Annotated in this window: 47 protein-coding genes and 6 pseudogenes (1 of these 53 only partly in view); 28 read left to right on the forward strand and 25 right to left on the reverse strand. The window is 70.2% G+C overall.

What is annotated here, in order from left to right:
* The first annotated feature begins 243 nt into the window (after positions 1-243).
* Entirely contained in the window at positions 244-1,035 is a 792-nt protein-coding gene (locus P2Q00_RS41460) for an IS5 family transposase (protein ID WP_275779849.1), read from the forward strand.
* Here P2Q00_RS41460 and P2Q00_RS41465 read toward each other — a convergent pair.
* Both P2Q00_RS41465 and P2Q00_RS41470 read right to left on the reverse strand, forming a co-directional pair.
* Positions 992-1,528, reverse strand: a complete 537-nt coding sequence (locus tag P2Q00_RS41465; RefSeq protein WP_275779851.1) for a hypothetical protein — start codon at positions 1,526-1,528, stop codon at positions 992-994. The genes P2Q00_RS41460 and P2Q00_RS41465 overlap by 44 nt on opposite strands.
* 244 nt (positions 1,529-1,772) lie before the next feature.
* The gene (locus tag P2Q00_RS41470; RefSeq protein ID WP_275779852.1) at positions 1,773-2,690 is read right to left on the reverse strand and encodes a LysR family transcriptional regulator; all 918 of its coding nucleotides are present in this window, start codon (positions 2,688-2,690) and stop codon (positions 1,773-1,775) included.
* A 100-nt stretch (positions 2,691-2,790) separates the two neighbouring features.
* Between P2Q00_RS41470 and P2Q00_RS41475 the strand changes: the two genes are divergently transcribed.
* Complete coding sequence (locus P2Q00_RS41475) at positions 2,791-3,807, forward strand: NADP-dependent oxidoreductase (protein WP_275779853.1); 1,017 nt, start codon at positions 2,791-2,793, stop codon at positions 3,805-3,807.
* Positions 3,808-3,829: 22 nt separating this feature from the next.
* On the opposite strand, the gene P2Q00_RS41480 is transcribed toward P2Q00_RS41475, so the two are convergent.
* The 5 genes from P2Q00_RS41480 to P2Q00_RS41500 form a co-directional block, all read right to left on the reverse strand.
* Positions 3,830-5,719 carry a VirB4 family type IV secretion system protein gene (locus P2Q00_RS41480; protein WP_275779854.1) on the reverse strand — a complete coding sequence of 630 codons (1,890 nt, stop codon included), beginning with the start codon at positions 5,717-5,719 and terminating at the stop codon, positions 3,830-3,832.
* Positions 5,716-6,777 carry a PrgI family protein gene (locus P2Q00_RS41485; RefSeq protein ID WP_275779856.1) on the reverse strand — a complete coding sequence of 354 codons (1,062 nt, stop codon included), beginning with the start codon at positions 6,775-6,777 and terminating at the stop codon, positions 5,716-5,718. Before P2Q00_RS41485 ends, P2Q00_RS41480 begins: the two co-directional genes overlap by 4 nt.
* A complete protein-coding gene (locus P2Q00_RS41490; RefSeq protein WP_275779858.1) occupies positions 6,774-8,264 on the reverse strand; it encodes a TrbL/VirB6 family protein in 1,491 nt (496 codons plus the stop codon). The genes P2Q00_RS41485 and P2Q00_RS41490 overlap by 4 nt, the downstream gene beginning before the upstream one ends.
* Positions 8,264-8,674, reverse strand: coding sequence for a pilin (locus tag P2Q00_RS41495; protein ID WP_275779861.1), 411 nt, complete (start codon positions 8,672-8,674; stop codon positions 8,264-8,266). The genes P2Q00_RS41490 and P2Q00_RS41495 overlap by 1 nt, the downstream gene beginning before the upstream one ends.
* Positions 8,675-8,744: 70 nt before the next feature.
* Entirely contained in the window at positions 8,745-9,416 is a 672-nt protein-coding gene (locus P2Q00_RS41500) for a hypothetical protein (protein WP_275779862.1), read from the reverse strand.
* A gap of 517 nt (positions 9,417-9,933) precedes the next feature.
* On the opposite strand from P2Q00_RS41500, the gene P2Q00_RS41505 reads away from it, so the two are divergent.
* The 5 genes from P2Q00_RS41505 to P2Q00_RS41530 all read left to right on the forward strand — a co-directional run bounded on the left by P2Q00_RS41505 (position 9,934) and on the right by P2Q00_RS41530 (position 15,032).
* Complete coding sequence (locus P2Q00_RS41505) at positions 9,934-10,539, forward strand: DUF2637 domain-containing protein (protein ID WP_275779864.1); 606 nt, start codon at positions 9,934-9,936, stop codon at positions 10,537-10,539.
* Positions 10,540-11,711: 1,172 nt separating this feature from the next.
* Complete coding sequence (locus P2Q00_RS41515) at positions 11,712-12,848, forward strand: molybdopterin-dependent oxidoreductase (RefSeq protein WP_275779865.1); 1,137 nt, start codon at positions 11,712-11,714, stop codon at positions 12,846-12,848.
* Positions 12,845-13,258: a hypothetical protein gene (locus P2Q00_RS41520; protein ID WP_275779867.1), complete on the forward strand. Its 414-nt coding sequence runs from the start codon at positions 12,845-12,847 to the stop codon at positions 13,256-13,258. The genes P2Q00_RS41515 and P2Q00_RS41520 overlap by 4 nt, the downstream gene beginning before the upstream one ends.
* A gap of 76 nt (positions 13,259-13,334) precedes the next feature.
* Complete coding sequence (locus P2Q00_RS41525) at positions 13,335-13,928, forward strand: hypothetical protein (RefSeq protein WP_275779869.1); 594 nt, start codon at positions 13,335-13,337, stop codon at positions 13,926-13,928.
* 51 nt (positions 13,929-13,979) lie between these two features.
* Positions 13,980-15,032, forward strand: coding sequence for an NAD-dependent epimerase/dehydratase family protein (locus P2Q00_RS41530; RefSeq protein ID WP_275779870.1), 1,053 nt, complete (start codon positions 13,980-13,982; stop codon positions 15,030-15,032).
* A 70-nt stretch (positions 15,033-15,102) separates the two neighbouring features.
* On the opposite strand, the gene P2Q00_RS41535 is transcribed toward P2Q00_RS41530, so the two are convergent.
* Both P2Q00_RS41535 and P2Q00_RS41540 read right to left on the reverse strand, forming a co-directional pair.
* On the reverse strand, positions 15,103-16,227 hold the full coding sequence (locus P2Q00_RS41535; protein ID WP_275779872.1) for a sensor histidine kinase: 1,125 nt from the start codon (positions 16,225-16,227) through the stop codon (positions 15,103-15,105).
* Positions 16,217-16,949: pseudogene (locus P2Q00_RS41540) on the reverse strand (response regulator transcription factor). Before P2Q00_RS41540 ends, P2Q00_RS41535 begins: the two are co-directional and overlap by 11 nt.
* Positions 16,950-17,094: 145 nt before the next feature.
* Between P2Q00_RS41540 and P2Q00_RS41545 the strand changes: the two are divergent.
* The 4 genes from P2Q00_RS41545 to P2Q00_RS41560 all read left to right on the forward strand — a co-directional run bounded on the left by P2Q00_RS41545 (position 17,095) and on the right by P2Q00_RS41560 (position 20,772).
* Positions 17,095-17,823, forward strand: coding sequence for a glycosyltransferase family 2 protein (locus P2Q00_RS41545; protein WP_275780072.1), 729 nt, complete (start codon positions 17,095-17,097; stop codon positions 17,821-17,823).
* Complete coding sequence (locus tag P2Q00_RS41550; RefSeq protein WP_275779874.1) at positions 17,820-18,461, forward strand: TIGR04282 family arsenosugar biosynthesis glycosyltransferase; 642 nt, start codon at positions 17,820-17,822, stop codon at positions 18,459-18,461. The genes P2Q00_RS41545 and P2Q00_RS41550 overlap by 4 nt, the downstream gene beginning before the upstream one ends.
* Positions 18,458-19,324 (forward strand): class I SAM-dependent DNA methyltransferase, encoded by an 867-nt coding sequence (locus tag P2Q00_RS41555; protein ID WP_275779876.1) that lies wholly within the window; start codon positions 18,458-18,460, stop codon positions 19,322-19,324. Before P2Q00_RS41550 ends, P2Q00_RS41555 begins: the two co-directional genes overlap by 4 nt.
* Before the next feature lie 110 nt (positions 19,325-19,434).
* Complete coding sequence (locus tag P2Q00_RS41560) at positions 19,435-20,772, forward strand: glycosyltransferase 87 family protein (protein WP_275779878.1); 1,338 nt, start codon at positions 19,435-19,437, stop codon at positions 20,770-20,772.
* A 255-nt stretch (positions 20,773-21,027) separates the two neighbouring features.
* On the opposite strand, the gene P2Q00_RS41565 is transcribed toward P2Q00_RS41560, so the two are convergent.
* Positions 21,028-22,416: an alpha/beta fold hydrolase gene (locus tag P2Q00_RS41565; protein WP_275779880.1), complete on the reverse strand. Its 1,389-nt coding sequence runs from the start codon at positions 22,414-22,416 to the stop codon at positions 21,028-21,030.
* Between the two features lie 654 nt (positions 22,417-23,070).
* On the opposite strand from P2Q00_RS41565, the pseudogene P2Q00_RS41570 reads away from it, so the two are divergent.
* A pseudogene (locus tag P2Q00_RS41570) lies at positions 23,071-23,244 on the forward strand (GNAT family N-acetyltransferase); the annotation flags it as partial.
* A 170-nt stretch (positions 23,245-23,414) separates the two neighbouring features.
* Here P2Q00_RS41570 and P2Q00_RS41575 read toward each other — a convergent pair.
* The 3 genes from P2Q00_RS41575 to P2Q00_RS41585 all read right to left on the reverse strand — a co-directional run bounded on the left by P2Q00_RS41575 (position 23,415) and on the right by P2Q00_RS41585 (position 25,113).
* Positions 23,415-23,828, reverse strand: coding sequence for a VOC family protein (locus tag P2Q00_RS41575; protein ID WP_275779882.1), 414 nt, complete (start codon positions 23,826-23,828; stop codon positions 23,415-23,417).
* Entirely contained in the window at positions 23,825-24,409 is a 585-nt protein-coding gene (locus tag P2Q00_RS41580) for a dihydrofolate reductase family protein (protein ID WP_275779883.1), read from the reverse strand. The genes P2Q00_RS41575 and P2Q00_RS41580 overlap by 4 nt, the downstream gene beginning before the upstream one ends.
* Positions 24,410-24,774: 365 nt before the next feature.
* The gene (locus tag P2Q00_RS41585) at positions 24,775-25,113 is read right to left on the reverse strand and encodes a winged helix-turn-helix transcriptional regulator (RefSeq protein WP_275779885.1); all 339 of its coding nucleotides are present in this window, start codon (positions 25,111-25,113) and stop codon (positions 24,775-24,777) included.
* A 40-nt stretch (positions 25,114-25,153) separates the two neighbouring features.
* On the opposite strand from P2Q00_RS41585, the gene P2Q00_RS41590 reads away from it, so the two are divergent.
* Positions 25,154-25,717 (forward strand): carboxymuconolactone decarboxylase family protein, encoded by a 564-nt coding sequence (locus P2Q00_RS41590; protein WP_275779887.1) that lies wholly within the window; start codon positions 25,154-25,156, stop codon positions 25,715-25,717.
* Positions 25,718-26,164: 447 nt separating this feature from the next.
* A complete protein-coding gene (locus P2Q00_RS41595) occupies positions 26,165-26,728 on the forward strand; it encodes a DinB family protein (RefSeq protein WP_275779889.1) in 564 nt (187 codons plus the stop codon).
* 87 nt (positions 26,729-26,815) lie between these two features.
* Here the strand turns inward: P2Q00_RS41595 and P2Q00_RS41600 are convergent.
* Both P2Q00_RS41600 and P2Q00_RS41605 read right to left on the reverse strand, forming a co-directional pair.
* Positions 26,816-29,537: pseudogene (locus P2Q00_RS41600) on the reverse strand (exo-rhamnogalacturonan lyase family protein).
* Positions 29,530-30,303: a DUF6250 domain-containing protein gene (locus P2Q00_RS41605; protein ID WP_275779890.1), complete on the reverse strand. Its 774-nt coding sequence runs from the start codon at positions 30,301-30,303 to the stop codon at positions 29,530-29,532. Before P2Q00_RS41605 ends, P2Q00_RS41600 begins: the two are co-directional and overlap by 8 nt.
* 258 nt (positions 30,304-30,561) lie before the next feature.
* Here P2Q00_RS41605 and P2Q00_RS41610 point away from each other — a divergent pair.
* Positions 30,562-32,091: pseudogene (locus P2Q00_RS41610) on the forward strand (rhamnogalacturonan lyase B N-terminal domain-containing protein).
* A 54-nt stretch (positions 32,092-32,145) separates the two neighbouring features.
* On the opposite strand, the gene P2Q00_RS41615 reads toward P2Q00_RS41610, so the two are convergent.
* Both P2Q00_RS41615 and P2Q00_RS41620 read right to left on the reverse strand, forming a co-directional pair.
* Complete coding sequence (locus P2Q00_RS41615) at positions 32,146-32,598, reverse strand: nuclear transport factor 2 family protein (RefSeq protein ID WP_275779891.1); 453 nt, start codon at positions 32,596-32,598, stop codon at positions 32,146-32,148.
* A 2-nt stretch (positions 32,599-32,600) separates the two neighbouring features.
* Positions 32,601-33,455, reverse strand: coding sequence for an NmrA family NAD(P)-binding protein (locus P2Q00_RS41620; RefSeq protein ID WP_275779892.1), 855 nt, complete (start codon positions 33,453-33,455; stop codon positions 32,601-32,603).
* A 112-nt stretch (positions 33,456-33,567) separates the two neighbouring features.
* Between P2Q00_RS41620 and P2Q00_RS41625 the strand changes: the two genes are divergently transcribed.
* Positions 33,568-34,512, forward strand: a complete 945-nt coding sequence (locus P2Q00_RS41625) for an AraC family transcriptional regulator (RefSeq protein ID WP_275779893.1) — start codon at positions 33,568-33,570, stop codon at positions 34,510-34,512.
* Between the two features lie 58 nt (positions 34,513-34,570).
* On the opposite strand, the gene P2Q00_RS41630 is transcribed toward P2Q00_RS41625, so the two are convergent.
* Positions 34,571-34,723, reverse strand: a complete 153-nt coding sequence (locus tag P2Q00_RS41630) for a hypothetical protein (RefSeq protein ID WP_275779894.1) — start codon at positions 34,721-34,723, stop codon at positions 34,571-34,573.
* Between the two features lie 195 nt (positions 34,724-34,918).
* A complete protein-coding gene (locus tag P2Q00_RS41635; protein ID WP_275779897.1) occupies positions 34,919-37,630 on the reverse strand; it encodes a pectinesterase family protein in 2,712 nt (903 codons plus the stop codon).
* 188 nt (positions 37,631-37,818) lie between these two features.
* On the opposite strand from P2Q00_RS41635, the gene P2Q00_RS41640 reads away from it, so the two are divergent.
* The 4 genes and pseudogenes from P2Q00_RS41640 (at position 37,819) to P2Q00_RS41655 (ending at position 42,663) form a co-directional block, all read left to right on the forward strand.
* On the forward strand, positions 37,819-40,032 hold the full coding sequence (locus tag P2Q00_RS41640; RefSeq protein ID WP_275779899.1) for a sigma-70 family RNA polymerase sigma factor: 2,214 nt from the start codon (positions 37,819-37,821) through the stop codon (positions 40,030-40,032).
* 91 nt (positions 40,033-40,123) lie between these two features.
* Positions 40,124-40,879: pseudogene (locus tag P2Q00_RS41645) on the forward strand (PAS domain-containing protein); the annotation flags it as partial.
* 249 nt (positions 40,880-41,128) lie between these two features.
* Positions 41,129-41,650: pseudogene (locus tag P2Q00_RS41650) on the forward strand (GntR family transcriptional regulator); the annotation flags it as partial.
* 113 nt (positions 41,651-41,763) lie between these two features.
* Positions 41,764-42,663, forward strand: a complete 900-nt coding sequence (locus P2Q00_RS41655) for a helix-turn-helix domain-containing protein (protein ID WP_275779900.1) — start codon at positions 41,764-41,766, stop codon at positions 42,661-42,663.
* A gap of 10 nt (positions 42,664-42,673) precedes the next feature.
* Here P2Q00_RS41655 and P2Q00_RS41660 read toward each other — a convergent pair whose 3' ends face one another.
* From P2Q00_RS41660 to P2Q00_RS41675, 4 genes are all read right to left on the reverse strand, one after another.
* Positions 42,674-43,708 (reverse strand): zinc-binding dehydrogenase, encoded by a 1,035-nt coding sequence (locus P2Q00_RS41660; RefSeq protein WP_275779902.1) that lies wholly within the window; start codon positions 43,706-43,708, stop codon positions 42,674-42,676.
* A 61-nt stretch (positions 43,709-43,769) separates the two neighbouring features.
* Positions 43,770-44,732 (reverse strand): aldo/keto reductase, encoded by a 963-nt coding sequence (locus tag P2Q00_RS41665; protein WP_275779904.1) that lies wholly within the window; start codon positions 44,730-44,732, stop codon positions 43,770-43,772.
* A gap of 20 nt (positions 44,733-44,752) precedes the next feature.
* The gene (locus P2Q00_RS41670; protein WP_275779906.1) at positions 44,753-45,082 is read right to left on the reverse strand and encodes a carboxymuconolactone decarboxylase family protein; all 330 of its coding nucleotides are present in this window, start codon (positions 45,080-45,082) and stop codon (positions 44,753-44,755) included.
* A gap of 70 nt (positions 45,083-45,152) precedes the next feature.
* Entirely contained in the window at positions 45,153-46,139 is a 987-nt protein-coding gene (locus tag P2Q00_RS41675) for an aldo/keto reductase (RefSeq protein ID WP_275779907.1), read from the reverse strand.
* A 258-nt stretch (positions 46,140-46,397) separates the two neighbouring features.
* On the opposite strand from P2Q00_RS41675, the gene P2Q00_RS41680 reads away from it, so the two are divergent.
* Positions 46,398-47,366 carry a helix-turn-helix transcriptional regulator gene (locus P2Q00_RS41680; RefSeq protein WP_275779909.1) on the forward strand — a complete coding sequence of 323 codons (969 nt, stop codon included), beginning with the start codon at positions 46,398-46,400 and terminating at the stop codon, positions 47,364-47,366.
* Between the two features lie 51 nt (positions 47,367-47,417).
* Here the strand turns inward: P2Q00_RS41680 and P2Q00_RS41685 are convergent, their stop codons facing one another.
* Positions 47,418-48,554, reverse strand: coding sequence for a low temperature requirement protein A (locus tag P2Q00_RS41685; RefSeq protein ID WP_275779911.1), 1,137 nt, complete (start codon positions 48,552-48,554; stop codon positions 47,418-47,420).
* Between the two features lie 343 nt (positions 48,555-48,897).
* Here P2Q00_RS41685 and P2Q00_RS41690 point away from each other — a divergent pair, with 343 nt between their 5' ends.
* The 6 genes from P2Q00_RS41690 (at position 48,898) to P2Q00_RS41715 (ending at position 55,868) form a co-directional block, all read left to right on the forward strand.
* Entirely contained in the window at positions 48,898-49,230 is a 333-nt protein-coding gene (locus tag P2Q00_RS41690; RefSeq protein WP_275779912.1) for a hypothetical protein, read from the forward strand.
* A gap of 70 nt (positions 49,231-49,300) precedes the next feature.
* Complete coding sequence (locus P2Q00_RS41695) at positions 49,301-49,942, forward strand: (2Fe-2S)-binding protein (RefSeq protein WP_275779914.1); 642 nt, start codon at positions 49,301-49,303, stop codon at positions 49,940-49,942.
* Between the two features lie 6 nt (positions 49,943-49,948).
* Positions 49,949-50,932 (forward strand): FAD binding domain-containing protein, encoded by a 984-nt coding sequence (locus P2Q00_RS41700; protein WP_275779916.1) that lies wholly within the window; start codon positions 49,949-49,951, stop codon positions 50,930-50,932.
* Complete coding sequence (locus P2Q00_RS41705) at positions 50,929-53,166, forward strand: xanthine dehydrogenase family protein molybdopterin-binding subunit (RefSeq protein WP_275779918.1); 2,238 nt, start codon at positions 50,929-50,931, stop codon at positions 53,164-53,166. The genes P2Q00_RS41700 and P2Q00_RS41705 overlap by 4 nt, the downstream gene beginning before the upstream one ends.
* 124 nt (positions 53,167-53,290) lie before the next feature.
* Positions 53,291-54,433 carry an XdhC family protein gene (locus P2Q00_RS41710; protein ID WP_275779919.1) on the forward strand — a complete coding sequence of 381 codons (1,143 nt, stop codon included), beginning with the start codon at positions 53,291-53,293 and terminating at the stop codon, positions 54,431-54,433.
* Between the two features lie 73 nt (positions 54,434-54,506).
* Positions 54,507-55,868 carry an alpha/beta hydrolase gene (locus P2Q00_RS41715; protein WP_275779921.1) on the forward strand — a complete coding sequence of 454 codons (1,362 nt, stop codon included), beginning with the start codon at positions 54,507-54,509 and terminating at the stop codon, positions 55,866-55,868.
* Positions 55,869-55,934: 66 nt separating this feature from the next.
* On the opposite strand, the gene P2Q00_RS41720 is transcribed toward P2Q00_RS41715, so the two are convergent.
* Positions 55,935-56,549, reverse strand: a complete 615-nt coding sequence (locus tag P2Q00_RS41720; protein ID WP_275779923.1) for a TetR family transcriptional regulator — start codon at positions 56,547-56,549, stop codon at positions 55,935-55,937.
* Positions 56,550-56,645: 96 nt separating this feature from the next.
* Here P2Q00_RS41720 and P2Q00_RS41725 point away from each other — a divergent pair, with 96 nt between their 5' ends.
* A protein-coding gene (locus tag P2Q00_RS41725; protein ID WP_275779924.1) for an aldo/keto reductase crosses the window boundary here: on the forward strand, positions 56,646-56,796 show its beginning. Its footprint extends 908 nt past the window's final position; 151 of the gene's 1,059 nt are visible here — the first part of the coding sequence; it begins with the start codon at positions 56,646-56,648; its stop codon lies off the right edge, out of view.

Below are 56,796 nucleotides of genomic sequence, written 5' to 3' on the forward strand. Positions count from 1 at the left end.
CCGCATGATCGGCCAGCTCCACCACTGCCTCCAGAAACACGAACTGTTCGACGAACAGACCGCGTTCCCAACCCAACTTGCCGCCGCAGCTTGACACTTAGCCGCGTGAGGTGTCTGTTGCCGCAGTTGTACGTGCTCGCGCCGGTGGAGTTCAACTCGGTTGCACCGACGTGTGATTGTGTCGCTCACCGGTTCGGGAATGCGGCCGATCACCCGGAACGTGTTCGGCGGTATCCGTCGGACATGACGGACTCGGAGTGGGCCCAGGTCCGGCGGCTGCTGCCGGTGCCGGCCTGGCTGCGCGGCCGCGGCGGGCAGCCGGAGGCGTACTGCCACCGCACGATGCTGGGCGCGATCCGGTATCTCGTGGACAACGGGATCAAGTGGCGGGCGATGCCAGGGGACTTCCCGCCGTGGGACCGGGTCTATGCGTTCTTCCGCCGCTGGCGCGACCATGGCCTGGTCAGGGAGTTCCACGACCGGCTGCGTGAAGAGGTCCGCGAGAGGCTGGGCCGCGACGCGGCACCGACGGCCGGTGTGATCGACTCGCAGTCGGTCAAGGCGGACGCCGTCGTCGGTGCCGACAGCCGCGGGTTCGACGGCGGCAAACTCATCAACGGCCGAAAGCGGCACGTCGTGGTCGACACGCTCGGCCTGCTGCTGGGCGTGATGGTCACCGCCGCGGACACCGGCGACCGCACCGCCGCCCACGTGCTGCTCGGGCAGGTCGCCGACATGCACCACCGGCTGGAACTGGTCTGGGCCGACGGCGGCTACACCGGCAGCCTCGTCGAGCACTGTCTGGCCGCGTTCGCACTGGTCCTGGCGATCGTGAAACGCAGCGACGACATGCGCGGCTTCGTGGTGCTGCCCAAGCGGTGGATCGTCGAGCGGTTCTTCGCCCACCTGATGCGCACCCGTCGTCTGGTGCGTGACTTCGAACGCCGCACCGCCAGCGCCGAGGCGATGGTCTACTGGTCGATGACCCTGCTCATGACGCGCCGCCTTGCCCGGCCGGGCCCTGGGCGAGGGTGAACCGGCCCGGCTGCCGCTCGGCCAGCCAGCCCCGCGCGACCAGGCGTTTCGCCTTCGACCGCAGCGCTTCTACCTTGGCCGGCACCGCGTCCAGGCCGAACATCACGGCCAACTCCTGGCAGCTCACGGGTCCTTGATGGAGCCGGTGCCGGTCCGCGAGGGCCGCGAGGATGCGCTGATAGTCCACCGACAGCACCGACCAGTCCAGCCCCTCACGCCATACCGGCACCTGCGACTTCGGTTTTGCCGCCTGCCTGGCCCCTGAGAGCGTGTCCGTGTTCTGTGGGCCAGGAGCGGCCTTCTGATCAGCGATGTTGCCGTCGTCCGGAGCTAGGACGGTGCCCACTCGTCTGCGGGCAATCGCCCACTCCTGCCATTCCTGCTCGGCCGCGGCCAGCTCGGCCTGGATGCGATCGGCTTCCTCCCGCAGCCCGTCGACTCGACGCCGAGCAGCGAGCTCGTGCTCTTCCAGCAGTCCGACGACCGACGGCATCCGCAACCTCCCGAGGAGCGACAACACGACACGCCACCACTCCCACCGAGTCACCCACGCTATGCCTGACCAGCGAAAACGCCGCCCTCAGATTCGGAACGACAACAGCCACTTAGACGGACAGCACCAGGGCCGTGGCCGCATTCCGCAACCTCGCGATCGCCCGAGTCACCCCGACCGGCTGGCCAACCTGGCCGCCGCCGTCGACCACTGCCGGTCATGCCGGGTCACGCAATCGATCTGATCAGGCCTCGCCGCTGGGAAGGCTCGCGCCCTGGGGGACTGTGGCCCGCAGTTCCCTCACCAGGGCGCGTACGACGGTGGATCTGGCCAGTGCGGAGGTGGTGACGTAGCCGACCTGGCGTGTCGGGCGCTCGGGGCCGAGATCAGTGATGCGGATCGAGTTCGGTGCTCCGGTCAGGGAGAGCGCGGGCATGATCGCCATTGCGTGGCCTCCGCTGACCAGGGCGAGCACCGCTCCGTCGTCCTCGGCCTCGACGGTGGCCTTGGGGATCCAGTCCTGTGCGGCCCACCAGTCGCGGGTGTAGGAGCCGCAGTTCTCGGCCCAGTCGACCAGTGGCAGCGAGCGCGGGGCGGCGTGACCCGGCGCGTGCACCAGGGCATACGGCTCATCGAAGAGTGCGCTGGCGACCAGCCCCGGTTCAAGCGGCACGGTCCCGCCGAGGGTGGCGATGGCGATGTCGGCTTTCCCGTCGGCCACTTCGCCGGCCGTGCCGCGCCCCACCTCGCGCACGATCCGCACCCGCGGCTCGATCCCGGGATACCGGGCGCGCAGCTGCTGCAGGACGGGCGGCAGCAGGTGGAGGGCCGCGCTGCGGAAGGCCGCGATCCGTAGCGGCCCCTGCGCCGCGCCGGAGCGGGCCGCGCCGCGTGCCTCAGTGGTCAGGACGTCCAGCAGGCGCAGGATGTGGCGGGCGTGCGCGACGGCCTTCTCTCCGGCCGGGGTGGGGCGGGCGCCGGTGCGGCCGCGTTCGAAGAGGACCGCACCGATCTTGCGCTCGCTGCCGCGCACCGAGTGGGAGACCGCGGACTGGGTCAGCCCCAGTGTGATGGCCGCGGCCGAGAAGCCGCCGGTGTCCGCGGCCGCCACCAGGACGCGCAGTTCGTGCGGGGCGAGATCGGAGTCGGTCGTGCGGGCCACGGGGTGCTCACCTCAACGTATGAGAAGTGCTCATGGAACGGGGGCTCGCATGAGCCCAACCGGCTGCCCACCAGGCGCATTCCCGCCCTACGGTCCGGTCATGAACGAGACCGCGCTTACCGTGCACCAGACCGCCCGCCCCCACGGCTTTCCCACCGCCGAGCACTTCGCCTTCGTCGAGCACGCGCTTCCCCAACCCGCGGCCGGCAGCGCGCTCGTGGAAAACCTCTACTGGTCCGTCGACCCGTATCACCGCGAGATGATGGACGACGTGCCCGGCGGCTTCGCGCTCGGCGCACCGCTGGAGGGGCGCACCATCGGGCGGGTCATCGCCTCGCGCACGCCTGGGCTGTCCGAGGGCGAGATCGTGTTCCACCGGCGGGGCTGGCGCACGCACGCCGTGGTCACGCCCGGGGAGATCCGGCGGCTGCCCGGCTTCGACGGGGTGCCGCCGACGGCGTACTTGAGCATCCTCGGCGGCACCGGTCTGACCGCCTATGCGGGCCTGACCCGGATCGCCCGGCTCCAGGAGGGCGAGGACCTGTTCGTGTCGGCGGCCGCGGGCGGGGTCGGCACGGCGACCGGCCGGTTCGCCCGGCTGCTCGGCGCCGGACGGCTCGTGGGCAGCGCGGGTACGGCGGCGAAGGCCGCCCATCTCACCCGGGAGGTGGGCTATGACGCCGTCTTCGACTACCACGAGGGGCCTGCCGCCGAACTACTCGGCAAGGCCGCGCCGGACGGCATCGACGTGTTCGTCGACAATGTCGGCGGCGAGCAACTGGCTGCGGCGGTAGGGGCGTTGCGCGAGTTCGGGCGCATCGTCCGCATCGGCACCATCAGCCAGTACAACACTCCCGACGCGGCGCCGCCGCGCTTCAACTACGCGGACATCGTGGAAAAGAGCCTGCGCATGGAAGGCTTCCTGGTCAGCAACTACCGTGACGTGCAAGATGAGTTGTACGAGTTCGCGGTACCCCATCTGCAGAGCGGCCGGCTTGCTCTGGACGAGACGGTCGTCGACGGGTTCGAGCGCATCGTGGACGCGTTTCTGGGAATGCTGCGCGGCCAGAACACCGGCAAGATCATCGTGCGAGACTGCACGCAATCCCGTCCGTAAACCGATGCCTCCCTCCACGGCACTAAGCGGAGTCCAGCGTGATGTGGCCATAGGCGTCAACCTCGAGGTCCTGCGGCTCAAGGGCGGACGGAGCGACCTTGGACGCGGGCAGCGGTTCCTGCGCCGTGCAGTTGTCGGTGTACGCCGCGAGTTCGGCGGGATCGGTGGTGATGAGGTAGTTCTCGGTCGGCGAGGCGATGCTCTGGAAGGCGACCCGTTGCGTGCCCGCGATCAGGAGGCATTGTCCGCGGTCCGCGGTGAGGAGGAACTGCCGTTCCCCGTCGGACAGGTTGAAGGTGCGGGCGATCTCGTCGACGACCTGGGGCGCCTGGCGGAGCAGGATCTGGGTCGCGGCGTTGGAGACGACCGCCTTGCCGAGGTCGCTGCCCAGGACGTCGCCGGTGTCCTGGGTGGCGACGGTCAGTCCGGCCCAGTGCTTGCGACCGGCTTTGGCCATACGGAACAGGAAGTCGGCGCCCGCTGTCTGCCGCATCAGCAGCCAGGCCTCGTCGACGACCACCAGGCGGGGCCTGCGCAGGGCGGGGTTGGCGACCTGGCGCCAGATCGTGTCCAGCGTCAGGAGCGTTCCGATTGCTTTGAGCTCCTCAGGTAGGTCCCGCAGGGAGAAGACGACGAGATGGCCTTCGGGACGGGTGGTGGTGGGGCCGGAGAAGAGTCCGGCGAAGGCGCCGTGCACGAACGGGTGCAGGCGGCCGGCCAGTTCACCATGGTCGAGGTACGTCAGCGCGTCGGTGAGGTCGCGCAGCAGCGGGGCGGGGCTCGTCCAGGTGCGGGGATCGGCGGTGATGCCTGCCTGCTGGTAGGTGGCCACGAGCGCCCGGTCCAGGACGGCCCGGTCGGCAGGCGTGAGACTGCCGCCGAGCAGGACGTCGATGACGGTGTGCAGGAACAGGGAGCGCCGGACGAGAGCATCCTTGGGGGCACTTCGGCGCCCGTCCGGGCGGATGTGGAGCGGCAGATCGAACGGGTTGAGACGTACGCCGTCCGCGCCCAGATGGACGTAGGTTCCGCCCACCGAGGCGGCCAGGCGGGCGTACTCGTCCTCCGGGTCGATCACCTGCACCTCGATGCCGCGATACAGCGAGCGCAGCAACTCCAGCTTGACCAGGTAGGACTTGCCCGCTCCGGATCGTCCCAGCACCACGGAGTTGTGGTTGTCCTGGGCGAAGCGGTCCCAGTGGACCAGGCCCTGGCTGCCGACGTTGTAGCCGTACAGGACGCCGGTGGGGGAGCTGATGTCGGTGGGGTCGGTGGCGAGGAGGTCCGGGCTGGTGAACGGGAAGGCTGCCGAGAGCGCACTGGTGTCGAACGTGCGGCTCATCCTCAGCAGATCCAGGCCCATCGGCAGGCAGGTGACCCAGCCCTGAAGGGTCCGGTAGGTGGCCGGCTTGGCGTCCAGGAGCAGGCTGGCCGCGAGCGCCCGTACGGCAGCCGTCTCGTCCGCCAGCTCTTCGTCGCCGCCGGCGTGGACTGTGAGGTAGAGGCCGACGCGGTACAACTTGCCTTCCCCGCGGGCGAGTCGAGCCGAGAGGTCGTAGGCGTCCTCCGTTGCGGCTTCGACGTGCGGGTCGAGCAGGCGGCCGTGGTCCTGGCCGTAGCGGCGGCCGGATTCGAGACGGGCGAGTTGCCGTTTGAGGCGGTTGGCGGCGGTGACCGGGTCGATCGGGTCGATGTGCAGGCTGACGTCCAGTCGGCCGGGGTAGGTGAGCAGCGGTTGGAGCCAGCCGGGGTGGACTTCCCGCGGGTAGCCGGCGATGGCGAAGGAGGCGACCCGTTCGGCGCCGATGTCGAGCTGGCGGGACCTGACCATCAGGGTGTCGGGGGCGAAGGTGTGGTCGGACTCGGGGTGTGTTCGCGCAGCCCCGTCCGATCGTCGGGCGCGGCGTTTCATGGTGGGTCAACCTCCTCCCGATGGTAGGGGCTTGGGCTGGTGATCACGTCTGCGGCCGCCGCGATGGCCGGTGAGGGCGGCACCAGACTGTCGGGGTTGCAGGCAGTCGTCAGGACGGCGGTGGCTCGCATGGAGTCGAGTGGTGAGACGGCGATGCCGGTGGGGCCGAGCAGTTCCGAGGCCTCTGTGAGGCGTCGCAGCAGCCGCGCTTCCGCAGAACGCTGGAGAGAGCGGCTCGATGGGATGTCGCGCGGTTTCGTCGTACGTCGAGTGAGGACAGTGAAGGGTGACGGGTTGTCCTCCGGTGATACGGATCGCAACGGTTCGCGCAGTACCAGGAGCACCTGCCGACGCAGCAGATTCGCCTCGTGGGCCAGCTGCTCCAGGTAGTCGGCATGCTCACGCGCGGCTGTCTCCAGCGCCGGGTGTGGCAACTGTTCGGCGTACGCACGTAGTTGGGCCACCTGGCCCGACAGATCGAGGCGTTCTGCGCGGACAAGGATTTGCACGGGTGCGGTGAGGGAGTGCAGGTAACTTCCGAACGCGCTGATCAACGCCTCCTGTTCGGTGGGCGTACGCAGCGCGAAGTTGACCGTGCCGCAGACCGCGAGTACGGCCAGCCCGTCCGTGCCCAGGTCGACGAGGCCCGTCTCGGTGACCTCTTGGGCGGGCAACTGCGGCGCAGCAGCAGACGGTGTGTGCGGTTGTCCGGGCTCTTGGCCGACTATGCGCGCCTGGAGCCAGGCGGGTGGTTGCGGCACACCTTCGGGGGCGGTGATCCGGTGGCGAGGGGCCAGGTGCTGTCGTACGGCGGCCAGGGCCAGCCGGTCCAGCGGCAGCCCGTCGCGATGGCCCAGGGCGAGGAGTGTGGCCGTTGCTGCGACGGGCAGGGCGACGACGAGGAACACGACGAGCGGCACCGTGTGGCGGGTCAGGGACCACAGGCCGTACAGCACGGTGCCGGTGACCGTGAGGATGAGCAGTTGGCGCGCGGTGAGGTTGGCCAGCACGGTGTCCTCGCGGTCGACGTCCGCAGGGATGCGTACGGGCTGCGTCACCGCGGGTCACCCCGTCGATCCGGGCCGTGGAGCGGGGGTGTGCCAGCCGGCTGTCCTGCGGCGCGGAAGGTGAGCGGTGGCGGCGGCTGCGGGCTGCGGCGGGGGCGCACGGGTGGCGGGGGTGGGATCGGTTGCTGGAAGTGTGCGGGACCCGCCGACTGCGTGGGACGGGGGAGGGGCCGTACCACTGGCCCGGGAAATGGCGCTCGGAAGAGGGGTGGTTGGGGCGCTGCGGTCCGGCGGGCCATCGGCTGAGGTGAGGGTGGAGGTTTGGCTGGGGGCGGGCTTTGCGGTGATCGGAAGTGGGGGAGGGGCGGCGCAGCAGTGGCGGCCGTGCGAGGTAGTGGCGCGGTCGGTGCCGGCTGATTCGGGGTGGGCGCGAGGAACAACGGCGGGCCGGGTGGCCGGCGGCGTGGGCGGGCGGGGGACCCCGCGTTCGGTGGCGGAGTTCCCGGCCGAGGTCGCCGGGGCGGGACGGCAGGTCCTGCTGGTCCCACGGGCGGTGGGTTGGTGTTGCCGCCGGACGCGCTCGTACCCGCACTGGCGATCCGGGCGAGACGCGGCGCCCTCACTCCGTTGCGCAGCAGCCCGAAGGCCTTGTACAGCAACACGGCTCGCACGGCGCGCCCGGCAAACGAGGGCCGGTGGCTGACCCGCACCGAGCCCAGGATCCAGAACGGAATCTTGAACAGGATGTACAGCAGCGCCACGACCACCAGCACATTGACGAGGCTGTTGCGCACCGAGCCGAACAGACTCAGATTCCCGGGCGTCAAGAACACCCGGATGGCGACGATCAGAGCCACCGACTGAGCCACCTGGATCGCCAGCAAGCCGCCGAAAATGCGCCACCACCAGCGGGCGACTCCGTCCGTCATCGGCAGCGCATGGCACATCAGCGCCAGCGGAGCCCCGACCACCAGCAGGATCGTCAGCGCCACCCGTACGACGTACGTGACCAGCAGTGCCACCAGGACACCGACGGCGACGCCCCACAACACGATCGTGAAGATGCCGGTGCCCGGCAGGAAGCTCTCCAGCACGAAGTCCCGCAGCGCCGCGCCCGCCGACTTCTTGTCGAGCCCTCCACCGAGTACGGCCAACGACAGGGCGTTCGCGAGGTCGACGGCCTTGGCGGCGACGAGCAGCGACATGCTCGCGGCGAGGAAACCCAGCGGGATGCGCGGCCCCAACTCGCGCAGCGAATACTGCGATTGGACGCTCCCATGGGCCATCAACACCACTCCCGCCACCATGACCAGCAGCGAGTAGGAGGCGATGGCGATCTCCCACGAGTTCGACCACAGGTGAGGCACCTGCGGCAGCGACGAGGGCGAGGGCGTCGTGAGGAGGGTCTCGGTCAGCAGCTTGAGCAACGGGTTGAGCGCCGTGGTCACCAGGGATTCGAAGAAGGCGTTGAGGGCCGCGGCGATGCCCTTGGCGATCCAGCCGGCCACGCCCCCGGGGTCGGCGTCGAAGGGGAGCATCAGCTTCCCGTCCCGACGATCCCCTTGAGGATCGCCACGACGAGCGGCGCCAGGGCCGCGAGCCCGTACCCCCAACCGGCGCTCTTGAAGGCCGTCTTGGCCTTCTCCACCTCGCCCGGATCGCCCCCGGCCATCAGGTAGCGGACACCTCCGACGCTCAGGAACACCGTGGCCAGCCCGGCAAGGACACCCATGATCCAGTTCCGGATGTTGTTCAGCACCTCGTTCACGGACTTCGCCAGGGCGAGGACCGTGCCGGCATCGAGGGCGTTCGCCGAGGCGGCACCGACGAGGCACAACGCCAGCACCGCCGCGGAAACGACCGCCCAGCGAAGCGCCCGCCCACCACGCAATGGTGCCCACCCGACGAAACGGGGAGGGCGGCTTCGCGGGAAATGGGGCCTGTACATGCGGCACACCTCCGAGCACGGCACGAACGAATCGCGGGTCGTCAGAACCCCCGCGTAGGAAAAGGCCGCGCTAAGCCCCGCTTTTGGACACCGGGCCGCAGAAATTCTCGACAGAACGGCGCGGCCGTGATGAAACGGGTCGCACGACCGTCCGAACTCGCGCGGCCTGTCCCTCAGTCCGGGTCCGGCCTCGGAGGAACGCGACCAGTCGGTACTCGGCCCGCCGCCGGGCCTTGTAGGCCGCCGGGGCAGTCGTCCTATGCGAGGCCGCCCAGTCCGTCACGGCCTGGCCGTCGAGCCGTGTAGCACCGATCAGGTCCGCCTCAGTCCGGCTGAGGACTCCTTCCCGGACTGCCCGCGCCAGGACGAGGTCCGGGTGGCCCCACGGGCGTTGAGGCGGAGCCGAACAGAACCGGGGCGAGACCGGAACCGGCGCACGCAACGCCTCACTGAGCGCCGCGAACCCTCGCCGGTACGCCGCCCACCGCAGCCGCACCAGCACCCGCGGCCGCTCCACATCGACGGTGGCCAACCCCTCGAGGAAGCCGGCCAGCACCTCGGCGTGCACGTCGTAGGGATCCCCCGGATAGCGTGCCGCCAGCCAGCGGCAGATCCCCGCCAGCGCCGGCAGGGCCATGCCCACGCACGCCATCGTCCAGGACGCCCCCTCCTCGCGTGCGCACTGCACCAGGTGTGCCCAGACCGCATCCCGGGTCCGCCGCGGGCAGCGACGCTGCAGCATCCGTCGACGTACCTCATCCAGCGCAAGCGGCCTGTTGGGCAGGCCGGCAAACAGCCGCCCGTCCAGATGCAGCGGCCTCGGTCCGTCCGCCAACTGCGAGAAGCACTCCGTGGCGACCTGCAACGGCAGGAGACCGTCCGGGTGTTGAGGACGTCGTGCCGCGCCAGCTGGTCCTCCGGCATTCATGTCAGGCGCCTCCTTCACCAGCCGAAGAAGTGATGCCTTCAGGCAGCCAGGACACCAACAAGAAAGGACCAAGAATGGGATCTTGACGCACCACCACGGTCGCAACCCAGGGGATTCCGCTGATACGGAGATCTTTAGTGCCGGCTTAGTAGATGCCTAATGGGTCTTTAGCGGAGATGTAAGCCCTCGGTGGCGCGGCGCTGTCCGCATCGTGAGGTACTGGGCCGGGTCGTGTCCAAAACGGCCCGGAATTCCGGCCTTTATGGATGAGGGCTGGAGATCCGCGCAGCCGGATCGCCCTCCACACGACTCCGGAGGTGAAGGGGACTTCATGCCGCGTCACGCCGAATGGGACCGCTGGATGCGACGCGTGGGAGCCTTGGCCGTGGCGGGAGTGGCCGCCTACGCCTCCTACATCCATCAATACGACTTCGCGCTGCAAGGCGGTGCGGACACGGCGAGTGCCGCTCTCTGGCCGCTGTCCGTGGACGGCTTGCTCCTCCTCGCAACCGCAAGCCTCCTCAAACGGCCGGACCGGACCAATCGGCGCCTCCGCTGGACCGTGTGGGCGGCGTTCTTCATGGGAATCGCGGTCTCCCTGGCCGCCAACATCGCCGCCGCGCCAGCCCTGGCGTGGAAGCCGATGCTGGTCGCAGGCTGGCCACCGGTGGCGCTGCTGCTCGCGGTGGAACTCTTGGCCCACGGTCCGAGCGCGCGTGTGGAAACGGTGCCCGGTAGCCGCCCAGGTGTCGACGAGGCGGTCGCCCGTGATCTTCTGCTGGATCAGGCATGCCAAGTGGACGCCCGGCACCGTGAGTTGCATCAGCGCCCGGTCTCGGCCGAGTCGCTGCGCAAGGAATTGCACATCGGAACCGAACGGTCGAGGCAACTGGTGAGGCAGGTACGCGCGAGCCGGAACGGCGACATCATGCAGTGAGTGGTATTGCCCTCTTTGCTGCCCGCAGAGGTCTTGCCTCGTGTGCGAGCGGAAGGGACTGGCTTGTGCAACTGACGATCACCGGTTACGCCTGAGTCGTGGTTTGTCCCAGCGGCCGCGGTAGGCAGCCGCACGGTGCCGTCGGCTCCTTGGTAGGCCTTGTCCGCCCGGCACGGAACGCCGGCCGCGGTCAGGGTGTCGATGACGTCATGGATGCAGGCGGCCGTGATGTCGTGTGTCGCGCCGGGTAATGCCGGTGACGCCCGGATCACCCGCCCGAACGGATCGGTTATGAGCTGTCCCTATGAGGGTTGGGGCCCCAATCGGGCGGTCCTGGGCGGAGCATCAGTGCCAGGAAGGACTGGTGGGCTCGGGGAGGAGGCCCAGGGATACAGGCTTACGTCGGGATCGATGTGCACCGTCGAAGGTCACAGGTTGCTGTGATGAACAGCGGCGGTGGGAGGTTGCGTCCATGTAGATGGTGTACGGGTTCGATCTGATCCGGGGGTTTGCTCCGGCGTTGGGATGGTGCCCGCATAGATGAACGGTTCCGGCAGCTCACCCTCGAAAACACTGCCCTGGGCAACGGCGCCACCGTCCTCGCGCTGCCTGCTCGTGCCCGGCCGGGCACGGCCGTCCAGAGTTGAGGTGTCGTACATGTGGCTGTGCGGCACTGACCCCTCCGATCGAGCCACTGCTCCTCGCGTGCATGTCATGCTTCATCCTGCGCAACGGCTCCTACATCAAGATCTACACCGACAACATCGGCATGTGGCTGCAGTACACGAGCTACCTCAACGCGGACAGCAGCGGTATCACCATGGCCGGGCCGCATGCTCGCACCGAGGAGCTGATCAAGCAGTCCGGCGTCCCGTACGCCTGCGTTCGGTGCCTCGCAGCGCGCGGACGATCGCCCCCTCGATGCGGAGCGCGCCGTGATCATCGGTCGATGAGTTGCGCAAGAAGCGGAGGACGCGGCCCGTTGATCCTCTCGATGGTCCAAAGCGTGTTGAAGGTCAAGCATGAAAGAATGCGCCGACGCACGCAGTCGTCAGGACAGCGACGGGTGGAGTCCCGCGGGTGCTGCCCGTGTGTCGAGGCCGGAAGACGTCCCTGTTCCGTAAGGCGGCCGGACGTTCCGGGGCGGCCTTCCCTCGGGTGGGATGGAAGGCATGAGATCCCGCTTCTTTCCGCCCGTGTTCAAGGGCAGACTGCACGATGCCCGCACGGCGACCTCGATCGGGCGGTGGCTCGGCCTGGCGTTCGCGGTGTGCTTCTGCACCGGCTTGATCAGTCACTTCATGCAGCACCCGCCGGGATGGCTTGCCAACGAGCTGCCGAGCCGCCCGGTGTGGGGCTACCGGTTCACGCAGGGGCTCCACGTCGCTTCCGGTATCGCGGCGATTCCGTTGCTGCTGGCCAAGTTGTGGACGGTGTATCCGCGGCTGTTCGAGTGGCCACTGGTGCGCTCGGTGCGGCACGCGTTGGAGCGAGTGTCGGTGGCCGTCCTGGTTGCGGCGGCTCTCTTCGAGCTGGCGACCGGCCTGCTGAACACCGCGCAGTGGTACCCGTGGCCCTTCTCCTTCGTGGCGGTGCACTACGCCGTGGCCTGGCTGGTGGTGGGCGCCCTGGTCCTGCACATCGCGGTCAAGGCACCTGAGATCGCGGCACACTGGAGCCGCCGTTCGCCGGGCACGCTGGCCCTGCCGGCCGAGGACGCCCCCGATCGGCGTTCCCTGCTCGCTGCGGTGGCGGCGGCGGTCGGCGCCGTCACCGTGACCACGGTGGGGCAGTCCTTTACCCCGTTGAAGGACCTCACCCTCCTCGCGCCCCGCCACCCCGACCATGGTCCCGAGGGGCTGCCGGTCAACCGGACCGCCGCGGCGGCCGGTGTCGGCCTGATCCACGCCGAGGGCTACCGCCTGACCGTCGCCGGACCGCGGCCCTACTCACTCACGTTGGACGAGCTGAGGGCACTGCCCCAGTACGAGGTCGAGCTGCCGATCGCCTGTGTAGAGGGCTGGAGCAAGTCGGCGCACTGGACGGGCGTGCGCGTCGTGGACCTGCTGGAGCGGGTGGGAGCCCCGGTCCATGCGCGGGTACGGGTGGTGTCGTTGCAGACCAGGGGTGGTTACCGGGTGTCCGAGATGGGCCACGGGCATGCCCGGGACCCGCTGACCCTGCTTGCGCTGTGCCTCAACGGTGAGGAACTGTCGCCGGATCATGGCTATCCGGTGCGTCTGATCGCTCCGAACCGTCCGGGCGTGCTGCAGACCAAGTGGGTCGGCCGACTGGAGGTGCTGTCATGAGGGTCAACGTGTTGCGACTGCTGGCCGGCGCGGCCGGGCTGGCGCTGATGGGTGTCGGCGCGTCCCTGCTGCTGGACAGGCAGCAGGATCTGATGGGTGTGCTGGAGTGGCTCGGCGGGGCGGTCGTGTTGCACGACGCGCTGATCGCGCCGGTGGTGCTGCTTGTCGGGCTGGTGCTGGTCCGTGGCGGGGTGCGGGGGCCGATCCGTGGGGCGCTGCTCGTGGCGGGCGCGCTGACCGCGGTGGCGCTGCCGGTGCTGCTGCGACCGGGGCCGCGGGCCAACTCGACGGTGCTGCCGCTCGACTACCCGCGCAACTGGTTGCTGACCCTGGTGGGCGTGGCCACGGTCACGGCCCTGCTGGTGGCAGCGAAGGAGGTCCGTCGCAGCCGACGGCGTCCACCTTCGTAACGACGGCGTCTTACGGGTGTCTTACGCACCTTCGGCACGGGCCACGCCCAGCCCGGGGCATTCCTACGGTGGCGCCATGCGAACTCTTCGTACGGTGGCCCTCGTCACGGCGCCGCCCCTGCTTCTGGCTGTGGCGGGCCTGGTTCACCCGCGGCATCTCACCGCGTCGACGGCCGCTCACTGGGCGGCACTGCATGTCGCCCTGCTGCCCGTCTTCCCTCTGCTGACGCTCGGCCTGCTGGTGCCTCTGTGGGGCAGACCGGCGCGTGACCTCGACGGCGCACTCACCGTGCTGGCCTGGGCCGGGTGTCTGGGGTACGCGGCCTACTACTCAGGGCTGGACGCGGTGGCCGGTATCTCCGCAGGTACGGTGGCAAGCCACGGGGTGCACGGGGCGGTGGGGTGGCTGTTCTCGACCGGTGACGAGCTGGGCCGGGCAGGCGTGTACGCGCTGACGGTCGCCGCCCTCGCCGCAGCCGCGGTACTGCGGCGGCGCCACGGCGTCCGCGTCCTGCCCGGGGCCGCAGTGGTGCTCGGAGCATGCTGGTCGTTCCTCGACAGCCACATCTTCTGGCCCCGCGGTGTGTTCACCATGGTCGCGTTCGCGGTGGGCTTCGGTCTGCTGAGCGTGGCGGCGTCCCGGCGGTCCGGAAGGCTTACGAACCCCTGACGGATCCCGCCGCAGCATCGGCAGACGCGCATCCAGGCATAGCGTCGAAGCATGTTGATCCTGGTCACCGGAGGTGCGGGCTTCATCGGCTCGCACATCGTCAGCGTTTTCACCGGCGCCGGGCACGAGGTGCGCGTACTCGACGCACTCCTGCCCGCCGCCCACCACACGCCGCCGCCCGTCCCCGATGATGTCGACTGGCGCCACGCGGACGTCCGCGACAGAAGAGCGGTGCTGGACGCGCTGCGGGGCGTGGACGCCGTCTGCCATCAGGCGGCGATGGTCGGGCTCGGCAAGGACTTCGCGGACGCGCCCGACTACGTCGGCAGCAATGACCTTGGCACGGCCGTACTGCTGGCAAGCATGGCCGAGTCCTGGGTACCCCGACTCGTGCTGGCGAGTTCCATGGTCGTCTACGGCGAGGGCCGCTACGAGTGTGCCCGGCACGGCGTCGTACGGCCGGGGCCGCGCCGGATCGCCGAACTGGACGCGGGCCGTTTCGAACCACCCTGCCCACGCTGTGGCGAGCCCCTGTCCGCCGGCCTGGTGGGGGAGGATGCGCCGACCGATCCGCGCAACGTCTATGCGGCCACCAAGCTTGCCCAGGAGGACCTGGCCGCGTCGTGGGCACGGGCGACCGGCGGACGGGTGGCGGCGCTTCGCTACCACAACGTGTACGGACCCGGCATGCCGCGCGACACCCCCTACGCGGGGGTCGCCTCCCTGTTCCGGTCCGCGCTGGCGCGTGGCGAGGCACCTCGTGTGTTCGAGGACGGTGGTCAGCGCCGGGACTTCGTCCACGTCCGGGATGTCGCGGGGGCCAACCTCTCGGCACTGAGCGGGCTGTCCGGTCTGCCGGAGGGTGGCCTGAGGGCGTACAACGTCGGCAGCGGCGACCCGCACACGGTGGGGGAGATGGCTGCCGCCCTGGCCATGGCACATGGTGGCCAGGCATCCGTCGTCACCGGGGAGTACCGGCTCGGCGACGTCCGCCATATCACCGCTTCCTCGCGCAGGCTCCGCGACGAACTGGGCTGGAAACCGGAGGTGGACTTCGCCGAGGGAATGGCGGAGTTCGCGGTCGACCCCTTGCGGGCCGGCTGAGCCTTCCCCGGTACCGACGCGGAAGGGCCGCCCAAGTGCTCTGACGGGGGCGGCCCTTGTGGCAAGGGTCTCAGGCGGCTGTCGGCAGGCGGACCTCGAAGCGGCAGCCGCCGGGCACGTTGTGGACGGCGGCCTGGCCGCGATGGGCCTCGATGATTCCCCGGACGATGGCAAGACCCAGGCCCGCGCCGGCGGGCGGGGTGCGGGCGTCGGTGCCGCGCCAGCCGGTGTCGAAGACGCGGGGCAGGTCTTCGGGCCGGATGCCGCCGCAGCTGTCGGTCACCGAGACGACGACACTGTCGGCCTCCTGTCGCGCGGAGACCGCCACCGTTCCGTCGCTGGGCGTGCGGGGGATGGCGTTGACGAGGAGGTTGGCCAGGACACGGGACATCTCGCGGCCGTCGACCTCGATCGGCACCGGCTCGACTCCGTCGCCGACGATCCGTACGCCGTGCTCCCTGGCCAGGGCAGCGGTCCCCGCGATCGCGTCGCCGACGACGTCGTAGACCGACATCCGGGCCGTGTTCAGGGCGAGCACGCCGGCCTGGATCCGGGAGAGTTCGAACAGGTCGCCGACCATCTCACTGAGCCGGCCGACCTCCCCGCGGATCCGGGCGTGGTAAACGCTCGGGTCGTCCACCATGTCGTCCACCATGTCGTCCTCCAGCGCCTCGGTCATCGCCTGGAGCCGGGCGAGCGGAGTGCGCAGGGCGTGGGAGATCCATGCGACCAGTTCTCGTCGCGATTCCTCCAGGGCCCGCTCGCGCTCCCTGGAGGCGGCCAGTTTCGCGCTGGTGGAGTCCAACTCGCGGACGAGTTGGGCCAGTTCGGCCGTGGGGGCGGTCCTGGGCGGGGTGAAACGGCCCTCGTCACCGAGGGCGCGGGTGGCCTCGGCCAGGGCCTGGCTGCCCTTGACGACGTTGCGGCCGAGGACGAGTGCCACCGCGAGGGAGACGACTGCCGCGATGGAGCACACCATCGTGACGACCCACAGGTCGTGATCCGACAACAGCATCGCCCACGACACGAGCATCGTCCCGGCGAGCATCGCCGCCACGGCAACGGTGGCGACCATGGCCAGGGACAGCGCGACCGAGCGGTTGCGCAGCAGCCTCAGCGCTCCCACACCGAGCACTCCGGCGGCGCCCGCACCGATCGCCGCGTACAGGGCGATCAGGAAGGTGTCACGCAGCATGGTCCGCCCCGTTCGTCCCGGGTACGTCGAAGCGGTAGCCGACCCCCCCACACGGTGCTGACCAGCCGGGGGTTGGCCGGGTCGTCCTCGATCTTCTCGCGCAGCCTGCGTACATGGACGGTGACGGTCGAGAGGTCGCCGAAGTCCCAGCCCCACACGCGGCGCATCAGTTCCTCGCGACTGATGGCCCGCCCGGGATTGCGCAGGAAGAACTCCAGCAGATCGAACTCCCTGATGGTCAGTGCCAGTTCATTCCCCGTGCGGGTGGCCCGGCGAGCCTTGGGGTCCAGAGCGAGAGGCCCGGACCGCAGAGCCCTCGTGGTGACCGGTGCGGACGGTGCGCCCTGTACGGCCATCAGCGCTCCCGCGCGGCGCAGTACGGACTCCACCCGCAGGACCAGCTCCCGGGGGCTGAAGGGCTTGGTGACATAGTCGTCCGCTCCGACCTCCAGGCCGAGGATGCGGTCCTCCTCGTCACCCCGCGCCGTCAGCATGATCACGGGCAGTGGTCCAGCTTCCCGGATGCGCCGGCAGACCTCCAGTCCGTCCATGCCGGGCAGCATGAGGTCCAGTACCACGAGGTCCGGCGGCTGAGCGGTGGCGCCGGCCACGGCGGAGGGGCCGTCGGCGGCCACGTCGACGGCGAAGCCCGCCCGGGTCAGGTATCCGGCGACAACCTCGGAGACGGTCGGGTCGTCGTCCACGACGAGTACGCGTTTCACGGCAGCGAGTCTGGCACCGTCCCTCGTCTGTCAGCACGAGTGACGAGGGATGTCAGAGATCGGTAAGGAGTGCCGCCGACGTCAGAGATCCGTAAGGACACCAAGTCCGTTATGCCCTTTTCCCGTTCGTAGGGTGAGTGGGGTGATCGAGACTCCCCCCTCTTCTCCTGCCCCGGTTGACGTGGTGCTCCCCTGTCTGAACGAGGCCGAGGCCCTGCCCTGGGTGCTCGACCGGATTCCGTCCGGCTGGCGCGCCATCGTCGTCGACAACGGCTCCACCGACGGCTCGGCGGACATCGCCCGCGCCCTCGGCGCCCACGTGGTGTCCGAGCCGGTGCGCGGGTTCGGCGCTGCCTGCCACGCCGGTCTGACCGCCGCCACGGCCGACGTCGTCTGCTTCTGCGACTGCGACGCCTCCCTCGACCCCGCCCTGCTGCTGGACATCGCCGCGCCCGTACTCGACGGCACCGCGGACCTGGTGCTGGGCCGACGGCGCCCCACCACCCCCAAGGCATGGCCTCCGCACGCCCGCCTGGCCAACCTGGAGCTGGCCCGGCTCGTCCGCAGGCGCACCGGGGTGCGCCTGCACGACCTCGGCCCGATGCGCGCCGCCCGCCGCGAGGCCCTGCTCGCCCTGGACCTGACCGACCGGCGCTCGGGCTATCCGCTCCAGATGGTGGCGCGCGGCGCCGACGCCGGCTGGCGGGTGACGGAGATGGACGTTTCCTACCACCCGCGAACCGGCCGCTCCAAGGTCACCGGTACCTGGCGGGGCACCTGGCAGGCCGTGCGGGACATGCGTGCCGTGCTCGCCGAGGCGCCGGCCACCGCCACCGAGGTCGTCGGCGCCGGCATGCGGGGGGTCGGACGGTGAGCGCTCGAACCCCGGTGACCCTGCTGGTGATCGCCAAGGAACCGGTGCCCGGCCGGGTCAAGACCCGGCTCACCCCGCCCTACACACCGCACGAGGCGGCAGCCCTCGCCGAGGCTGCCCTCGCCGACACCCTCCACACCCTGCTCAAGGCCTCCGCACCCAGGCGCGTGCTCGCCCTCGACGGCGCACCCGGCGCCTGGTTGCCACCTGGCTACGACGTCGTACCCCAGAGCCCCGGCGACCTGGACGAGCGGATCGCCGCCGCCTTCGCACACTGCGACGGACCGACACTCCTGGTCGGGATGGACACCCCACAAATGACAGCCGACATGATCGCCGATGTCGGCAGGGACGGCCACGACGCCTGGTTCGGTCCGGCCGCTGACGGCGGCTTCTGGGCGCTGGGCCTCGCCGATCCCACCCGGGCCGGCGCCCTGGTCCGTGGGGTGCCGATGTCGACGGACCGGACGGGCGCGATCCAGCGCAACCGCCTGACCGAGGCAGGACTGGCCGTCGCCGACCTGCCGGTACTGCGCGACGTGGACACCGCTGCCGACGCCGTCGAGGCCGCAGCCCGCTGTGCACGGGGCTCCAGCTTCGCCGCCGTCCTCAACTCGCTGGCGGAGGTGGCCCGATGAGCGGGACAGCAGTCGGCACGGACACTGTCGTGGCCGAGTGGCCGGACGCGGTCGCGACCGAGCCTCGGTCGAAGACCCCGACCGCAGGCGCAGCCAGGAAACACCTGCCGAGGCCCGCCGAGCCCACCACGCCCGTGACACCGGGCGCCCCGTGGACCGACGATCCCTACGCCCACGCTCTGCGCACCGGACGCGGCCCGCTGTTCCTGCGCCGCCTGTCACACCCTGATCGCCGCGACGGCTCCGGCGGGGAGCAAGCGCTGCCGCTGGACGTGGAGCGTTGGTGTGCACCTGCCGATGCGGCGGACACCACCGTGCTGCGCCGATGTACGGGCTCCGTCCTGGATGTGGGGTGCGGGCCGGGACGCCTAGTGGCCGCACTGGCCGCCCGTGGCGTACCGGCGTTGGGCGTGGACCTCAGCCGGGACGCCGTGAAGCGGACCCGGCGCAGTGGCGGTGCCGCCATACGGCGGTCCGTCTACGACCACCTCCCGGGCGAAGGCCGTTGGGGCACCGTGCTGCTGCTGGACGGCAACATCGGCATCGGCGGCGATCCCGTCGCCCTGCTGCGCCGCCTGCGCGAACTGGCCGCCCCCGGCGGGCTCCTGCTGGCCGAGGCAGCCCCGCAGGACCTGGACGAGCGCCTCACCGTCCGCGTCGAGGACGCCCACGGCCACCACGGCCAGCCCTTCTCCTGGGCCAGGCTGGGTACCACCGCGCTGCTGTACGCCGCACGCTCCGCCGGCTGGATCGAGTCCGGCCTGTGGACGGCCGAGGGCCGCCCGTTCGTCCAACTGCGCCGCCCGCATGCGGAGCACCCCGGCGCACAGGCCCCGATCACCGAGAGGCGCCCTCCCGCATGATCGACAGCGCCTCTACGCGTCGGTCGGCTCCTCGGTCCGCCGAACCAGTGCCCGACCACCCCGCCGTACCGGTGAGCCGCCGTGCCGGTCGTACGTGTACAGCGGTAACGGTGGTGCTGCTCGCCGCGCTCGTCGCCGCAGTCGTCGCCACCCTCCGGGCCGGCGACAACCGGAGCGATCCGGGCCGCCTGCTCGTCGGCTACGCCATCGCCTGGGCACTGTTCGCCGCCGGGGTCTGGGCCGTACGCAAGGCCCCGGCGCGCGCCGCGACGTTCCTCGTGCTCGCGGGCTCGGCCGCTGTCGCCCTGGCCGGCCTGGCGGCATCGCCCCGCACCAGCGACGACATGTACCGCTACGCCTGGGACGGCCGGGTGCAGGCCGCCGGCATCTCGCCCTATGCCTACCCGCCGGCCGCGCCCCAATTGGCCCATCTGCGGGACGACTGGCTGTTCCCCACCAGTGGATCCTGCGACGGCTGGGGACTGAGGCGCGCCGACGGCGGAGTGTGCGTCCGCATCAACCGCCCCACCGTTGAGACGATCTACCCGCCCGTCGCCGAGGGCTGGTTCCTGGGCGTCCACGCCCTTTCGCCACCGGGCAGTCGCCACAAGCCGCTTCAAGTGGGCGGCGCGGTGCTGGCGTTCGGCACCACCGCGGCCCTGCTCGTCGTCCTGCGCCGGCGAGGGGACCCGCAACGGGCCGCCGGCTGGGCCGCGTTGTGGGGATGGTGCCCGGCTGTCCCCTTCGAGGCCGTCAACAACGGGCACATCGACACCCTCGGCGTCCTGCTCACCGTGCTGGCTCTCGGCACCGCCACCGCGGGAGCGCGCCGCGGCGCCCTGCTCGGCGCGGCCATCGCGGTCAAGCTGCTGCCCGTGCTGGCCCTGCCCGGCGCCCTGTCCGGGCAGCGCGGCGCGAGACGCATCGGGACGGTGACGGCGGCTGCCGTTGCCGCGGTCGCGCTCGCCTACCTGCCCTACGTCATGGCCTCCGGCACCGGAGTCCTCGGCTATCTCCCCGGCTACCTGAACGAAGAGGGATACGAACCCGGTGACGTACGCCGTTTCGCTCTGCTGCGGCTGATCCTGCCGGACTCCGCCGCCGAAATCGTGGCCATCGCCCTGCTCGCGTTGACGGCCCTGTTCGTGTGGTGGCGCGGCGACCCGGCACGCCCCTGGCGCGGTGCCCTCCTGCTGACGGGCATGACTCTGCTGCTGTTCTCGCCCAACTACCCCTGGTACTCCCTGCTCGTTGTCGCCCTCGTCGCCCTGGACGGCCGCTGGGAGTGGCTGGCCATCACGCTCGCCGGCACGGTCCTGTATCTCGCCGGTCGACTGTTGCCCGGGTTCCCCTTGCAGGCCTGGGCCTACGGCGCCGCCGCTGTCACGGTGGTACTAGGTGCCTGCTTGAGGGGTGTGAAGGCAAGACGTGCGGGCGACCTACGGTGACGAACTCGTCCTCATGCGACGGTAGTTGATCCCTAGGCCCGAACGGATGCGCCGGTTCGGTCAGGACCTTCGCCCGGGTTGATGGACCTCTGCAGGTTCGGCCAGTTGGTTGCCGCAATGCCCGCACGCCCGCTACGACAACTTCGCCGCGCGGCCCCGCCGAGGCCCGCATCGCGAACCCAGCGCGGCGTCGACGGAGGGCTGCGGCTCGCCCGGAGGGGGCGGTGCCGCAGCCCCTGATGGCGCGGGGTCGCTCTACGGGCTGGCGCTGGCCACGCCGCTTTCGTCGACGGTGAACCGTCCGTTCGCGGCGCCGTCGAAGGTCCCGCTCCTGATCCACTCGATCAGCGCCGCCTTGAGCGTGGCATGGGGGCCGGCCCACGGTTCGCCGGGGCGCCCGCCGTAAGGCGTTCCGGACTCCGGTGTGCAGCGCGGGCCGGAGCAGCCCTCCATCTGCATCTGGTGGCTCGCGCACTTGACCTGAACGAGCACCTTGTTCGTCATCGATGCCGGGAGCGCGTTGAAGATGGCGGACGCGTTGGCCGGCGGCGCGGTGGCGTCCTCGAGACCGTGGATGACCAGCGTAGGCGGCGTCAGCTGCCCCGCGACGGCGGTGTTCCAGCCGTAATTGGAGAACGTCGGCGAGCGGTTGAGACCGGTCGGGTTGCCGGGATCGTCCCCTCCCCAGTTCCGTCCCTCGGTGTCCTGCTCCATGATCTGCTTCCAGAACTGATCCTGGCTGCCGGGGATGACACGCCCGGTGCACGCGGCCTCGCGATCTGGCGGCAGCACCGGTGCCCCCGGGCGGCGCTCCAGCGTCAGCGGGAACGTGACGAAGCCCGTCGCCGGCGTCGTCTCCTCGGTCGGTCCACCGAAGAGGGACGACATGAACACGGCACGGTTGACCTTCGCGATGACATCAGCGCTTCCGGGCAGGAGCGGGTTGGGGTTGGCTGCGTACAGTGTCCGCCCTACGCGCGGCCCGCCGAGCGAATAGCCGAGCAGGGTGACCTTGCCGTCCGACGGCTGCGCGCGCGTGATGGCGTCGTCGATCACCTGACGGATGTCGCGTACCCAGACGTCCATGCGTGCAAAGCGGTACTTGCTCGAGTGCGCGCGCCTCTCCCCGCCCAGCGGATTGGTCAGGAGCAGGGTCCCCTGCTGATCGAGGGTGAAGATCGGGTTGTGGGTGCGGTCGCACCCCTCGGGATACGGACAGGTGCCGTCCGCGAGATAGGGCCTGAGGCTCGCGTTGCCCGGATCGTTCAGGCCCTCGTCGAAACGCGTCGAGTGGCCGTAGCCGAGCAGGCTCGGGGCGAAGGTGTCGATTCCCGCCTGCGCGAGTCCTTCCTGCACGCTGAGCGAGCCGCCTTCCGGGGCGGGGGAACGCAAATCGAAGGCCGGCGAGGCGGTGATGGTGCGGCCGTGGATCAGCACCACGGCCCGGTTGGGCACGCCTGGGCATTTCCCGTTCGCGTACACCGGCTGGACGCGATGCACCTGGATCTTCGCAGGTAGCCCGTCGAACTGAGGGTCCGGCATGAGCCCGGGCGGCACCCTGAACCTCAGCCAGTGATCGGCCGTGGCGACGCCGGTCGGAACCTCGTCGCACTGCTGAGCCGACGACTTGGTGGCAACGGCCATCGATGTTGTGCTGGAGGAGAAAGCACCCAGGATCAGGCAGACGCACAGCAGGAGCCACCTCGTCCGGGCCCCGGACCTTCCGTGTCCCCCGGCCCACGCCCGTCGCTCGCGCCCCGCCGAGGCCGCCAGTATGCCCATTATCCCGAGGATTCCGCGGTGTCGTCGAGTCATGCGTGGTGCTGCCATGCCCAAACCTCCTGCCGCTGGACGCGGGGTGAAGCCGACTCTGATCAGTCTGCCCAGCAGGCACGTTGAGAGCGCCCCGCGCACGGGCGCACAGGTGGCACATCAGCGCGCGCGGCGGCGGCGCTTTCACTCTCGCCCCGGGCGGTGGCCGGCCGCCCATGTCCCCGCGCGGGCGTACGACTTGGTGGCCGGAGGCTCCTGGCGCCACCTCGCTCCCTGCGACCACACACGGTGGCACGGCCCCTCAACCACCAAGGAATACGCGAGAGTCGAGTACGCGAGCTCGCCAGCACCGCGGACCGGGTCCTTCATCCCCTCGATCCAGTACGTGCGGGTGGCGGGGGAGGCCGCCACCCTGCGGGCCACCAACGACGCGCATGCGCGCCAACTCGACGAAGTACGGCCGCCGATGCATTGGTCGGAGCGGCCAGGAGGAGCGGTCACAACCTTTTCGGTTGCTCAGGCGAAATCAGTTGGGTGCGGCTCGTTTCGAGTGAAGCTCATGATCAAGGGGCGGCAGGTGACGCCGATCCCGAGGTTCGCGAGCACTTGGGCGACCTGCTTACCGGCGAGCAGAGCGATGCGTCCGTGGCGCGGTTCCAGGCCGAGTTCGACCATCGGGGCTACGGGCGGTGGGCGGTTGGGGCTGCGCGTCATGAAGCGACTGCCCTGACTTACTGCTTCAAGGAATGCGGAGGGCGCTCGTTTTGAGGAGTAATCGTCAAGGCCTGTGGATGGGGTGGGATGTCGCCTCGCGTTGCGCCGCGATCGCGCCGAAGGGAAGCTTCGTCACTCCGCGGACCGTGGCCGCCTCAGGCGAAGTCTGCTGCGGTGATGCCGTCGGGATGTCCGGACGGCCACTCCACCAACTCGATCCGGTAACCATCCGGGTCCGTGAGCCACGACGTCTTCGGGCCGTCAGGGCCGCCCGGATACTGGACAGGCTCCGGCTCCAGACCGGCTTCGGTCAGCGTCTTCAGGGTGGTGGCGAGCCTCTCCACCTGGATCGCGAGGTGGTCGAATCCGCTGCCCACGTCGACCGGTCCGTCGCCGGGGCGGTGGACCAGTTCGAGCGAGGCCGCCGGTTCGTCGGGGAACTTGAGGATCACGAGGCGAGCCCCGTCGCCGATCTCGACCCTGCCCAGCTCGGCGTAGCCCAAGGCGGTGTAGAAGCCGAGCGAACGGTCCAGGTCGGTGACGCGGTAGGAGACGAAGAGCGTCTTCACGCGGCCCCCTCGGGTCGATGCACCCGGTAGCGGAGGTGCGTGACGTCTCGATCCTCGAGTCGTCGGACGAGGTCGAGTTCGATGTGATCGCCACCCAGGTGGTCGAACAGCCGTCGACCGTCCCCGAGGAGGACCGGAACCAGGTGGATCTCCATCTCGTCCATCTGCCCGGCTCGGAGAAGTGCTTGGGCCGCCTCCGCCCCATGGACCATGACCGGCCGGTCCCCTGCGGCTGCGCGAGCCTGACGGGCGCAGTCCTCGACATCGGTGACGAAGCGCGCGTGGCCGGGTGGCACGTCCCCGTCATCGACCTGGTGGGTGAGGACGAAGATCGGCACGCCGTCGTGGTGGTCGCCCTGCCAGCGCCCGGCGAGTTCGAAGGTCCGACGGCCGGAGATCACCGCGCCGGTCGCCAGCGCTTCGCGGTAGACCTGGCCGCTCGGACCGTCGGACTCCCGGTCGTCGAGCCAGTTGAAGAGCCGTCCACCGTCGCGTCCGAGCTCCTGCCCCGGCCGATCGTCCGGGCCGGCGATATAGCCGTCGAGCGACATCGACATGTACAGCCGGATCGGATTGTTCATCCTGGCCTCCATCTCTCCTCCGTGACACCGGGATCCGGCGTTTCCTGATCCGCCGCGGTGCGGGCCCGTCGCAAGGAAGACTTCAGGCAATCGGCAAACTCATCGGCCCGACGCGCCGGCTTGCTGAGGGCTGAGGGCTCAGGGTTGAGGGGGCGGGAGTCATGACCCGTGGATCAATTACTCCGTGAGTCGCACCACGGACAGTGCGGGAGAGAAACGGTCTGTCATCTCACCGGTTCGCGCGGTGCTGACGGCAGCTGCGGACGTGGTGCTCCTCGGGTGCCTTTGGGGCGTAGAGAACACGTTGCCGCACACGGTGACTGTGGCGTGATGAGGCCGTCGGCTCGACAAGAAAGTCGCGCCCGTCAGTCCGCCGCCTTGGGCCGCCAGTCGGAGGCCCACGCGTCGAGCGGGGCGAGTCGTTCGAGCAGGGTCCTGCCCTGTCCGGTGAGCAGGTAGCCCTCGCCGGCGTGCTCGACGAGGTCGGCCTGTCCCAGCTCACGAAGCCTGTCTGCCAGGACGCTTGACGAGACGCCGTCGCATCGCTGCTGGAGTTGGCGGAAGGTCGGAGCCGAGTCGTCCCGTAGCTCCCACAGGACGCGCAGCGCCCAGCGTCGGCCCAGGAGGTCGAGGAGGGCCATGATCGGGCGCCCGGTGTGCGAGCCGCGGACCCGTCGGCCCGGGAGTGGTGTCGGTCGTGTCATCTGCTTCCCTTTCCGAAGCGCCAATGTTAGCGTCCCTGCCATGCCTCTGAAATCGAAGCAACCGCGAATCGAACCGCTCTCGCCGCCGTACGACGAGGAAGCCGCGGAGGCCCTTGCGCTCCTCGGACACTCACCCATCCAGCTGTTCCGGGTGTGGGCCCGCCGGCCCGAGCTCGCCCGCGCCGTCGCGGGCTGGGGAAGCTACTACTTCTCCCGGCGCTCCGCTCTCACCCTGCGCCGGCGCGAGCTGGTCATCGACCGGACGACCGCCCTGTGCGGCGCCGACTACGAGTGGGCCGTGCATATCGCGGGCTTCGCCGAGAAAGCCGGACTCGACGCCGCGCAACTCGCGTCCCTCGCGGCCGGACGGCCGGCGGACGACTGCTGGGACGCCGCCGATCGTGCCGTGCTCGAAGCGGTCGACGAGCTCCATGCGACCTTCGACCTCTCCGACGACACCTGGGCCAACCTGGTCGCTGTCGCCGATGAAGATGCCGCGCTCGAGCTGGTCTTGATCTGCGGCTGGTACCACGCCATCTCGTTCGCCGTCAGGGCGCTGCGCCTGCCCCTTGAGCCCGGCACCGAGCCGATCGCCGCGCTGTGATCACCGGCACCGCGCGCCACCGGACGACCTCGCCTGCCGCACAGGACGTCCGCGACGTCCTTGGGGTGGCCGTCGAAGGCCGGTGAGGTGGCCGGGTTACTGGGCTGGGCCGCGAGGAGGGTGTCCGGCATGGGCGCGCCCGATGGTCTCGGCCTCGTCGCTGCCGAGTGAACGCGACGGGGACCGGGGGGTGTTGGAGCCGGGCGGGGACGGTCAGGTCACGGCGCGCTGCGCGGTGAGTCGTGAACAGGGTGACGAGGCTGAGTCATTGAACCCAACCCGGCCGGGCGGGTTGTCAACTTCAAGCAACCGCTCGCGGCGGCACGGCCCGCAGGGCACATCGGCCGCCAGCGTCATCTCCCGGTGCGGTACGCGCTCGCGGCCCACGGCCCGCGACGGCCTCTGCGAGGGGCTCAGCCAGGTTCCCGCTCTATGTAGTGTGCGGACATGACAAGAAGCGAGCGGCTCGCGGAGCAGTTGGACTGGCACTGGCGCACGAACCTGCGGCCGCGGCTGGACGGTCTTACCGATGAGGAGTACTTCTGGGAGCCAGTGTGCGGCTGCTGGAGCATCCGCCCGCGTGGCACGTCGGCCGCACCGATGTCGGAAGGTTCGGGGGAGTGGACGATGGACTTCGCGTCCCCTGGCCCGGTGCCGGCGCCGGTCACCACGATTGCCTGGCGGCTGGCACACATCATCGTCTCGTGCCTGGGCTATCGGGTCGGATGGTACTTCGGCGGCCAGGACGTCGACTCCGAGACATTCGCCTACGCGGGGACCGCTGACGAGGCGCTGAAACAGCTCGATGAGATGTACGGGAGATGGAACGAGGGGGTCCGCGCGCTCTCGGACGCCGACCTGGAGAATCCGCCCACGGTGGGTCCGGAGCGGTTTCCCATGGAGAACAGGGTCCTGCACGTCAATAGGGAGCTGATCCATCACGGCGCTGAGATTTCCCTGCTGCGCGACCTCTACCGCTGGCAGGACGGAGCCGTACCGCACCGAATATGACTTTTCGGTGATGGCGAAGCTTCACGGATGCGGGGGCCCACCCGACCTTCGCCCACCGCGACCTGCAGGTCTGCGTCCGGGCCGAGCTCAGCTCAGTGCCTCACCCACCAGAGCAAGGTTCTCGATGGCCGCAAGACCGTACAGCGCCGTCGAGTTGGTGCTGATCCAGGTGGCGTCGGTCCCTATGGGGTGCTCGCGTCCGGGTAGCCGTCGCTGGAAGTGAACTTGCTCCAGGCCCGGGTGGTCAGAGCGGCCTCGCCGGTCAGGCTCGCCGCGTACGCGTCCAGGCGGGAGTGGCCCTGGATCAGGCTGACCTTGAAACTCGCGCCGTAGCGGGCCTTCTGCTCGGCGGAGGTGGCGTTGAAGTAGCGGCAGTAGTCCAGCCAGGCGGCCCGGAAGCCGGGGATGTCGCTCTCGTCGAGGGTGTCGATCAGCTCGGCGGCCAGTTCGGGCAGGCCGAAGCTTGCGGAGAGGTGGGAGACGGCGACGATCGGGGCGGTCTGGATGGCGAAGGCGCCCGTGTCGAGGTCGTACAGGCCGCTGCCCTGGACGAAGCCGTTGGGCTGGGCGGCGATGGTCGAGGCGCTGGCCAGCAGCTTCTTCCTCGCCGACGGCCACTTGGGGCCGCGCCGCTCCCACTCGGTCCACCAGGCCCAGCCCAGCCCGCTCCAGTCGGTGCCGAAGCCGATGGACAGGGCGTGGCGGTCCCCGGGGGCGTAGCCGTCGGTGCGGACCTTGCGGTTGGGATCGAGGGTCAGGAAGGTCTCGTCGGCGTCGACCTGGGCGTGCATCAGGTCGCCGGTGCGTTCGTCGGCGGTGAGGTAGTAGAAGAGACGGCGGTAGACGGGTGTCGAGATGCGGACCTGTTTGGCGCTGTCGCCGAAGTGCTGGACCCCGTGCCGGGTGCCCAGACCCGCCCGTTTCCCGAGGTGGTAGACGTCGACCTCGCCGGTGTGGCGGGTCATGGCCTCGGCGAAGCGGTAGATGTCGGCCCGACCGGAGCGCAGATAGGCCAGCCAGAGCCACAGGTCGGTGGAGAGCTCGGAGTTGTCCCAGGCGTAGCCGCCGACGTCGTAGCACCAGGTGTGGCGGTCCGGGTCGTAGGTGTGCTGGACGTCGCCGTAGTCCAGGAAGCCGTACCAGCGGCGCTGTTCGCGCTGGTCGCGGTAGTAGGTGAAGAGCAGGCCGAGGTGGTCCTCGATGGTCCTGCGGGCGGTGGTCGAGCGGTCCACGGGGGACCAGAGCCCGGCGAAGACACCCGCCTTGTGCAGGGTCTCGGGAGCGGCGACGAGCTGCGGCGGGGTGGTCAGCGCGTCCCTCTGGGCGACCAGCGAACTGGCGGACGGTGTGGCGGCGTTGGCCCACAGGTAGAGCTCGGAGGTGTGGGCGATGCCGTACGGGGTGCCGAATCCGGGCTCGTAGTCCTCGTAGGTGATGTCGAGAGCGGCCGTCTGCTTCGCGTAGGTGTCCTCGCCGAAGCCGTCGTGGTAGAAGCGCAGGTCGAGCGGCTGGGCCTCGGGCGACCAGAGCCAGAGGGTGACGGTGGCCTCGTCGGAGGCGGCGTTGCGGATGTCGAGCTGGGCGGGTGTTTCTGCCAGAAGTCCCGCAGGCCGAAGGAGAGTCCGCCGCTGATCCCGCCGACGTAGCCGAAGCCGGGGGCGCGGGTGCCGCCGGTGGTATGGATCCAGCCGTGGCTGGCCTTGGTGCGCTTGCGGACGGTGAAGCCGTCGGCCGAGAGCTGGGCGAGGGTGTGGTCGCCCCAGGCGGGGACGTACTGGAGGGCGGAGGAGACCCGGGTGTCCCAGGTGGAGATGTCCGGCAGCTTCTCGCCCTTGACCTGTGCGGTGCGCACGGCCGCGCCGGGGTCGCGGCGCAGACCGGTGATGCCCTGGACGGCTTCGGTGAGGAAGCCGTCGTCGGCGCCGGCCAGGCGGATGTGGCGGTTGTACAGCTCGTCGGAGAGCGGGACGCGAATGCGCAGGCCGAGGCCCGTGATGAAGTCGCCGCTGCTCTTGCCGGGTTCCTGGGTGCCGTCGTAGGTGATGGTGTGGACGACGTGGATGGCCTCTGACCCGGCGTAGAGATAGAGGCGGACGACGAAGGGCAGCCAGGAGCGGCTGCCGCGCTCGTGTTCGCCCTCGATGCGGATGACGGCACGCACCGGTCCCGACTGCTCGACGGTGACGGAGCCGACACGGCCGGTGAAGCGTTCCCAACGGGTGCCGGCGCCGCTGCCCTCGTAGTCGTCGTCGATCTCCGGCTGACGCAGTACGACCAGTTCGGCCTTGTTCGCCATCTCGGTGCCCGCGCGCCTGATGCTGCGTACGACGTCGTGTGCGCCCGCCTTGGCGATGCTGACCTGGATCACGCCGGTGTCGACGTCGATCGTGCCGCCCCGGGTGTCCACGGTGAGCGCAGTGTCCGCCTTCGCGGGCGTGCCCGGGGTCAGGGTGTAGCTCTCGGCGGGCCCGGCGGTGGCGCCGACCGCGTGGGCGGTCCACTTCAGGGTGCCGTCGGGCCAGTAGGCGGTGGGCCAGGACTGGACGGGGACCGCGGTGCCACCGCCTGCGGTGAGGGCGAAGGCCTGGTCGGCGGGGAGGGCGCCCTTTGGCCAGGCCACACCGAAGGTGGTGCCGGGGGCCTCGGCGGGGGTGCCGCCCTCCAGCCAGGTGAGCTCCACGGGGTCGGCGGTGGCGGCCTCGGCCGACGCTGCCCCGGCCGACTCGGCGGCGAGCGCCCAGGAGAACTGGGTCGCCACGGCAGCCGCGGCCGCCGCCTTGAGGGCGTCTCTGCGCGAAATCTCAGGCACCGTGACCGTCCTGAGTGCCCTGATCGTCCCGAGTGCCTTGATCGTCCTTGCCCTTGAGCCGCCAGACGCGGAAGTCGGCGATGTGGAAGTGGCTCCAGGTCGTGCGGAAGGCGAACCAGCCGCTGGTGTACGGGTCTTCGTCCGTGTAGTCGAAGACCAGGTCGCCGTTGTCCCAGTACTGGATGTGCTTGCCGTCGGAGACCAGCCGGAGGCGGTTGGGCTCGTTCGCGGTGAGCAGCGGCGAGGTGTAGTCGTAGATCAGCGGCCGGGAGCCGGCCACACCGATGTAGCGACGGAGCCGGGTGGTGGTGTTGGAGTTCGCGCCGAGGCCCGCGTAGTAGGTGGTGAGCTGGTCGTAGTCCGCCAGAGCGCCACTTCGGGGCGTGGCGAACAGGTCCTCGGGGGATCGTGAATCCCGGGCGTTCCAGAAGGAGTTCAGGTCGCTGACCCGGTCGTTGGCACCACCGGCCGAGATCGGGGTCGCCGTGAAGTCGATCTCGTAGCGGCCCGAGAACGGCCGCTTGAACCACACCGATGCCCCGGCGGGCACGTCGACGTCCAGCACGCCGTCCCTCGCCGTGACGCTGCCGCCCTTCTCCAGCTCGGCCGACCACTGGCCGGTGCCATGCCGGAAGTCGTCGCGGGCCAGCAACTGGCGGTGGTGGTACGGGCCTTGGCGATCCGGTGCGGCGGCGGCACCGGTGGACAGTGCGGTGCCGGCCGCGGCCGCGAGGCTCACCACAACGGCGGCCCAGGAGCAGCGCATCGGGAAATCCCTTTCTGTGGACGGCCAGGAGCGTACGGAAACCAATCCTTCCGATCAGCGAAAGCCACAGAAGTGAAAAGAAGCGTTCATGATCAAGGTGAATCCGCCGGTGAATCCCGCATGCTGGGACCGAATGTGACGCGCCATTACATCTCCATGGCCATCGGCAGCCGATCTTCGTGCGGAGCTACTCGGGCAGGCAGGCTTGTCGCAGCCGGCCCTTCCCCAACCACCCCCCGCGCCACAGGAGTTGCCCGCATGTCGTACGACAGACCGCTGTCCCGCCGTACCGTCCTCACCTCGGCGGCCGGACTGGCCCTGGCCCTCGCCGCCCCTGTGACGGCCTCGGCTGCGGCGACCTTCGGCTATACCGACGACGGAACGCACTACGTCGTCGACACCGGCGCCGGCCTGGTCTTCAAGGTCGACCACGGCAACGGCGACCTCTCGTCCTTCGTCTACAAGGGCACCGAGTACCAGGGCTACGACGGCAAGAACTCCCACATCGAGAGCGGCCTCGGCACCTCGACGGTGACGATCTCCACGCCCGCCACCGGAGTCGCCCGCCTCAAGCCCGCCATTTTCCCGACCACTTACCCCGACACCTGGTCCAACTCGGACACCGTCATCGAGTCCGCCGACGTCTTCCGCAAGACCGACGGCACCACCCGGTCCAAGCACTTCTCCAACCTGCGCACCATCGACTACGACTACTTCGGCTTCAGCTCCTCCGCCGCCTCGATCTGGGTCGTGCGCTCCAACAAGGAGAAGGACTCCGGCGGCCCCTTCATCCGCCAACTCCTGCGCTACGGCAACGAGTCGGGGGCGGGGTTGTACGAGCACCTGTACTACGCCGAGGGGCAGACCGAGGCCGAGCGGTTCGGGCTGCACGGGCCGTACGTCCTCGCCGTCACCGACGGTGCCGCGCCGGCCTCCGCCGTGTCCGGGCGCGACAACACCGCGTGGGTGGACGCCCTCGGGCTGACGGGCTGGACCGTATCGAGCGGTCGAGGACGGATCGTCGGCAACGGGCTTGCGGGGCGGGACAGTTCGTATCCGTATGTCGTGGGTGTGTCCAACGCCGAGGCGCAGTACTGGGGGAAGGCGGACGCCGGCACCGGCAAGTACGCGGTCAACGGCATCCTGCCCGGCACCTACACCCTCACCGTCTACAAGGGCGAACTCGCCGTGCACGCCCAGGAAATGACGATCACCGCGGGCGCCGTCACCACGCTGCACACGATCACCATCAACGGCGATCCCGCCGCCGACACCGCGATCTGGCGTATCGGCGACTGGAACGGCACTCCGGCCGGCTTCAAGAACGCCTCCCTGATCACTTACGCCCACCCCTCCGACTCCCGCGCCGCCGCCTGGACCGCCGGCACCTAAGCCATCGGCAGCTCGGCGGCCTCGGCGTGGCCCGCGTACCAGTTCAAGGAGATCAACCAGGGCCTGCCGGTCTCCTTCACCCTCACCGCCGCCCAGGCCGCCGCCGACCGAACCCTCCGCATCGGCATCACCACCGCCAAGGCGAACGGCCGCCCCCAGATCACCGTCAACGACACCTGGACCTCCGCCCTCCCGGCCGCCGCCACCGAGCCCTCCACCCGCACCCTGACCGTCGGCAGCTACCGCGGCAACAACCACACGTACGAGTACGTCATCCCCGCCGCCCAGTTGCTGGCCGGCACCAACACCCTGCGCATCGACGCGGCCAGCGGCTCGGCGGGCGGCGGGGGCTATCTCAGCCCCAGCTATGGGTTCGACGCCCTCGACCTGCTCTGAGCCGGGGCGGTTGCGCCGGAGAGGGGTGCCAGGTGCAGGCCGTGGTTCGCCCCGTCAGCCTGGCTCTGCCGGCCGGCCGAGGGCTTGGAAGACGGCGACGGGGTCGAGGTAGTCGCGCCAGTGCGTCACCTGGCGGTCCTTGATGGTGATCACGGAGACGAAGTGGTTGTCGTAGGCGCGCCCGGTGTGGACCGTCCGCCCGTGCACGGCGTACTCCAGGACGACCACGGACTTGTCGGTGTCGTGGTGGACAGCCAGCTCGTCCGCGCCGGCCAGGACCATCGCGTCGCCGTAGTTGCGGTACAGGTCGGCGACCGCGCGCCGTCCCTCGACCCGGCGCGGGTAGCCGGGGACGGAGACCACATACTCGACCACGACGTCCTCGGCCAGGAGGTCGAAGAAGTGCTCCCCGTCGACCAAGCCCGCCAGGCCCTCCTGGACGATCCGGAAGAACGGGTCCAGAGCCGCGAAATCCTCAAGGTTCTCGATGACGTTCTCGATGGACATGGTCACACCGCCGCCGTTGCCGTCCAGGCGGGGGCGTTGCGCTGCGCGAACTCGCGGAAGGTGATCGCCTTCCGGCCGGTGACCTTCTCGATGTCGTCGTTGGGCGTGGAGCCATGGCCGGTGATGATGGTGCCGGTCAGCCACCGCAGCATCACCGCGTAGTCGGCGGGGACGATTCCGGCGGCGACGGCGCCGCCGATCCACGCCTCGGGGTCGAGGTCCTGGTGCCTGACGGACTGTCCGGTCGCGGCGGCGATGATGTCGGCGACTTCACCGACCGTGAGTGCCTGCGGGCCGGTGGGCGCGTACACGGCCCCGTCGTGGACCTCGGGGGCGAGCAGCGTCTCGACCGCGACGGCAGCGATGTCGGCCGCGTCCACGAAGGCTTCCGTGCCGCTGCCGGTGGGGACCGTGATCGCCCCGTTGACGACGGGCAGGTGGTCGTCGGCGAAGTTCTGCATCACCCAGGCCGGGCGCACGACGGAGTGGGTGAGGGCCGAACGGGCGGCCAGGTCGGCTTCGACGGCCTTGATGTCGATCTGCGGTGGTACGCCGTCGGCGCCGTAGGTGCTCAGATAGGTGACGTGGCGAACGTCGGCGGCCTCGGCAAGGTCGAGGAAGGCCGCGACCTGGTCGGCATACGCGACCCGCATGACGGGCGTGACGAGGTAGAGGCTGTCGACGCCGCGCAGGGCGTCGGCGTGGGTGGCCGGGTTGTCCCAGTCGAACGGCACGTCCGCGCCGTGACGGGCCGCGGTGCGGGCGCTGTGCCCCCGCTGGATGAGCCTCTTGGCCAGGAGGGAGCCGGTGCGGCCGGTGCCGCCGAGAACGAGCGTGGTCTGCTGTGAATCAGTCATGGCTCCATCGTGAGAGCGGCCATGGGAGCGGATCAATGCGCGAATCGCTCGTTCTTTTACGTCAAACGCTCTGATCGTTGCCCACGGCGATCGCCCTGCTGATACTGGTCGTATGGACCTCCTACGTGATCACCTCGCGCGGGCTCGCGCCGGCGGCGCGGTGTTCGCCCGTACGGTCGCCGAGCCGCCCTGGGGTCTGCGGCTGGCCGGCACGATCCAGCTCTCCGTGCACACCGTCGTCCGGGGCCGGGGATGGCTGTGGTTCGACGCCGACGATCCGGGGCGCACGGTGGAACTCGTGCCCGGGGAGGTGACCCTCGTTCGCGGCGGCACCGACCACTACATCGGCCACGAGCCAGGCACCGATTGCCTCGAACCGGAGGAGTTCCGGGCCCGGCACGCCGGCGACGGGGAGTCGGACACCCCCGGGGCGACGGTGTTCCTCTGCGGCGCATACCGGTTCTCCGGCGACATCGGCAACGGGCTGCTCAACGCCCTGCCGCAGGTCCTGACCCTGCAGGCAGCCGTCGGCGATCCGCTGAGGGACGTGATCGCCCTGCTCTCCCACGAGCTCGCCAACCCCGAACCGGGCCAGTCCACCGTGCTCGACCGACTCCTCGACGTACTCCTGGTACTCGCCATCCGTAGCGACTTCCGCCGCAGCCCGAACGCACCCCGCTGGTACCGCGCCTTGACCGACCCCCGTCTGAGCGCTGCGCTCCAGGCCATGCACGAGGACGCAGGCCACCCCTGGTCCGTCCCCGAACTCGCCGCGGTCAGCGGCCTGTCCCGGGCCGCCTTCGCACGCACCTTCCACGAGGCGCTCGGCCAGACCCCCATGCAGTATCTGACCGACTGGCGCATGGCCCTGGCACGCGACCGTCTGCGCACGGGCGAACTCGGCATGGCGAGCATCGCCCGCAGCGTCGGCTACAGCTCGCCCTACGCATTCGCAGCCGCCTTCCGCCGCCATCACGGCGAACCCCCCGGTGCCTGGCGACAACGAGAGTCGATGCGCGACAGGGAACTCCAGCCAAGCGGCCGCCACATCCACTGACACCCAGAAACCTTTCCCGGCCCGGACTCCTGAACTGGTCGACCCGCCTGATCGACGCTCAGCGGCCCGCCCCCGGCACCAGCGCGGTGTCGGGCCACCGGCCCAGCTCGGGTGCGATCAAGTGCCGTACGTCGTGCAGGGTCTGCTCGTAGTCGTCCACGCGGAACTCGTACGGCAGCTCCAGGCGCGGCTCCGAGACGGCCGCGACCACGGGCTCCGTCGTCAGCTGTTCCAGGATCTGGTCAAGCCGCCCGCCGTCGCCCCGGCGGTTGCCGATACGTGGGGTGTGTCGGCTTCCAGCGGTTGCGGCGGGTGAGTTGGTTGCCGTCGCGGCGGATCCGGATTCCTGCGGTCCTGGTTCCGACGACGCGCTCCCCGACAGGCGGTGTCGGGGAGCGCGTCGCTGCTACTTGACGGTGGCCTTGCTCTGCACGATGTACGCCGGGCCCGAGGCCGGCTTGATGGTGGTGGAGGTCGTGCTCACCGTGGCGTTGCGCACGGTCAGGCCCGTCTTCGCGGTGATGTTCACCGAGGTCAGGGTCAGTCCCGTGATCGGCTGTTCCGGTACTCCCACGATCTGCCCGGCCGTGTTGGCACCGGTCGCCGTGACGTTGGCGATGGTGATGTCGTGGTAGTTCGGCGTGGCGGTGGTGACCGCCTGTGCGGCGTCGCCGTCCGCGGGAATCGACGGGTAATACCCCGTGACCTGGATCGGGGTCGTCACGTCGGTCATCTTCAGGTTCTTGTAGGTGACGGCGTGGATCTCCCCGGCGCGGCCCCGCGCGGACTTGATCCGGACCCCGGCGGTGGTGCCCTTGAGGGTGTTGTCGTGGATGTAGATGTCGTGGATGCCGCCCGCCGTGTAGCTGCCGATGGACAGGCCGTGGCCGTGCAGGATCGTGCAGCCGCTCAGTGAGATGTCGTGGGACGGCCCCTCCGAGGAGGAGTTGATGGCGATGTCGTCGTCGCCGGTGTCGATCGTGCTGTTGGTCACCGCGACGCCGGAGGACGACCACACGTCGATGCCGTCGGTGTTGGGCGCGTCCGCCGGCGCCTGGACGGTGATCCCGTCGATAGCGGACGTGGTCACCTTCTTGACGGTGATGTTGACGTTGGGGGCGTTCTTCAGCGTGATCCCGGTGATTTTCACGTTCGAGGCGCTGTTGAGGGACACCAGGCCGGGGCGGGGGGAGAGCGTCTTGCCCGCGGCCTTCTCCTGGTTGATCAGGGTCCACCACGGGGCGCCCTGGCCGTCGATCGTGCCCGCACCGGTGATCGTGAGGTTGTTCACCCCGGAACCGCCGAGGAGCGGTGACAGCTTTCCGCCGGACAGCGGGTAGTCCGCCGCGTCCTGGGAGGCGAGCAGGGTCGCTCCGGAGTCGAGTTGGAGTGTCATGTTCGCGGCCAGGGTCAGGGCGCCCGAGAGGTACTTGCCGGGGGTCAGTTCCACGGTGCCCTTGCCCGCGCAGGCGTTGATCGCCTTCTGCAGGGCCGCGGTGTCCTTCGTCGCGCCGTCGGCCTTCGCGCCGTAGGCGGTGGGCTTGCAGACCGTGCCGGATGCCGGGCTCGTGGCGGTAGCGGTCGGGTTCCAGCCGTCCGAGCCGGCCAGGTACTTCTGTGGGGTGTAGTCGGCCGCCTGGGAGTCACTCAGCTGCGGGCGCCCGGAGTTGACCGTCGCGCCCGCTCCGGTGTTCTTGTACTCACTGAACCGCGCCTTCGTCCAGACGGCACTGGACATGTCGCTCCAGGGCTGGGCCGTGTTGACGAACGACCCGATGGTGGACTCCCGGTACAGCACCTGTGCGTCCTGACGCCACGGGCGGCCGAGGCTGCTCGTCCCCGCGGCTCCGGCCCCGGTGATGTTCGACTTGTAGAAGAGATAGCCGTAGGCGCGGGTCGCCGGTGTGCTGGCCGCGGTGAGGTAACCCCCGCTGCCCAGCTGGTGGATGTCGCTCCGGTCGAAGACCGCGATCCCGCCGCCGAAGATGAAGTCGACGGTGCCTTCCACGTAGGACTTCAGGAAGTACGCCCGCGAGGAGTCGTTGACCAGCAAGGTGTCCTGGTGGCCCAGGAGCCGCACGTTGTCGAGGACCGCGCGGTCGGCGGACAGGCTCAGGGCCACCGCCTGGCTCGGGCTCGCCGCGTAGTCGTAGTCGTTGGAGATCGTCAGGTTCGACGCCGAGAAGTCGTGCCCGTCGACGAACGCGGTCGCGCTGCCGAAGGTGCCGTACGTCGTCCCGTCCGACTTCTTGGTGCTCGCCCCGTGGTTCTGCACCAGTACGACCTCGGAGGCGCCGGCCCCCAGGCCCTTCAGGGTGACGTACGGCTTGTTGCTCGGGACGGTGAAGACGCCCCGGTAGGTGCCCTTCTTGACGGCGATGGTCACCGGCCTGGTGTTGTTGGCCGGGACCTTGTCGATCGCCGCCTGGATCGTGGTGACGTCGCCCGAACCGTCCGCGGCCACCGTGATCGTCGTGCCCGTGGCCGTACTCGCGGCTGCGCTCGCGGTCGGGCTCGGGCTCGCGCCGGCCGAGCCGGTGCCGGCCTGGGTGAGTGTCCAGCGCTTGTTGCTGTTGGTGGTGCAGGTCTCCTGGACGACGGCGGCACCGGCCGCGGTGCTCGCCTTCGCGTCGCTGACGCACAGACCGCTGTTGACGTTGACGATCTGGAAGGTGTTGTCGCGCGCCGGCTTCAGCGTCCAGAGCTGGTTGGCCTGGTCGGTCCCGCAGCCCCACTGCTGGAGCCGGAACCCGTCGGTGGTGGAGGCGCCGGGGACGTCGAGGCAGAGCCCGCTGGCGGCGGACCTGATGGCGAATCTGCCCGATCCGCGGTCGACCAGGGTCCACTGCTGGTTGGCCTGCCCCTGGCCGCAGCCCCACTGCTGGATCAGCGCGCCGCTCGACCAGCTGCTGCCGACCAGATCCATGCACATCCCGCTCTTGGCGACCGCGAGCGTGTAGGTGCCGGCCTTCGCTTCGGCCGTCTGTCCGCTGGTTCCCGTGACGACGGTGGCCGCTGCCGCGACACCGCCCACGACGACGAGTGCAGCTCCGCCGGCCGTCGCGATGCGCCACTGGGACCGCTTGCTCCGGGCCCGTCTGGCACGTCTGAGGTACATGCCGTTCCTTTCTCCGCTGTCACCACGGAGACGACGCACCCCGGCGGGCCATAACAGGTTCGGCACCACGAGTTCCGTGAACTCCGTGCGGACGCGCCAACCGGGCCGCGTCTGCCCGGTCTTGGTGCGTTCGCACACCTGTGCCATCATGGCCGCCTCCATCTGAGGGATCACTCTGTGAGGGCGCATTGCGCGAGGTTCCGGCACGACCCACCACCGACACGGCGACCCGTCCGCCCGGAACCGGCCCGTCCCTGACCGCGCTGGTCAACGCGGCCCGATCCGGCGACGCCGACGCGCAGGCCGCCCTGTTCAGCGAGTATCTGCCGCTGATCTACAACATCGTCGGGCGCGGCCTGCACGGGCACGCGGACGTCGACGACGTCGTGCAGGAGACCATGCTGCGCGCCATGCGGGCACTGCCCGAACTGCGCGCACCCGAGCGGTTCCGGTCCTGGATCGTGGCCATCGCGATCCGGCAGATGCACGATCACAGGCGCCGGAACAAGGCCGCGCTGGCCCGCCACACGCACGTGGCCGACGCGGCCGAAGTCCCCGACCCCGTCGGCGACTTCGCCGAACTCGCCGTCGACCGCCAGACCTTGTCCCGGGCCGGCAGCGATCTGCTGGAGGCCAGCCAGTGGCTCAGCGACGAGCAGCGCCGGACGCTGGCGCTGTGGTGGCAGGAGACCGCCGGGCAGCTGACCCGTGCCGAGGTCGCCGAAGCGCTCCATCTGAGCGTCCCGCACACCGCGGTACGCATCCAGCGGATGAAGGCCAAACTCGAAGTGGCGGTCGGAGTGCTCGCCGCCTGGCGGGCGCGGCCGCGGTGCGCCGAACTCGACTCACTCGCGGGCGGCCGCCGAGGCGTGCCCGAAGGGCGGCTGCTGACCAGGCTGGAGCGCCATGTGGCCCAGTGCCCGCAGTGCGGGGCGGCGGTCGCCTGCCGGTCGATCGACGACCTGCCGATCCGGATCGGCGCCCTCGCCGTCCCGGCCGCGCTGGTGGCGGCGATCCCGAGGCTCGTGGGGCAGCACGCCGTGACGCCCGGGCTGGTGTCCTCGCTCCTGAACACCCTGCACCACGGTCTGGCCCGCGTCTCGGCGAAGTCGGCGACCGTGGCCGTCGGCACCACCGCGACACTCGCCGTCGTCATCGGTGTGACGGTCCATCAACTACCGCCGCACGCCCATGGAACCGACCCGGCACAGGGCCCGGAGCCGACCGCAGGAGCCCCGCACCAGCCGGGCCGCGCCTTGTCCGGCACGACACCGTCCGCCACCCCGACGACCGCGTCCCGGTCCTACGCCGGCGTCACCACCGCCGACTACTACGTCGCCCCCACCGGGGACGACACGAACCCCGGCACCCTTGCCCGGCCCTTCGCCACGATGACCCGGGCCGTCGCCAAGGCCCGCCCGGGCCAGACGGTCGCCGTCCGCGGCGGTACCTACCACCCCGCCAGGACGATCACCCTCACGTCCTCCGGCACGGCCGGGCACCGGATCACGGTGAGCAACTACCGTGACGAGAAGCCCGTGTTCGACGGGTCGGGCATCCCGGCCACCGCCGGCACTTTCATCGCCCAGAGCGGCGGACACGTCACCGTGCAGGGCATCGAGATCGTCAACTCCCCAGGGAACGCGTACGTCTGCACGTCCTGCCACGACGACGTCCTCGCCCGGCTCGGCGTGCACGGCAACGCGCGGACGGGACTCGTGCTCCACGGCGCCGGGACCCACGACAACCTGATCCTCGACAGCGACTTCTACGACAACCACGAGACCGGGTCCACCGGCGGATACGTCGACGGCCTGGTCCTCAACGACGGCTCCGGCAGCGGAAACCGGGTCCGGGGATGCCGGATCTACGACAACTCGGGCGACGGCATGGACCTCAGCGGGTTCGGCGACGCCGTGACCGTCGAGCACAGCTGGGCCTTCGGCAACGGCGTCAACCGATGGGGCATCGCCACCTTCTCCGGCGGGGGCAGCGGGTTCAAACTCGGCGGCGACGCGGGGCTCCAGGTCGCACACGTCGCCTCGAACAGTGCTGCCTGGGACAACGCGGGCTTCGGATTCACCGAGACCGGCGGCTCGGGAACACCCCGGCTGACCAACGACACCGCCTACCACAACGGCGCGGCGGGCTTCGCCTTCGTCTCCTCCGCCGCGATCCTCCGGCGCAACCTCGCCCTGGCGAACCACCCCGACGACTGGCTGGGCGGCCAGGCCCGGCACACCGGCAACTCCTGGGACCAGCCCGGCTGGACGGCGGCGGCACTGCACACCGCCGACGCCGACTCGGCGACCGCCCCACGCCGTCGCGACGGGCAACTGCCCACCATGTCCTTCCTCGGCAACAGCAAGGACCCCTCCGTCGGTGCGGTGTTGACATCCTGATCAGTGGTTTGGCTCTGCCTGGGATTCCGCGGTAACAGGATTCGCCACCGGCGGCCCGTGATGATCAGGGTCGGGATTTCCCGCGGTCCGAATGGCGCTTCACCGGCGGCTGTCTTCCCGTCGTCTGCCCAATGCGCCGCTCCGGGCGCGGCTACTCAAGGTATTCGCGCGTGACGCGTGGAGTGTCCGGTGCACAATAAAAGGGAGTGCCGTGCAGTCGGCCCATGAGCTCACTGACGGCGGCTCCTGCCGTGCAGAGAGAAGGAACGATGAGCGAGCATGGTGTCGCCTCGGCCACGCGGTGGGCACGCTGCTGACCGGCGTCCTTCCGGCCTCGGCCCGGAGCTGCCTTGCCGAGGCGAGCCACTGGCGCGGCCTCCTTCACATACGGCATCGGGACGTTCACAGCGTGGCGCTGGAGCTGGAGGCGCATCCGCTGCTGGACCTGACGGGGGGAACCCAGTGGTTTCTGACGGCCACGGTGCCGGAGCCGGCGGCGCAGTTGCGACGGCGGGCGCTGGAGCAGTTCCCCGTTCCGATGGCGCTCTTCGATCAGGACGGGCTCGCTGTGTCCGTGAACTCGGCCAGGGAAACGGCGATGGGCAGGCCTGCGTCGGTCCTGGTGGGCCGACGGGTGGGGGAGTCGGGCCGCGGGCTGCGACGGCTGCCGGGCTTCGAGGGGCTCGACGACGCGGTCGTGCGGGTCCTGAACACGGGTGAGCCGATGCCGTACGAGGCATGGCTGCGCGCGCCCGGCGAGCCCCGGGAGCACGCGTGGCTCGTGTCCCTCAGCCCGCTCAGGGACGACGCGGGCGAAGTGCGGGATCTCTGCCTGGCGGCGATGGACAGCACGGAGCAGTTCCTGGCCCGCCGACGGCTGAGCGTGCTCAACGAGTCCAGCGTCCGGATCGGCTCCACCTTGGATGTGGCGCGCACCGCCGAGGAGCTGGCGGAGGTGTGCACGGATCATTTCGCCGACTTCGTCATCGTGGACCTGCTGAACTCGGCGCTGGCCGGTGAGGAAGAAGTCCCCCTGCCCGGCGCCGGACCCCTGGTCTTCCGCCGCACCGCTCAGCGGTCCGTGCTGGAAGGATGCGTCGGCCGGACGCCGGTGCGCGAGGCGCTCAAGCGGCTCCAGTACGAGCGCCTCATCACGACCTACCCCCGGCGCGGCACCTTCGCCACCGAGGTCAACATCACGGACCTCGCCCACATCTCCGAGGTGCGCCAGGAGCTGGAACCCCTGGCCGCCGCCCAGGCGGCCCGCCGCGCCACCGCCGCGAACCGCGCGACGCTCACGGCCGTCCTGCGGGAGCTGGAGAGCGTCGAGCCTCGGCACTACGCCGCTGCCGAGCTCATGCTCCTCGACCTTCACGTCCACCGCAGCATCTACGCCGCCACGCACAACCCGTACCTCGAGGACACCCTCGTTCACTACGGCAACCTGGCCACCCGCATCTGGTGCCTGTTCGTCGACCGGCTGCCCGACATGGCCGGCCACGTCGGAGAACACGGCCCGCTGATCGAGGCGATCGTCGCCGGTGACCCCGACAAGGCGGCGCAACTCGCCCGCGGTCATGTCGACGGCTTCGAACGGGCCATTCGCGACGCCATCTGACCTCTGGGAAGCGTGACGATGTATTGGCCGTACAGCCGTGCTGCGTCCGTGCCACCCCCGGTAGACAGCTGCACGTGCGATCACGCAGTGGCTCCGGTTGCATACTGGACCACATGGCACGCGAGCAGCGGAGCGTCGGTGGCAGTGGGCTGGGGATCTTCCTGAGGACCCGTCGAGCGCAGGTGACGCCCGAGGACGTCGGCCTGGCGGCGGGCGCCGGGCTGCGGCGTACGTCGGGGCTGCGCAGGGAGGAGCTGGCCACGCTGGCCGGGGTCAGCGTGGACTACTACGCGCGTCTGGAACGCGGCCAGGAGACCAACCCCAGCCCGGCGGTCGTCGACGCTCTTGCCCGTGCCCTACGGTTGGACTCGCACGCGCACGAACATCTGCGCGCCCTCGCCGAGCGTGCCGACCGGAGGCTCCCGCCCGCGCCTGCGACCGCTGTTCCCGACCGGACCCTGCGGCCCGACATCGAGCTGATGCTGGAGAGCCTGCGCCCCAACCCCGCGTACGTGATCAGCCGCACCATGGACATCCTCGTCGGCAACCCCGGCTCGGTCCGCCTGTTCGCGGGGACGGAGGACTGGCCTGCCGAGAGGCGCAACGCCCTGCGCTACCTCTTCCTGGACCCCCATGCGCCGAAGCTGTTCGCCGACTGGGACGAGCAGGTCCGCACCTGCGTCGGCCGCATCCGTGCCCTGGCCGGCACCGAACCGGACGCCCCGGGCCTGGCCCAGCTCATCGACGAACTCACCCTGGAAAGCCCGGAGTTCGTGCACCGCTGGACGGACTACGACGTACAGCCCCACCCGCGCGGCGACAAGACCTTCCACCACCCGGAGGTCGGCGACCTCACCCTCGGCTACCAGTCCATGCAACTCGACGGCACGCCCGGCCACCGCCTCGTCGTGTTCTTCGCCGAACCCGGCACCCCCGACCACGAGAAAATGCTTCTCCTCGACAGGGCAGCCACCGAGCCTGCCGCGGAACCCGTCGAGGAGAAGCAGGGCTGATGCCCGCCGGTCAGGGCTTGACGAGAACCTTCAGCGCCTTGCGGTCCGCCATGGCGCGATAGGCGTCCGGGGTGTCATCCAGGCCGACGGTGCGGTCGAAGACCCGGCCCGGCTCGATCCTCCCCTCCAGGATGTCGGGCAGCAGCTCCTCCATGTAGGCGCGGGCTGGGGCCACTCCGCCGGTGATCGTGACGTTCTTCGCGAAGTCCATGAAGCCGAAGGGGATCTCGCCGTACTGCGGTACGCCGACCCGGCTGATCGCGCCGCCCGGGCGAACCACACCGAGGCCCATCTCGAGGGCCGACAGGGCGCCGACGCATTCGAGCACGGCGTGGGTGCCCATGCCGCCGGTCAGTTCCCGCACGCGGGCGATGCCTTCCTCGCCGCGCTCGGCAACGACCTCGGTGGCCCCGAACTCGACGCCCAGGTCGGTGCGGTCCTTGTGCCGGCCCATCAGGATGATCCGCTCGGCACCGAGCCGCTTGGCGGCCAGGACCGCTGACAGGCCGACCGCGCCGTCGCCGATCACGGTGACGGTGGTGCGCTCGTTGACACCGGCCTTGACCGCGCTGTGGTGGCCGGTGCACAGCACGTCGGAAAGGGACAGGAGCGACGGCAGGAGGGCGGAGTCCTCGGCCACCGGCACCTTGACCAGGGTGCCCTGGGCCTGCGGGACGCGGACCGCCTCGCCCTGGCCGCCGTCGACCCCGTTCGGGCCCCACTGGCCGCCGTGCGGACAGACCACGTGCAGGCCTTCCTTGCAGAAGACGCAGGTGTTGTCCGCCCACAGGAAGGGCGCGACCACCAGGTCACCGGCCTTCACCCCGGACACCTGGGAGCCGGTCTCCTCGACGATGCCGAGGAACTCATGCCCCATCCGCCGGCCCTGCTCGGTGGCCGGCATGGAGGCGTACGGCCACAGGTCGCTGCCGCAGACACAGGCGAGTACCACCCGGACGATCGCGTCGGTGGGGTTCTGGATCTTCGGGTCGGGGACGTCCTCCACACGGACGTCGCCGGCGCCGTACATCACTGTTGCGCGCATGAGATTTCCGATCTTGCTTGAATCGCTTGATTTGAAGGGGAGTTGGTGGAGTGTCGGCCGATCAGTAGCGGCCGCCCTCCGGGGTGGGCAGGGCGTCCAGCTCGGTCAGGTCCGACGCGCTGAGCTCCACGTCCGCAGCGCCCGCATTGTCGAGCAGGTACTTCGGGGTCTTGGTCCCGGGAATCGGGATGACGTGCTCGCCTCGGGTCAGCACCCAGGCGAGCGCGACCTGCGCCGGACTGGCGCCGATCCGCTCGGCGATCTCCCGCACCTTGCCGACGAGGGCAAGGTTGGTGCGCAGCGCCGCCTGCTGGAAGCGGGGCAGCGCACGGCGGAAGTCGTCGGCCGGCAGGTCGTCGAAGGAGGCGAACCGGCCGGTGAGGAAGCCTCTGCCCAGAGGCGAGTACGGCAGGAAGGCGATGCCCTGCTGCCGGCAGTACGGCAGCACCTCGTCCAGCCAGTCGCGGGTCCACAGCGACAGCTCGGACTGGACCGAGGTCACCGGGTGAATGGACTGGGCCCGCTTGATCTGCTCGACCGTGACCTCGGACAGGCCGATGTGCCGGGCCTTGCCCGCTGCCACCGTCTCGGCGAGGGCTCCCCAGGTCTCCTCGATCGGTACGTCGGGGTCCACTCGGTGCAGCTGGTAGAGGTCGACGTGGTCGGTGCCGAGCCGCGCCAGGCTCTCGTCGATCGAGAGCCGTACGTGTTCGGGGCGGCCGTCGGGGCCCCGGACGGGCCTGCCCTCGGAGTCCCGGGAGAGCAGGCCGACCTTGGTGGCCAGCACCGCGCGGTCGCGGCGGTCCCTGAGCGCCCGGCCGACCAGTTCCTCGTTGGTGAGCGGGCCGTACACGTCCGCCGTGTCGATCAGGGTCATGCCGAGGTCGAGGGCCTGGTGGATCACCGCGACGGAGGTGGCGTCGTCGCGTGGGGTTTTCGTGTCGTAGGCATGGGTCATGCCCATGCAGCCCAGGCCCAGGACGCCGAGCTCGGGGCCGCCGGGGCCCAGTGTGGTGGTACGCATGACTGTTGCTCGGCCTCCTGCTAGCCGTTGTCCTGGTGTTCGACGATGTCCTTGAGCTGGGTGATTGCGCTCATCGCGCTGGGCCATCCGGCGTAGAAGGCCAGGTGGGTGATGGCCTCGACCAGTTCGTCCTTGGTGAGTCCGTTCTCCAAGGCCCGGCGCAGGTGGTTGCCAAGCTGCTCGGGGCGGTACAGGGCCGCGAGGGTGGTGACGGTGATCAGGCTGCGGTCGCGGGGGGACAGGCCCGGACGCTCCCAGATGTCCCCGAACAGCACGTCGTCGGTCAGCTCGACCAGCTTCGGGGCGAAGGCGCCGAGTGCCTTCTGGGCGGGGGTCGGCTCGTCTGCCATGTGTGAGCTCCTTGGATCATGCGCGCCACTTCTGTGGGGGAAGGGCGCCTGCGCTCGTGGGAGATTCGGGTCAGAGGTTGATCAGTTGGCTCATCTCCGCTTCGAGGCGGTCGCCCGCGGCCGGAGTGAGGCGGTTGAGCTTGTCGAGCTGGTCAGCGGTCAGCTCCACCCCGTCTGCGGCGGTGTTCTCCTCGACACGGGAGACTCGCTTGGTGCCCGGTATGGGGACGATGTCGTCGCCCTGCGCCAGCAGCCAGGCCAGGGCCACCTGCGCCGGGGTGGCACCCACCTCCGTGGCCACCGCCTCCACCTCGTCGACGAGCGCCAGGTTGCGCCGGAAGTTCTCCTCGGTGAAGCGCGGGTTGGTCAGGCGCCTGTCGGTGGCGTCGAACTGGTCGGTGGAGCGGATCTTGCCGGTCAGGAAGCCGCGGCCGATCGGCGCCCACGGGACGAGGCCGATGCCGAGTTCCCGCAGCAGGGGCAGGATCTCCGCCTCGACGTCCCTCGTCCACAGGGAGTACTCCGTCTGCAGGGCGGCGACGGGATGGACGGCGTGGGCTCGGCGGATCGTGCCGGGGCCGGCCTCGGACAGTCCGATGTGGCGGATCTTGCCCTGGGTGACGAGCTCGGCGAGGGCACCCACCGTCTCCTCGATCGGCGTGTTCGGGTCGACCCGGTGCTGGTAGTACAGGTCGATGTGGTCGGTGCCGAGCCGCCTGAGGGAGCCCTCGACCGCTGCCCGCACGTTCGCCGGACTGCTGTCGGCCGTGCCGCGCACGGCGTCGCCACCGGCGGTGTGCGAGACCAGGCCGAACTTCGTCGCCAGTACGACGTGGTCCCGGCGGCCCCGGACGGCCCGTCCGACAAGCTCCTCGTTGACGAAGGGCCCGTAGATCTCGGCCGTGTCGATGAGGGTGACACCCAGATCGAGGGCGCGGTGGATGGTGCGGATGGACTCGGCGTCGTCCGTGCCGTGGCCGGTGTAGACGCCGCTCATCCCCATCGCGCCCAGACCGATCCGGGAAACGTCCAAATTGCCTAGCTTGATGTGCTTCACGGTTACCGATTCCTTCGTTGGCGGAACGCTCGCGGATGCTTTCGTGCTCCGTTCCGGCGCTCACGTACGTGTCAGGACCGGCGTAGCAAGGAGTCCGGACCATGGGGTCGACGAAACAGAGATCCGCTACGTGATTCAGCCTGCCTGCCCGGTGCTCCGCGTGGCAGGCCGCGTCGTGCCGGGCAGTGACGTTCCGTGCTGTGACAGGGCACCCCACGAGGCTGCCAGGCAGGTCACAGGCCCGGCAGACTGGACGGTATGACACGTGAGCAGCAGCCTGCCGGTGGTGGCACCGAACTGGGGCGTTACCTGCGGGCCCGCCGGGCCCAGGTGACCCCCGCCGAGGCGGGGCTGTCCCCCGGCGCCGGACTGCGCCGCACCCCGGGGCTGCGCCGCGAGGAGCTGGCGACCCTGGCCGGGGTCAGCATCGACTACTACGCCCGGCTGGAGCGCGGCAAGGAGACCCGCCCCAGCGCGTCGGTCGTCGACGCCCTGGCCCGCGTCCTGCTGCTGACCGAGGACGAACACGAGCACCTGCGCAGCCTCGCCGTCCGTGCCGCCCGGACAGCGCCCGAACCTCCCGTCGCACCCAGCAGGACCGTGCGGCCCGGTGTCACGCTGATGCTGGAGAGCCTTCGTCCGGGCCCCGCGTATGTCGCCAGCCGCACCAACGACCTGCTGGCCTGGAACCCCGGCGGGCTGGCGTTGTTCGCGGGTATCGAGGACTGGCCGGTCAAGCAGCGCAACCTCGCCCGCTACGCCTTCCTCCACCCCACCGCGCGCGAGCTCTTCGACGACTGGGAGCACACCCTGCGCGGCTGCGTCGCCCGCCTGCGCGCCCTGGCCGGCACCGACCCCGACGCGCCCGACCTGGCTGCGCTCGTCGGTGAACTCCTGCTCAAGAGCCCGGAGTTCGCCCGCTTGTGGGAGCGCTACGAGGTCAGGGCGCATGCGTTCGGCCGCAAGACCTACCACCACCCCGGCGTCGGGACCTTCACGCTCGGCTACCAGGGGATGCAGATGGAGGGCACCCCCGGTCATCGCCTGGTCACCTACCACGCCGAGCCCGGGACCCCTGCCCATGACGCGCTCGTCCTCCTGGACCTGACCGCGCAGAAGCCGGCCGGGCGCGACACCCGGCCGCCCCAGGGGGCAGGGCCGGCGGCCACATCGGACGAGGCACCCTCTTCTTCGCCCAGGCACGGTGCGTCGGGACAGGAGGAGTGAGTGCTCCGGTCCGCATGACACCGTCGTCGCGGCATCGGCGTACCCCCGCACTCACACGGCCTGGTCCCAGTGGTGGCCCTCCCAGAGGATCAGCGCGAGCAGCACCAGGAGCGCGGACACGAGTGCCGCCGCTCCGCTGAGGTGCAGCGCGGCAGGAGGTGCAACGGCGGCGACGGCGAGTGCGGCCCACAGCCGGGCCTGTGGCCAGGCACCGGCGAGCGTGCGGTGGAAACAGGCAAGCCCGGCCAGGTACAGGGAGATACCGAGCGGCAGGAGCAGGGCCGGAACACCGTGCGACGCATGGTGGAACTCGTCGATGGACTTCTCCATCCCGACCGACGCGACCGCGATGCCGAAAACGATCACGAAGTACGAGTACCCGAAGGAGTAGACGGCGACCCGGGGCCGCCGGTCCGCCGGGACCCGTTCGAGGCGGGCCTCGCTCTCGCGCTCCTCACGGCCGAAGTAGAGCCACCACATCGCCGCACTCAGCGCCAGTACGAGAAGCGCACCCGTGATCATCGTGGTCACCTCGCTCTCCTCCGAGGCCACGGCTCCCACCTCGGCGATCGACTCGCCGAGCACGATGATCACGGCGAGTCCGTGTCGCTCCACGAAGTGTCCGACCCCCACGGTGAACTCGCCGACCCCGGTGACGATGGGCGTCGCCAGCACCATGGCCAGGGCCAGCAGCCACAGCCAGGGCCGTACATCCGGCGGCACCAGCCCGGCGGCCAGGACGACGAGGGCCATGACCACGTTCAGCGGTCCGACGCGCAGGATGCCGCGATGCCCCGACGTGCCGATGAACCCGACGAGGTGGATGACGACCACGAGGAGGTAGCTCGCGCCGAACAGCCAAGCCCACGGGCCGCGTTCGGTCACCTTCGGCACGGTGATCGACATGACGAAGAACCCCGCCGTGCCGGTCAGGAGGAGCAGTCGGGGGCCGGTGCGGTCCAGGTCGAGCGTGTTGGTCAGCCAGGCGTAGCCCCCGTACATCCACCAGATGATCGACAGCAGCGTGACCACCCGGCCGAGGCCGACGAGCGTCGGAGACTCGTTGAGCACTGACGCGACCTGCGTGATCGTGAAGACGAAGACCAGGTCGAAGAAGAGCTCCAGCGGCCGGACGGACTCCACAGTGCCCTGGTCCGCCGCGCCGGGCTCGATTCCCTCATCGGTCACGGCGGCGATTGTGCCAACGCGAGCGCCGACACACCGGTCGGCCGGGGCGTCGCCCGCGTGTCACCGGTCCCGAACTGCTGACGGGGAGCATTTCCCGGTCCACCACGCCCTCCACTGAGCCTGAACTGTGTTGCTCACACGACCAGTCGTCCAGTCTTCCGAAGCTGTGGCCTCAGGAGTGCACATCTGGGGTGCCCTGTCACACCACGGAACATCACTGCCTGGCACGACACGGCGTTCCACACGGCGGCCGAAACCAACAGGCTGAAGGCATGTCGGCCCTGAAGGAGAAGATCGCGACCGCGACCGTGCTGGGGCTCTCTGTCTCCGCGTCGGTCGCCGGGTGCGCGAACACGGACACCGATGCCACGGGATCAAGCAGGAGTCCCATGTACAAGAACGGCGACTACAGCGCGACCGGGCAGTACGGAAGCGGTCCGTCGAGCATCACCGTGTCACCCTCGACGACGGGGCGATCACCTCGGTCGCCGTCACCCCGCACGCGACGGATCCGACCTCGCGCGACTACCAGGAGCGCTTCGCCGACGCGGTCCCACGGCTCGTCGTCGGCAAGGCCATCGACGACGTGCATCTGGACCACATCGCCGGTTCGAGCCTCACCCCCGACGGGTTCAACGCCGCGCTCGGGCGGATCAAGGACGAGGCCGCCGGCTGACCCGCAGTACGCAGTACGCGACGAGTAGCACCCCCATCTTCCCCCCAGCAGCAAAGACGAGAGAGTGGGCATGTCTACCGAGCTTCCCAATTCGCCTCCTCCCCCCGCAGAGCCCTCACAAGCACCCTCGCGCCGTACTTTCATCGCGGCGTCCACCGCCGTCGGCGGCGCGGTCGCGGCGGGCGCCCTGGTCGCGGGACCGGCCCCGCTGGGCGCCCAGGACGCTGTCGCCGCCGACGGGCCGCCCAACGGCGAGGTCTCGCTGACCGTCAACGGAAAGCGGCACACCCTCACGATCGACAACCGGACCTCCCTCCTCGATCTGGTGCGCGAACATCTCGGACTCACCGGCTCGAAGAAGGGCTGCAACGCCGGTGCGTGCGGGGCATGCACGGTTCTGGTGGACGGCCGCCGGGTCAACTCCTGCCTGACGCTGGCGGTCCGCCTCAATGGTGCCGAGGTCACCACGATCGAGGGTCTCGCCCGGGGCGACCGACTGCATCCCCTGCAGGAGGCGTTCGTCGAGCAGGACGCCTTCCAGTGCGGCTTCTGCACCCCGGGCCAGATCATGTCCGGCGTCGCCTGCATCGACGAGGGCCACACCCGCTCCGCCGACGAGATCCGGGAGTGGATGAGCGGCAACATCTGCCGCTGCGGCTGCTACGTCAAGATCGTGCGGGCGGTCGAACAGGCCGCCGCGGGCGGGAAGTGAGAGCCCATGCATCCCTTCTCGTACACGAAGGCCGCCGACACCCGTGAAGCCCTCAACGCGGGCCGCAGCGGGGGCCGTTACATAGCCGGCGGCACCACTTTGGTCGACCTGATGCGGGAGACGGTCGAGCGCCCCGGCACGCTGGTGGACATCAGTGCCCTGCCCCTGCGCCAGATCACGGTCACCGAGCGCGGAGGCCTCAGGATCGGCGCGCTGGTGCGGATGGGTGAGGCCGCCGCGCACCCGAAGGTGCGCACCACCTACTCGGTGATCTCGCAGGCGCTGGAGCTGAGCGCGTCGGCTCAGCTGCGCAACATGGCCACTATCGGCGGCAACATCATGCAGCGCACCCGCTGCACGTACTTCCGGGATGTGACCGCCGCCTGCAACAAGCGCGAGCCCGGCTCCGGTTGCGCCGCGCTGGAGGGCTTCAACCGCAGCCACGCGATCCTGGGCACCTCCGACCAGTGCGTGGCCACCCACCCCTCCGATGTCGCCGTCGCCTTCGCGGCGCTGGAGGCGACCGTGCATCTGCTGGGCCCGGACGGAAAGGAACGGAGCGTCGCCTTCGCCGACTTCCTGTTGCAGCCGGGTAGTACCCCGAACCGTGAACAGGCCATTCGGACAGGCGAGTTGATCACCGCGGTGGAGGTCCCGGCCCTGCCCCGTCCGCTCAGGTCCGGCTACCTGAAGGTCCGTGACCGGCAGTCGTACGAGTTCGCCCTGACGTCGGCGGCCGTCGCCCTCCATATCCGTGGTGGGGTGATCCGCGAGGCGAAGGTCGCGGCGGGAGGAGTCGGCACCGTGCCGTGGAAGCTGCCGAAGGTCGAGCAGCACCTCATCGGCGAACGCCCCTCGGCCAGTCTGTGGACCGCGGCGGCCGAGCAGGCCTCGGACGGAGCCCACCCCCTTCAACACAACGGCTTCAAGGTCGAGTTGCTCAAACGGACCGTCGAACGCCAACTGCGCATCGTAGGAGGCGACGCATGAGCCCCCAACCGCAAGCCGCCGTCGGCGCCCCGCTGTCGCGGGTCGACGGCCGCCTCAAAGTCACCGGCCAGGCCGACTACGCCGCCGACCGCCCCCAAGCTCGAACAACCTCGCTCGGGGGGACCCCCATCATCCAAGGCGTGGTCCACGCGGTCGTCGTCGACAGCAGCATCGCCGTCGGGCGGATCACCGCGATCGACACGACCGCCGCCGAGGCCCAGCCAGGCGTCCTGAGGGTCATCACCCACCTCAACGCCCCGACCTTGCCGTACCGGGACAACGCCGGCTCCAACAACCCGCCCGGCAGGCGGCTTCGGGTCTTCCAGGACGACCGGGTCCTCTTCCACGGCCAGCCCGTCGCCGTCGCCGTGGCCACGACCCTGGAGGCCGCGCAGCACGCGGCGAGCCTGGTCCAGGTGACCTACGACGCCCAGGACTCGTCGACCGACATCAGCGCCCCGGACAACCCGACGAACACGCCCCAGACCTACACGCGCGGTGACGCCCAGACGGCCCTGGCCTCCGCCGCCGTACGGCTGGAGATGACGTACCGGCCGGCCCGCAACCACCACAACCCGATGGAGCCGCACGCCACCACCGCCCGCTGGGACGGTGACCAGCTCACCGTCTGGGACAAGACGCAGTGGGTCATCGGTGGCACGCAGACCGAACTCGCCGCCGTGTTCGGGATCCCGGTTGCGTCGGTGCGGGTCATCGCGCCATTCGTCGGCGGGGGGTTCGGCAGTGGACTGCGCACCTGGCCGCATGTCACGGTCGCCGCGCTGGCCGCGCGGGAGACGGGCCGGCCCGTCAAGCTCGTACTGACGCGCAGGCAGCAGTACTTCGGGGCGGGCTACCGGCCCGCCTACGAGTACGCGGTGCGCCTGGGCAGTGACGGCAACGGGCGCGTGACCGCCATGACCCACGACATCCGGTCCGAGACCTCCACTTACGAGAACTTCGCGGAACGCGGCATCCTGCCCCTGGGGCAGACCCTCTACAACACGCCCAACGTCAGCCAGACGTACCGGACCGTGCCGCTGGACGTGAACACCCCGGTGGCCATGCGCGGCCCCGGCTTCGCCACCGCCGCGTACGCCATCGAGTCCGCGATGGACGAACTCGCCCATGAACTCGGCATCGACCCGATCGAGTTGAGACTGCGCAACGAACCGGAGGCGGACCCCTCCAACGGGCAGGCGTTCTCCACTCGTCGGCTGCGTGACTGCTACACGACCGGCGCCCGCGAGTTCGGGTGGAGCGCTCGCAACCCCACGCCCCGCTCGACCCGCGACGGCGACTGGCTGATCGGGACGGGAATGGCCACGGGGATGTACCACACCCTGCGTGCCGCCGCTCAGGCATCGGTGCGGCTGGACGCCGACGGCACCGCCCTGGTCCAGTCCGCCACGATCGACATGGGCCCGGGCACCTACACCTCCATGACCCAGGTCGCCGCCGACGGCCTCGGCCTGCCCATGCGCAGGGTGACCTTCCGGCTCGGCGACTCCGTCATGCCGAACGCCCCCCTGCACGGCGGCTCCCTGACCATGGCCAGCGTCGGCTCCGCCGTCCAGAACGGCGCCGACCAGCTTCGGCAGCAGGCGATCCAACTCGCCGTAGGAGACGAGCAGTCACCCCTGTACGGCGCCGACGCCAACAGCGTCGTCGTACAGAGCGGGCGAATGTACGTGAGCGGTGATCCCTCTCGCGGGGAGACCTACGAGCGGCTGCTGGCCCGCAACAGCCGCGACAGCCTGGAGGTCCTCGGGTCCTACTCCCCGGCACAGTCGCGGTTCACCATCGACGCCTACGCCGCGGTGTTCGCCGAGGTCGCCGTGGACGCCCGGCTGGGCCTGGTGCGCGTGCGGCGGATGCTCGGCGTGTACGACGCAGGCCGGATCATCAGCCCGAAACTCGCCGACAGCCAGGCTCTCGGCGGCATGGTCGGCGGCATCGGCCAAGCCCTGTTGGAGCACACGGTCACCGACCACCGGGACGGGCGGATCGTCAACGCCAACCTGGCCGACTACCTGGTCCCGGTCAACGCCGACGTGCCCGACCTGCGGGCCATCTACCTCGACGGCGAGGACCGCGAGGCCGACCCGATCGGCGTCAAGGGCCTGGGCGAGGTGGTGCTGGTCGGCGTGGCACCGGCCATCGCCAACGCGGTCTTCCACGCCACCGGCCGCCGCGTCCGCGACCTGCCCATCACCGCCGACGCCCTTCTCTGAACGGTCACCAGACTGTCCGGCAGCCGGACCACGCCCGGCACCGGACACCAGGTCCGCCGCCGCGGGCACCATCCCCCGGCGCGGCGGCGGCCCGCCCACCCCCACGCCCAACGGAGACCTGTCCATGCTCAACATCGCGACCACGCTGTACGACTGGTGCCGTGCAGGCCGCTCCTTCGCCCTCGCCACGGTCGTCCACGTCAGCGGCAGCGCCCCACTTCCTCCGGGCACCGCGCTGGCCGTGGACACCGAGGGCACCGCGGTCGGCAGCATCTCCGGAGGCTGTGTGGAGGGCGCCGTCTACGACCTCTGCACGCAGGTGCTCGCCGACTGCAGTGCTCCCGTACGGACGCGCTTCGGCTACTCCGACGAAGATGCCTTCGCCGTCGGTCTGACCTGCGGCGGCGAGATCGACGTCCTCGTGCAGCGCGTCGATCCCGCCGCCCAGCCGCAGCTCACAGCCGCTCTCGAAGCGGCGGCGCGACGCCGGTCCACCGCTGTGGCCCATGTCGTGGACGGCCCCGGTGAACTCCTCGGCCACACCCTGCACGTCAGCCACCAGACCTTCGACGGCACCCTGGGCAGCGCGGACACGGACCGGGCCGTCACCGCACAGGCCCGCGCACTGCTGCGGGCGGGCCGCACTGCCCGTATCGAGGTCGGCGGCGACGCCGGCACCTGCCCGCAGCGGCTGTCCGTCCTGGTCCACACCCGCGCGCCCCGCCCCCGCATGCTGATCTTCGGCGCCACCGACTTCGCCGCCGCGCTCAGCCGCGCCGGGAGTTTCCTCGGCTACCACGTCACCGTCTGCGACGCGCGCCCCGTCTTCGCCACCGCCACCCGCTTCCCGTACGCCGACGAGGTCGTCACCGACTGGCCGCACCGCTACCTCGCGGCCACCGAGGTCGACATCCGCACCGCCGTCTGCGTCCTCACCCACGATCCCAAGTTCGACATCCCCCTGCTGCGGCTGGCCCTCGGCCTCCCGGTCGGCTACGTCGGGGCGATGGGCTCTCGGCGCACCCACGACCACCGCGTCGACGCCCTGCGCGAAGCCGGCGTACCGCAGAACCTGCTCGCCCGCCTGCGCTCCCCGATCGGCCTCGACCTCGGCGCCTCCACCCCTGAGGAGACGGCCGTCTCCATCACCGCGGAGATCATCGCCCACACCAACCACGGCACCGGTCTACCTCTGTCGGACGGCACCGACCCCATCCATCACCCGACTCCCCGCAGTCATGTCCCGGCCGGCCTCGGGGCCGCGTGACCGCCGGGCTCGCCCGGCCTTCGACCATTTTCCCCCCCAACGAACCACCCCCACAAACAAACGGAGCACCACCATGCGCACGGCAGACATATCCAGGCAGGGCCTCGTTCTCGCCGCCACAGCACTCGTGCTGGCCGCGACCCTCCCCACCGCCGCCGAAGCCGCCGCGTCGACTCCTCCCAGCGGCCACTACACCGGCAGCCTCAGCGACGGGGCGACCTGGATCGCCGACGTCCCCGAGCAGTGGAACGGCACCGTCCTGCTCTACAGCCACGGCTTCGGCCACCTCGAACCCCGCGACGCGCCCAACGGCTCCAACCAGGCCCTCCTCGACGCGGGATACGCGCTCGTCGGGTCCTCGTACAACCCGAACGGCCCGCTGTGGGCGCTCAACGACGCAGAACGCGACCAGTTCGCCACGCTGACGGCCTTCCGGTCCACGATCGGCCGCGCCGAGCGGGTGATCTCCGTCGGCCAGTCCATGGGTGGTCTGATCAACTCCCAGATCGCCCGGGACGGCGCCGGACGGATCGACGGCTCCCTCAACGTCTGCGGCCTCGTCGGCGGCGGGATCGACGTGGCCAACTACCAGCTCGACGGCCAGTACACCATCGCCACCCTGCTCGACCCGGACCACGACCACCACCTGGCCGGCTTCACCAGCCTCACGCAGCCCGCCCAGGTCGCCGCCCAGCTCACCGACGTCGTCACCGCCGCCCAGAAAACCCCCGAGGGCCGCGCACGGCTCACCCTCGCCGCCGCCTACCTCAACCTGCCCGGCTGGCCTGACGACAAGACTCCGTCCGGCACGCCCGGCACCGCACCGACCGACTACCTCCCCTCGCTGCTCTCGTTCTTCACCGGCGCCCGCTACTCGATCGAGCAGTCGGCCGGCGGCAACGTCTCCTGGAACGCCGGAGTCGACTACACCGCGCTCCTGAAGAAGTCGGCCCACGCCGACGAGGTCCGCAAGACCTACCGGGCCGCCGGACTCGACCTCCACAAGGACCTGGCCACGCTCACCCGCAACGCGCACATCACGGCGGACCCGCAGGCCCTGGCCCATGCGCGACGGACCTCGACCACCGGCCAGGGACTGGCCGTCCCCCTCCTCGACATCCACAACAACGTCGACGAGATCGTGCCCGCAGAACACGAGACCGCCTTCCGCACCCGCATCAAGGCCGCCGGTGACAGCGCCCTGCTCCGGCAGGCGTACGTCGACAGGGCCGGGCACTGCAACTTCACCCCCGCCGAGATCGTGGCAGGCGTCAACACGGTCAACGAGCGTGTAACCACGGGCCGTTGGGGCGCGACCGCGACCACCGCGGCGCTCCAGGCCAGTGCCGAGGCCCTGCACCTCGACGGCGGGGCCGCTTTCGTCGACGACAAGCCGGGCCAGTTGGTCGGTGTTCGCGAGGGGATCACGCGCTGACAGCGGATCGCGATTGCCCGGTCAACGACTGAGAGGAGCTTGGGCCGGGGGACGGACGGGATGCCTTCACTCGGGGGTGTGCACTGCCGCGAGCGCGTCGGCATACAGGCCACGAATGTCGGCATCGCCGTCCGCCTGGACCCATTCCTGGATCGCGGCGTCGGCGCAACCGAAGGCGGCGATGACGAGGGCGCGCGCTCGGGCGTCGGGGCCGTTGCTGTGAGTGTGGCCGAGGCGGGCGCGTACGTCGGGGATGAGCATGTCCTGCCACAGGAGCTGCTTCTCGAGGTGGCGGGCGCGCAGTGACGGGGTGCCCGTGAGCATGGCCTGGGCGCGGAGCGTGCGCTCGGGGTCGTTGACGAAACTGCTCAGCAGGAGCGCGACCGCATGGCTCAGGGCCTCCCAGGGCGACTCGTCCGCCGGACGGGCCCGAAGACCGTCGCGTACGCGCTCTCCGGCGCTGGTGAAGCTGCCGAGTACGACGTCCTCCTTGGTCGGGAAGTGCCGGAAGAAGCTGCTCCGTGAGACGCCGGCGCGGGCGGCGATCTGGTCGGCGGTGGTCTCGTCGAAGCCGTTGGCCAGGAACAGCTCCATCGCCGCGGCGGTGATCTCGGCGCGGACGGCGGCGCGCTGCCGCTCGCGCAGTGTCGGCTTGGCGATCGTCGCCCTGTCCTCCTGCATGAGGTCACCCTATCGGACCGCAATGCAATGTGGGACTGAGTGTCATGTAGGGTTTCAGTCTCGCATTCGTGATCGTCCGTTCCAAGGGAGGCCCCCATGCAGTACAGGACCCTCGGCCGCACCGGCGTCCAGGTCAGCTCGCTCGCACTCGGGACGATGAACTTCGGCGCGTTCGGCAACATCTCCGAGGCCGAGACGACCCCGATGGTGCGTCGCGCCCTCGACGCCGGCGTCAACCTCATCGACA

It is taken from the genome of Streptomyces coacervatus (genome assembly GCF_029223485.1).
GTDB lineage: Bacteria > Actinomycetota > Actinomycetes > Streptomycetales > Streptomycetaceae > Streptomyces > Streptomyces coacervatus.

Excerpts from the sequence above, each read along its gene's own strand:
- P2Q00_RS41465 (WP_275779851.1), bottom strand. The coding sequence starts at position 1,528 with ATGCCGTCGGTCGTCGGACTGCTGGAAGAGCACGAGCTCGCTGCTCGG.
- P2Q00_RS41695 (WP_275779914.1), top strand. The coding sequence starts at position 49,301 with ATGTCTACCGAGCTTCCCAATTCGCCTCCTCCCCCCGCAGAGCCCTCA.
- P2Q00_RS41500 (WP_275779862.1), bottom strand. The coding sequence starts at position 9,416 with ATGCTGCAGCGTCGCTGCCCGCGGCGGACCCGGGATGCGGTCTGGGCA.
- P2Q00_RS41535 (WP_275779872.1), bottom strand. The coding sequence starts at position 16,227 with ATGCTGCGTGACACCTTCCTGATCGCCCTGTACGCGGCGATCGGTGCG.
- P2Q00_RS41680 (WP_275779909.1), top strand. The coding sequence starts at position 46,398 with ATGACACGTGAGCAGCAGCCTGCCGGTGGTGGCACCGAACTGGGGCGT.
- P2Q00_RS41525 (WP_275779869.1), top strand. The coding sequence starts at position 13,335 with ATGCGAACTCTTCGTACGGTGGCCCTCGTCACGGCGCCGCCCCTGCTT.
- P2Q00_RS41710 (WP_275779919.1), top strand. The coding sequence starts at position 53,291 with ATGCTCAACATCGCGACCACGCTGTACGACTGGTGCCGTGCAGGCCGC.
- P2Q00_RS41620 (WP_275779892.1), bottom strand. The coding sequence starts at position 33,455 with ATGACTGATTCACAGCAGACCACGCTCGTTCTCGGCGGCACCGGCCGC.
- P2Q00_RS41460 (WP_275779849.1), top strand. The coding sequence starts at position 244 with ATGACGGACTCGGAGTGGGCCCAGGTCCGGCGGCTGCTGCCGGTGCCG.
- P2Q00_RS41635 (WP_275779897.1), bottom strand. The coding sequence starts at position 37,630 with ATGTACCTCAGACGTGCCAGACGGGCCCGGAGCAAGCGGTCCCAGTGG.
- P2Q00_RS41625 (WP_275779893.1), top strand. The coding sequence starts at position 33,568 with ATGGACCTCCTACGTGATCACCTCGCGCGGGCTCGCGCCGGCGGCGCG.
- P2Q00_RS41590 (WP_275779887.1), top strand. The coding sequence starts at position 25,154 with ATGCCTCTGAAATCGAAGCAACCGCGAATCGAACCGCTCTCGCCGCCG.
- P2Q00_RS41515 (WP_275779865.1), top strand. The coding sequence starts at position 11,712 with ATGAGATCCCGCTTCTTTCCGCCCGTGTTCAAGGGCAGACTGCACGAT.
- P2Q00_RS41565 (WP_275779880.1), bottom strand. The coding sequence starts at position 22,416 with ATGGCCGTTGCCACCAAGTCGTCGGCTCAGCAGTGCGACGAGGTTCCG.
- P2Q00_RS41615 (WP_275779891.1), bottom strand. The coding sequence starts at position 32,598 with ATGTCCATCGAGAACGTCATCGAGAACCTTGAGGATTTCGCGGCTCTG.
- P2Q00_RS41490 (WP_275779858.1), bottom strand. The coding sequence starts at position 8,264 with ATGCTCCCCTTCGACGCCGACCCCGGGGGCGTGGCCGGCTGGATCGCC.
- P2Q00_RS41720 (WP_275779923.1), bottom strand. The coding sequence starts at position 56,549 with ATGCAGGAGGACAGGGCGACGATCGCCAAGCCGACACTGCGCGAGCGG.
- P2Q00_RS41520 (WP_275779867.1), top strand. The coding sequence starts at position 12,845 with ATGAGGGTCAACGTGTTGCGACTGCTGGCCGGCGCGGCCGGGCTGGCG.
- P2Q00_RS41605 (WP_275779890.1), bottom strand. The coding sequence starts at position 30,303 with ATGCGCTGCTCCTGGGCCGCCGTTGTGGTGAGCCTCGCGGCCGCGGCC.
- P2Q00_RS41505 (WP_275779864.1), top strand. The coding sequence starts at position 9,934 with ATGCCGCGTCACGCCGAATGGGACCGCTGGATGCGACGCGTGGGAGCC.
- P2Q00_RS41480 (WP_275779854.1), bottom strand. The coding sequence starts at position 5,719 with ATGAAACGCCGCGCCCGACGATCGGACGGGGCTGCGCGAACACACCCC.
- P2Q00_RS41495 (WP_275779861.1), bottom strand. The coding sequence starts at position 8,674 with ATGTACAGGCCCCATTTCCCGCGAAGCCGCCCTCCCCGTTTCGTCGGG.
- P2Q00_RS41580 (WP_275779883.1), bottom strand. The coding sequence starts at position 24,409 with ATGAACAATCCGATCCGGCTGTACATGTCGATGTCGCTCGACGGCTAT.
- P2Q00_RS41655 (WP_275779900.1), top strand. The coding sequence starts at position 41,764 with ATGGCACGCGAGCAGCGGAGCGTCGGTGGCAGTGGGCTGGGGATCTTC.
- P2Q00_RS41705 (WP_275779918.1), top strand. The coding sequence starts at position 50,929 with ATGAGCCCCCAACCGCAAGCCGCCGTCGGCGCCCCGCTGTCGCGGGTC.
- P2Q00_RS41585 (WP_275779885.1), bottom strand. The coding sequence starts at position 25,113 with ATGACACGACCGACACCACTCCCGGGCCGACGGGTCCGCGGCTCGCAC.
- P2Q00_RS41700 (WP_275779916.1), top strand. The coding sequence starts at position 49,949 with ATGCATCCCTTCTCGTACACGAAGGCCGCCGACACCCGTGAAGCCCTC.
- P2Q00_RS41595 (WP_275779889.1), top strand. The coding sequence starts at position 26,165 with ATGACAAGAAGCGAGCGGCTCGCGGAGCAGTTGGACTGGCACTGGCGC.
- P2Q00_RS41670 (WP_275779906.1), bottom strand. The coding sequence starts at position 45,082 with ATGGCAGACGAGCCGACCCCCGCCCAGAAGGCACTCGGCGCCTTCGCC.
- P2Q00_RS41555 (WP_275779876.1), top strand. The coding sequence starts at position 18,458 with ATGAGCGGGACAGCAGTCGGCACGGACACTGTCGTGGCCGAGTGGCCG.
- P2Q00_RS41660 (WP_275779902.1), bottom strand. The coding sequence starts at position 43,708 with ATGCGCGCAACAGTGATGTACGGCGCCGGCGACGTCCGTGTGGAGGAC.
- P2Q00_RS41530 (WP_275779870.1), top strand. The coding sequence starts at position 13,980 with ATGTTGATCCTGGTCACCGGAGGTGCGGGCTTCATCGGCTCGCACATC.
- P2Q00_RS41665 (WP_275779904.1), bottom strand. The coding sequence starts at position 44,732 with ATGCGTACCACCACACTGGGCCCCGGCGGCCCCGAGCTCGGCGTCCTG.
- P2Q00_RS41715 (WP_275779921.1), top strand. The coding sequence starts at position 54,507 with ATGCGCACGGCAGACATATCCAGGCAGGGCCTCGTTCTCGCCGCCACA.
- P2Q00_RS41475 (WP_275779853.1), top strand. The coding sequence starts at position 2,791 with ATGAACGAGACCGCGCTTACCGTGCACCAGACCGCCCGCCCCCACGGC.